Here is a 55,497-nt window from a genome sequence, read left to right as displayed (position 1 = left end):
ACGTGGGGTGCCGCGGTGCAGACGTGGCGACCGGACCTGGTCTGCGTCGCGGTGGCCGCCCTGCTCGCCGCCGGATACACCTGGTGCTACCGACGGGCCCGGGACACCGAGCCGCCGGTCGGCCGCGCTCGAGCCGGGTGTTTCGCGGCCGGTGCGGTCGTGTGGTTGCTGGCGACGACGAGCGCGATCGGCGCCTACGCGTACGTGCTGTTCTGGGTGCGCGCGCTGCAGGTGGTGCTGCTGCTCTACGTCGTGCCGCTGTTGATCGCCCAGGGCAAGCCGGTCACGGTCTTGCGGACCGCGCTGAGGCCGGGTGGCCGCGACCTGGTCGATCGGCTGCTGGCGACGCGCCTGGCCCGGGTGGCCGCGCACCCCGCAACCACGTCGGTGGCGATGCTGGCCACGCCGTGGCTGCTCTACCTCACGTCCTGGTACACCGCGGCCCTGGAAAACGAATGGGTTGGCGCGCCGACTCGAATTGCGTTGGTGGCCATCGGCTTTGGGTATTTCTACGCCCGGCTGCAGGAAGACCCGGTGCCCCGCAGGTACCCGCAGTCGATCTCGCTGCTGATCACCGTCGGCGAGGCTCTCGGCGACGGCGTCCTGGGGCTGGTCATCTGGCAGGGCGCATTGATCGGCTCGGCGTATTACGCGGACCTGCACCGGACCTGGGGCCCCGATCAGCGGCTCGATCAAACCATCGGCGCCGGCGTCTTGTGGATTCTCGGGGACCTGGTCGGGTGGCCGTTCGTGCTGCTGTTGATGCGCGCCCTGTCCCGCGACGAGAAGGCGCACGCGGTGCGGGTCGACGCCGAACTGGACACGGCCGAGGGCGCCGAGGACGGGAACGTCACGCCGTCGGGACTGTGGTGGGAGAACGACCCGCAACTGCGCGAGCGGTTCCGCCGGGGCTGACGTCCGGGCCGTGACTCAGGCGGCCCGCGCCGTCCAGGTGAAGTTGTGCATGTCGGGGATCTGCGGTGCCAGCGCGGCGGCGACCTGGCGACCGATCTGGTCGGCCGCGGCCAGGGGAGTGTCGGGCTCGAGGAAGCCTTCGACCTCGACGCGTAGGGTCCGTCCGGTCCACCGGGCCCGGGCGTGCGCGTGGGTGACGCCCGGGACGGAGGCGGCGATGGCCTCGGCGGTCGTGACGATCTCGGGGTCGACGCCGTCGAGCAGTCGGTGGGCGATGTCGGCGGTCACCTCCCAACCGACGTGGCAGATGAATCCGGTGACGACGATCCCGGCGACGGCGTCGGCCCAGCCCCAGCCGAGTGCCACGCCGATCAACCCGAGCATCGCCCCCGCCGACGACAACGCGTCCAGCCACGAGTGCTTCGCGTCGGCCACCATGGTCGCCGAGCGAATTCGCCTGCCCACCACCAACTTGTAGCGGGCCACCAATTGGTTGCCGGCGATGCCCACGATCGCCGCGGCGATGCCCCAGCCCAGGTATCCGGTGCCGCCGTGCCGGAGCAGCTTGTTGATGCTTTCGTACGCGGCGACGGCGGCGCTGCCCCAAATCACCAGGGCCACACCGATTCCGGCCAGGTCCTCGGCGCGTTCGTAACCGTAGGGATAGCGCTCGGTGGGCACCTTGCGCGAAGCGCGAAACCCGACGAACACCAGGGCGCTGGTGGAGACGTCCGACAGATTGTGCAATGCGTCGCCGAGCAGGGCCACCGAGCCGGACAGCAGCGCGATGGCCAACTCGATGAACCCGGTCAGTGCCAGTCCGATGGCGCTGAGGGCGACGGCCCGGTTGGCCTGTCGACGTTCGGCCGCATCGTCGGTGACGGTGTCGAGGGGAAAGCTTGCCGCCGGGTCACGGACGCCGTTCACGATGTGCATAGGGCAAGCATGCCCCATCGGTCGCCGGCGCCCAACCCGGTTAAGGGCCCGGCGGGGCGGGCACAGGCGGGCTACCGGGCTCGACGTCGCGCAATCCGCAGTTGCGTCGTTCAATGCGCTCGCCGTGGAGCGCGTACAACCATTCCCGTATAAATGGCGTTCCCGTCAATTAATAGACGGTTCAGCGGTACCTAAGCGATTGTTTTCGAGTTTGCCAAGCGCCAATGCGTCACGTGTGTAACAGTATCGACGGACCGAAGCGTCAACTCGTCAGCGCGTCGACCGATGTGCGTATTTCGGTCCAGTGCAAATGTAGGCCCACCGAGGAGTCATCATGAAGAACCCGGCACGTCTGACCGGCCCGCTCGCTGCCGTTGTGGCAAGTATGACCGTCGTCGCCACCCCGATCGCGAACGCCGACTCGACGGACGACGTTTTCCTGCAGGCGCTCACGAAGCAGGGAATCACCTTTACCAACCTGTCGGACCAGACCGTCGTCAACGCCGGACATGGAGTTTGCCAGGACTGGGCCAACGGTGCGACTCTGGCGCAGACGTTGTCCGACGTACAAGGCGCGCTCGGGTTGAGCGACCACAATTCGGGTTACTTCATCGGTGCGGCGACGCAGTCTTACTGCCCGCAATACGTCAGCAAAGCCACGCAAAGCTGACGCGCGGTCACTTGTCCTGAGCGGGGCGCGGGGTGCGGTCGCGCGACGGGCGGGCGCGCCTCGGGAGGAACATGAGCATCACCGGGAACCGCAGCAGCGCGTCGCGGTGGGAGATTTCGAGGAACACCGTCTCGATCTCGATGTTCCTGATCGGCTGCCGTTCCATCATCAAACGGGTCCGCAGGTAGTGCGGGGTTCTCAGCCACTCGATGAAATTCATGCCCGCGACTCTACCCCGGCGGCGAAAGTCATTGCGGGGCAGAAAAATTTGCAGAACTGCGGGTCTACTTGGTCATTGCCTGGGGCGAACGCTGAGCCCGCGCTGACCCGCAGCAAACCGACTGCCGCCGGCGCGATCCCGTCGTCGGAGGTGCCCCGGCGTCACCGCCGATTCGCAGGAATTCTCCAGGTCTTGAACAGGGCCGGACGACTAGAATTCACAGGGTGAACGCGCAGGCCGAAGGCTAGCGGCGATCGCGTCGGTGGGTCCGCCAGCGATGAGAAAGCCCGCAGCGATATTCGTGGCCGTTGGGGCCGTAATGCTCAGCGGGGCTGTCGCTCACGCTGACTCGCCGTCGCCGGGGCCGACGCCCCCACCCGGTACACCCAAATGCCTGACCTTCGATGGCCCACAGTTGAATTGGCTGCCGTGCGGATGGACCACCGATGGCAAGCGCTGGACTCCGCCGCCACCTCCGCCTCCACCCGGGCCGTGACCGTCCCCGCGATCGGATTGAACATTCGTCGGCCGCGAAGCGGATTATTCAACTTTCCATAAGCTGCATTTTCCCTAGTTTTCCTACTCTTCGAATCCTGCCGCATTGGAGCCGCATCCTGCGCGCGTCGTCAACGGCACGAAAGAAAGGAGCGGATCAAATGCCCTCATCTCGCTGGCTGGCACGACTGGCCGTCCCCGTCATGGCCGGTGCCGCCCTCATCGCCAGCACGGCCGTCGCGACCGCCGATGCCACCGACGACGCCTACCTGGCTCAACTGCGCGCTCAGGGCTTCAATTGGCCGCCGGACCACGACGCCGCCCTCATCGGCATGGGGCGCCTCATCTGCGACGATCTCGGGTGGGGCTGGACGTACGACCAAATCGCCCAAAACATCCACGCCAACCTGGACCCGAGAAACGTCACGTTCGGGGACGTCCATTCCATGGTGACGCTGGCGCATTCGACCTATTGCCCGCTGCAGCGGTGCTGGACCGACCACTGCTGACGCTGAATTCTTAGGGCCATTTCTAAGACACGGCCATTGTTTCCGGTGTAGCGTCCCGATCAATTTCATAGGGGCGTGGCGGAAAGACCGGGCAATGAAAGCAGCAATGGCGGCGGTGACGGCAGCTGTTTTTGCGTTGGGTCTGCCGAGTGCCGCGCCGGCCCGTGCCGAGACCACCGGCACCGTCAAAGCGCCGACCACCCCGCGCATGAACGCCGCCAACCTGAAGTCGGGCCAGGACGGCGTGTACAACGCCGGGCAGGTCCTGACCCTGGTGTGCCACGCCGCGGGCGAGCCGGTCAAGGGCTTCTTCAGCTACCAGATCAGCGACGGCGGTTGGGACAGCCTGTGGTACAAGACATCTGACGGTCACTACGTCGCCGACGTGGACATCGACACGCGCACCCTCGACGCCCTCGGCCCCGACTGCGGCGGTGGGGGATCGGCCCCGGCGGCGGCGACCGGCGAAGACAAGGCGGCTCGCGCGATGGCGTGGGCACGTGGCCAGATGGCCGCGGATCCGGACAACACGGTGCAATGCGAGACGTTCGTCGAGCAGGCGTACAGCCACGCGTTCAGATACCCGTCGGCGATGGACGCGTTCAACGATTTCAACCGCAAAGGGTTGATTCACACCAACGCCGACAACATTCCGGAGGGGGCGCTCGTCTTTACGAGCAATCCGGGATTCGATCACGGCACCGGGCACGTGATGCTCAGCGAGGGCAACGGCCAATACCTCACCGCCAACTACTTCACCCCACCGCACATCCGGGAAATACGACCGAGTCCCTCCGATTCGCAGAACATCTTTCTCGGGTGGGCCTACGCGCCATAGGTTGGCCTCGCGCCCTGTGGTACTCACGACCCCATGAACAATCCTTCACCGGGCCCGGGATGGTGGCTGGCGTCCGACGGCAAGTGGTACCCGCAGCAATGGGAGTACACGTGGGATTTCTGCGAGGGCGACACCGCCATGGACGAGATGAAACTGAAGGCCGACGAACTGGGCCGCCAGGGATGGGAGATGGTCGGGCTCGACGCCGACCACCGGGGCGCCTTTTCCGTCGCATGCTTCTTCAAGCGGCCGATCGCGCCGTGACCCGGCCGCAGCGGCGGCGCGGACCTCGCTGAGGTGCGAGCGGCGCAAGTGGGTAACCAAGCCGGTAGCGCGCCGGGACGCGCCGATTCCAGCGATCAGGTCACTACTCGGAAGGCGGCATCGGATGGTTCGTGAGGAGGGCGGCCGGTGGGACGTCAGCATCAAGGAGAACGCGGTTTATCTCGAGCGCGTATCGCAGGACGACGAGCGGTTGTTCGACGAGTCGTTGGCGTCTGACGAGGCGCGCGACCTGGCTGAGCTGCTGACGAAATTCGCGGACAAGCTCGATCGCTCCGAGAAGTCCAAGGATCCGGACGACGAGGACGACGACGAGGACGACGACAAAGACAAAGACAAAGACGACAAAGACAAAGACGACAAAGACAAAGACTAGGTGGGCGGGCGTCAGCGGGGCGCCCGATTCGGAAGTTGACAGCCTGAGGAACGTCGAACGCGTCGGCCGCGAGGGCCGCTCGCCGCGATGAGATCATGATCGGATGACCACCCACACCTGCCTGGGTTGCGGGCTGAAAACCCGCTACTCCTATGGGCGTACCTGCGTGGGGTGCGGCCTGAAAACCCACCGCTCGTATGGTGATCGGCCGGATTGGCAGCCGCAGGCCGAAGCGGCGTTCGCGGCGCCGGCCCGGATCGTCGCCCTGGGCGAACGGCATCCGACGGCCGCGCTGGCGTTGATGGTGCCGAGCGTCATCATCGCGATCGCCGCGGTCGCCACTTACCCACTGGTGTTCGTACCGTTGCTGGTCCTGCTCGGCGCGGCCTTGGTGGCCTCAGCCCGCTACGAGGAAGCCTCGAAGTAGTTCGCTGGTCGACGGGACGCCGATGGATGACCAGAGCGTCGGTAGCATTGGCACTTCAGTGCAGCTGACGGGTGGAGCGTGCCCCTTAAACGTGTTGACGAGTTGAAGCCCGGCGACAAGATCCGGATGAAGATCGGGCACGCCACCGTCGTCGCGACTGAACCCCTCGAGGGCGACCGCACCCTGCTGACCTTTTACTACGGGACCAAACACGCGGCCGACAACGCTCTCACCGTCGATGTCCTCGCCGACGACGAGTGGGGTTGGTGAGGCAACCGGCCAGACTCTTGCTCGTGACGGACCGGCAGATGACTATGGAAGGGGTACGGCCTCGAGGAGAAGCGATGACGTCGGACCCCGTGAAAAGCTTCGTCGGATTGTGCGCTGCGTCGCTGCCGATCGCCATGTTGATTCCCCCGACCGCTGTCGCCGACAGTCCTTCGTGGAACGGCCAGTACGCGATCACGTTCATGGTGGGTCCAAAGGCCGGCACCAGCATGGCGGTCGGCAACCCCGAGGGCCAGCACACCGAGGTCTACGGTTTCCGCTCGAGCTGCACGAATGGCAAGTGCGTCGCCACCATCGTCAGCGGCCCGCCGCCGACCAACCCGACGGTTCCGCAGCCGATCCAGTTCACGTGGGATGGAAAATCCTGGTCGCAAACCAACGACTTCCAGTGGGACTGCATGATGCCCGACACCTCGATCCAGTGGAATCCGGCCCGAGCGACCGTGCGCTACACGCCTCAACCCGACGGGTCCCTCGACGGCCTGATGCACACCGACATCTTGAGCGGCGCGTGCCAGGGCACGATCGACATGGACATGAAGGCCGAGCGCGTCTGAATTCGCCCCGGACGACACCAAACCGTTTGCTGATTACTCGGTCTTCCAGCTGGGTACACCTGAGATCGTGCGGTTCTTCTCCGTTGCTGCCGCGGTCGGCATCGCTATCGCCATGCTGATGGCCCCACCGGCGCGGGCCGACTTGAGCGGCTACGGAAATTGCGTAGGAAGCATTACGGAGGTCCCGCTGTGGGAGCACGACACCCAGAATCAGCAGCTCATCGGGGTCATCGAGCAGGACCTCAATTCCGGTGTCTCGCCCGCCGCTGAAGCCCGGAAGGTGTCGCGGATGGGATTCGACCCGCGTTTGGCCAATCGGATCGTGGAGTGCGTGATCCAGGAGCGGCCGTAAAGCCCTGAGCGGGCGGCTCCCGTCAGCCGGCCGATCTGTCCACGGCCACGACAAACACCGACGTCGCCGCGGGTGCTGCGGAGGTAACCTTTAGCCGGTTGAAGGACTGAGGCTTTTGGGGGCGGTGTAATGCAGCTGAAATGGCTCAGCGTCGCCGACCTGATCGCGAAAGCCGGCGGCGATCCGTGGGCGATCAACCAGAGCTTGCAGGCCGGTAGCCCGTCTCAGATCTCGAGCCTGGCCGAGGCCTTCCATGGCGCGGGCCGGTGTACCGCCGAGGCCGACCACGCGTTCGAACAAGCCCGGAAGCGCTTCGACGCCGCGTGGAACCACCAGAACGGCGACCACCCCATCAACGACTCCCAAGAAGTGCAGCGGGTGGTCAAATCCCTTGGCGCACAGTCGGAGCAGCTGCCCAAGATCGGCGCCGACCTGGAGAACATCGCCGCCGCGCTGGCCGAGGCGCAGAAGGCCGGCGCGCAGCGAATCGCCACGCTGGAACACGAGCTGCAGGGGCTCGACAATCTCATCGACGCGGCGGAACACGATCTGCAGCACGGCAACCTCGACGCGAAGTCCCAGGCCTTCCTGGAGAAGCTGATCGAGGACGCGAAAGCCGACGCCGCCGACGATGTCCGGGATGCTCTGCACGACATGGGGTCGATCCGGGATGGCTACTCGGCCACGCTGCAGAACTGCCTGGGCAATCTGCGCACCGACGGCTACGACCCCAACATCCTCCAGCCGGTCGATGCCGACAACCAGATCCCACCGCCGAGCACCAAACCCGAAGACGTGAACCGCTGGTGGACCTCGCTGACCGCGCAGCAGCGCCAACGATTCATCGCCGAGCACCCCGACCAGATCGGCAACCTCAATGGCGTCCCCATCCTGGCGCGCAATCAGGCCAACCTCGCGGTGATGCACCAAGACCTCGACCGGGTGCGCGGCATCGCCGGCCGCAACGGCGTCTCGGTCGATGACGTGCTGCGCGACCCCGCGAAATTCGGGCTGTCGGCCACCGACGTCACCCGGTACCAGAACGCCAACGAGACCAAGCAGGGCCTCGACCACGACGCGGGAGACCCGCTTCACCCGAACCCGGTCTACCTGTTCGCTTATGACCCAACGGCGTTCGGCGGCAAGGGCAGGGCGGCGATCGCGATCGGCAACCCCGACACCGCGAAGAACACCGCGGTGATCGTGCCCGGCACCAGCAGCAGCGTCAAGGGCGGCTGGCTGCACGACGGCCACAACGACGCGATTAATCTATTTGAACAGTCCAATGCCGCCGACCCGAACAACCCGACGGCGGTCATCGCGTGGATGGGTTACGACGCCCCGAACGGCTTCGACGACGTTCAGCGCATCTCGACACCCGCACTGGCCCGCACGGGCAGTGCGGCGCTGGCGCAGGACGTCAACGGTCTGTGGGCGACACACCTCGGCGCCGGCCAGCATGTCACGGTGCTGGGGCACTCCTACGGCTCGACCACCGTCGCCGACGCCTTCGCTTTACACGGCATGCACGCCAATGACGCTGTGCTACTGGGTTGCCCGGGCACCGACGCGGCACAATCCGCTGCGCAGTTCCATCTCGACGGTGGACACGTCTTCGTGGGAGACGCATCCACCGATCCCGTCGGCATGCTCGGCCATCTCGACGGGGCGAGCAAGAAGTTGTTCGGCGAGAACTTCTTCGGCACCAACCCCAGCCTGGGGACCGATCCCGCCGTCGACGGGTTCGGGTCGGTGCGCTTCCGCGCCGAGGTTCCCGGCTCCGACGGCATCAACCCCCACGACCACTCGTACTACTACCATCGCGGCAGCGAAGCCCTCTATGGCATGGCCGACATCGTCTCCGGCCACGGCGACCAACTCCAAGCCGACGGCATGACAGCCGAACACCGCCATTCGTTCGGGGGCGTCCAAGTCCGAATCCCGGGCCTGCCCCCGGTCACCATCGGTCCGCACACGCCGGCCGTCATTGACCCGGAATGGGAGCGGTCGCCAGGATCTATCACCGACAACCATGTGTTCGATGCTCAACACCACCATTAAGGAACAACGCGTGTCGTGGCGCCAAGCCCTGCTCACTTCCGTATTGGTCGTCGCCGTGTTGTTAGGAGGATGCGCGCCAGTGCAACAGAAACCACCAGCAAGCGGACCTACCAATCCGTATGAAGACACCGCCCACCCCATGAGCGACGACCAGACCAGGGCACAGGTGATCGAGCCGGCCAGACAAATCGTCGCCGCCGCCAACCTGGACGGGGTCAGCGGGGCGTTCTCCTTCGCCTCCTGCAACGACCAAGGCGACCCGCCGTTTCAGGGCACCGTCACGCTCAGCTTCCTCATCCACGGCGACCCGGACGCCTATTTCCAGCAGGTCCGAACGGCGATGATCGCCCACGGGTGGAGCGACGGTGCGCCACCCGGCCAGCATTACCACGGGGCGACGCTGAACAAGGACGGCGTGGCCGCCAGCATCAGCTTCATGCCGTCCGACCACAGTTACGGGCAGATCATCCTCGATGGCCAATGCCGAAACATGGGCAACCACAAGGGCGAAGGTCAGTGGACCAACATCAACGATCAGTTGGCTGCGCGATAAGCCTCGGCTGGGACGGGTTGGCGGATGTCGCTGCCGCCAGCACCGCCCCGTAGGGATTCAAGGGTGGCTCTCTGAGTACCTGTATCGCCAGGGTCTCCCGGGGGCTCCGCGCGCCTGTCAAGCTGGTGAAGATGGCAGACAACCAATTCACCTCGCACACAGGACTTTTCGATCTCAGTGGAAAGTACGCACTGGTCACTGGTGGCACCAGGGGCATCGGGCTGATGATAGCGCGCGGCCTTCTGCAGGCAGGGGCCCGCGTCGTCATCAGCTCACGCAGTGCAGACGCGTGCGCGGAGGCGCAGCGGCAGCTGTCGAAATTCGGTGACGTGCAGGCGATCCCGGCCGATCTGTCCAGCCACGAGGAGTGTCAGCGCCTCGCCAACCTCGTGACGTTGAACTCGGAACGCCTGAACATTCTGGTCAACAACGCAGGAGCGATGTGGCGCGAACCGCTGGCGACGTTCCCGGAGGAAGCCTGGGACACCTTGATCGACCTCAACCTCAAGTCGCCGTTCTGGCTGGTGCAAGCGCTGCTGCCCGCACTTCGCAGAGCGGGCACCGCCGATGATCCCGCGCGGATCATCAACATCGGCAGCATCGCCGCCATCCACGTCGCCCAGTCGCCCAACTACTCGTACGCCAGCAGCAAAGCGGCACTCCATCAACTCACCAGAGTGCTCGCCAGAGAGCTGGGTCCACAGCGCGTCACGGTCAACGCGATAGCACCGGGAGTGTTCCCGTCGCAGATGATGGCGGCCACGCTCGATGCCATCGGCGACACGATCACGGCGGCGGCCCCTCTGCGCCGGCTCGGCCGCGACGACGACATGGCGGGGACCGCCGTGTTTCTCGCCAGCCGGGCCGGGTCCTACCTCACGGGCGCCATCATCCCGGTGGACGGCGGCATCGCCACGACCGCGTCGGGTACGCCCTAGGCGTCGGTGGGAGGCTTCAGCGGCGGCCAACGCTCCCTCCGGGACACCGCGAGGATGGGCAATGCAGTCGCCGGGGTACCAGCAGTACCTCCCTTTGCCTGCGCAGCGCGCCTACGGTGAAGGGATGCCCACCATGGATCCACGCACCGAGATCCGGGAGTTTCTCAGCTCGCGTCGCGCCCGCATCGCACCCGAGCAGGCGGGCTTGCCCGCCTACGGCGGCAATCGTCGGGTCAAGGGTCTGCGTCGCGAAGAGGTAGCGCTTCTGGCGGGGGTATCGGTCGACTACTACGTGCGCATGGAGCGCGGCAGCCTCGGTGGCGCCTCCGACGGCGTGCTCGACGCGTTGGCCTCTGCCCTACAACTCGACGAGGCCGAGCGGGACCACCTGTTCCACCTCGCACGCCAATCCGGTGCGCCCAGCCGCCCACGTCGGCACAAGCCGGCCGTGGCGGTGCGCTCGACACTGCAGCAGGTGCTCGACGCCATCTCCGATGCGCCGGCCTGTATCCATAACGGCCGTTATGACGTGCTCGCCATGAATCAACTGGCCCGCGCGCTGTATTCACCGGTGCTGGCCGACCCGCGACGACCCGCGAACACAGCGCGGTTCGTCTATCTGCACCCCGAGGCGGCCCGAGAATTTTTTGTCGACTACGACCAAATCGTCAGGGACGCGGCCGCGAAGCTGCGCATGGAAGCCGGCCGCAATCCGCACGACGAGGAGCTGATCGCCCTCGTCGGCGAACTATCAACGCGCAGTGAGCTATTCCGGCAACGGTGGGCATCTCAGGACGTGCGGCTGCACCGGTCCGGTCGCAAGCGTCTGCACCATCCAGTCGTGGGCCAACTCGACTTGGACGTCGAGTCGATGGAGCTGACCGCCGAGCCCGGGCTGCATCTCACCGTCTACACCGCACCCGCGGGCACGCCGACCGCTGACAATTTAGCGCTCCTGGCGTCGTGGGCGGCCAGCCAACAGACGCTGGCGACCGAACTCTAAGCACCCGCAATCGCTACTCCCACGGCGAGGCAGCGAAAGCGTTGACGTGCTGGATGTTCGAGTGATTTCACATGCAGGTCCGGCGGTGCATGGAGTTCTTCGAGTCCGCACGTCCTGAGCACTTCGAGCGGATGTGTAGAGCCACAGAAGCAGATCCAAGCGGTATTTCGTGACTCAGTTACAGGGCTGCTCGCCGCGCGGGCGGTGCGCCTGAACAATTACTCAGCGGGGTATTCCCAAATGTTCGTATGGTTCAACTCATGGTGATGTACACACACCATCGTCTTGCCCTGCCCGTCCGTCGTAGGAGGTGCCCCCAACGGACACTGATCCCCCGGCGCGGGCGATAACGGCGCCAAGACCAACGCCGCAGCAATAAATGCGGATATCATCGTCGCGCTCCTTTCGCTAGCCGCTGCTCATAGCACGATCTCAATGCCGGCAGAGTTCAAGGACACGGTTACCGTGGTCGCGGCAAGGGTGTCCCGTGGATCGGCACACTGCGGGAGTTTGGCGGAGAGCCGTCGCCGAAGCGGAATGCGCGTTACGGCCGGCTCAATGTGGCTGCGGCGGAGCAGCGCTGGAAGGGCTAGTCCGGTACCGAGCTCCTGGGCGGCTCCGACCGCTTGGCCGGGGTGCCAAGGAATTGACCGTAAATCTCGGTCAGCTGTGTCAGGCTTGGGTCTGGTGCATGGGACTCAGAAATAGCTCATCGGAGGCCGTTATGACGCAAAATCAGAATGACAACGACCAGCCGGCTCAGGATCAGCCCCCACCTCCGCCTCCTCCGCCGCCAGTGAAGTTCATCGACCCCTTCGAGTACGACAGCGTTCGTGGGAGCAGGGGTCAAGATCGCCAGACATTCGAAATTGAGCACCGAGGCGAATAGGCGTGAGTCCGGCGGATAGCGTGTCGCCGGCTGGAGGGGTCTGGCGGAGCATGGTCGCCGACCTTCTGCAAGTCGAGTTCGACCGCCGGAAGGCGTTCGAGGCTCGGGGTGCTGCCCTATTGACCGCAAGCGCGACACTGCTGACGCTAATTTTCGGGCTAAGCGTCTTCATCACCGGCAAGGACCCGGTGTTCAAGAACGACTGGGCCCTTGGTTTCCTGTGCGCCGCCCTCGTTGCGTTTGTCATCGCCGCCGTTGTCGCCATCTTCGTCCAGGCCCGTGGTTTCGACTTCCTGACGGTCAAGGAAAAGTCGCTGCTGCAGATTACTTCCGAGAATTCGTTTTGGGGCCAGTCTGCCGATTTCGCGGTACGTGCTGACGTTGCCCAGAAGGTGCAAATGCTCTGCAGCTTGCGTAGGGGCAACAACACGATGGCGACGCTGGTAAGTGCGAGTCTGTGGTTTGAGGTGGCAGCGATCGGTCTGCTATCAGTATCGGTAGGCGTTGAGCTGTACACGGTCCTGTGAGTCAGGCGCCCCAATCTCGGGGGCGGCCTGATCAACCGTTTGCGCTAACCTCAGGCGGCCAAGGGTTGAATATGCCAGTCAACCGAAGGTGTCAGGTCATGGCCTGGCAGAGACTCCGCCAACGCCTACCGCGCCCGAGTCAAGTATTACTGGCAGATTGCAGGAGCAGATGAATCTCTTGAGCTAAGTCGTCACCGACCAACTCCTTTAAGGTTTCGCCCGCGTCTTGGATTTTCTCGTAGGAAGTGAGGCCCTTGCTGACAAGGGCCAGATAGTGAACTCGCGCGAGTCGCGTGCCGATTTGCAGTGCAAGGTTTCCGATTTGCGGCGGTAGGCCGATCTCCAATCGCACGCCCAGATGCGAAAGGGCTCGCTCGTCGGGTACTTGGTAACCCCGCACACGACAAATCGTTGCCACCGCATCGATCACATCGCGAGTCCGTGCCGCTACAGCGCGAACTGGACCCGCCGCGGCTCGATTCGGCATGTGCTGCATCAGGATTGACTCTATGTTCGCCATTGGTAAATCGCTTGCGAACATCAATGCCGCAACGGCCTTTTTCGAGCGACTCAAAGGGTCGCCACCCCCGACGTGAAACCCCTGCGGCAATGAGGCGCTTACGCCCATCCCCATCGCGGTCTGAGGCCAGCGGAACTGCTCTTGCCGCGACTTACGCGCCACGGGAAAGTAGAAATCAAGCTCGACGGTCACTTGCGCCAGCGCGACAAGGTCAGGCTCTGTAAGGGTGGCGTTCGCAGGCAGATATCTCAGTAAAGAGGACACCTGGGTCACGGAGCGCACCTCGATGCCGGATTCGCCCGCGTAGCGGCCAAGCTCAGTGACAGTGGCTCGGCCATCTGGTTCGATGTCCACAAGCCCAGCGCGGGTAAGGGATGCAACGTCCCGCTCAAGTCCTTGCCGATTCCATCCCTGACCGCCACGGTCGACTCGTTGCCAAATGGCGAAACTGTTTTCGAGCAGCGCAAGGAGTTCCTCAAGTGGAGCAGTGCCGCCAAGAGCTACCAGGCTTCTAAGTATGAGGGTCTGCGGATCGGTGCTTGCACTTAAGAGATGTGAGACGACTGGCTCTGGATGGCCAAGAACATAATGTTGCCAAGCCTGCGAAGGAGCTGGATCGCCAGTCGCCACGACATAGGACTCGCCACAGTCGGCGTAGCCGATCCTTCCTGCACGACCAACCATATTCTTGTACTCAGAGACCGAGTACGGCATTGGTCCGGGGTGCGTCAGCCCCGCAATCACTACCGCCTCAGCTGGAGTGTTGATTCCCATCGCGAGAGTTGTCGTTGCGACGATGACTCGTAGGTCGGAGCCTTTTTCACGGAAGCGTGTTTCGAGCGCGAACCTTTCCGCCACATCTAGGTCCGAATTGTGGAAGCCGACGCCACCGTTCAACGACTCGCGCAATGAGCTAGATGCTGAAGACGGGTCCCCATTGGGGAGGGCTGGCAACACCGATGAAGCAGCTGGGAGTCCTAAGTGCTGCGAGAGGTATAGCGCTGTCCCCACAGTGTCGTTCTTGTAGGCGCGAAAGACGATAACTTTCTTGCCTTCGCGAACGAGACGGTCCACGAGGGGGATGATGATCTCCTTGCTTCCCCGGCCACCAACTCCCCATGCCGGCTGAATGAATCTCTCCACCGAATCAGTTCCGTCCGGATGGCGATGCCGCGCTCGCCCTGATGCGTCGATGATGCTTTCTCGCAACGGAACTGGCCGTCTCGTAGAAATGAGCAGGCCAGCGTCCAACCAACGTTCAAGACCATTGGTGTCGCCGATAACGGCAGAGAGCGCGACTATTTGTGGGGCCTTACCTCGACCGTGGCCAGATCTCAGCAAAGCCAACAAAAATTCAAGACTCGCCCCTCGCGACGGATCCGAAATTATCTGCGCCTCGTCGACGACCACGAGTGAAACCCCTTGCATGATCCAGGGAGACGCCGTCACCATGGTCATAAATTTCTCGTAGGTCAGAAGTGCCAGATCGTACTGGCCCGTGTAGATAGATCCCGCCTGATCTGCGTGTTCGCCCGTCGCTCGCACCACTGTCAGGTGGTCGCCGTATAACCCCGTGAAGTATTGGTACTTGTCGTTGACGAGCGCGCGCATGGGAAGCAACATCACCGCTCGTGACCCGGTCTCTGCCTCGCGCACAGCGGCAAGCTCGCCGACCATCGTCTTACCAGAGGACGTAGGAGCGACGACGATCAATGATTTGCCATCAAGGGCGCCGTAATCATTTATGGCCTCTAGCTGCAGATCATTCAGTCCTGGCATCAGAGATGCCCAACGGTCGATGACCGATCGACTGAACCCGAAGGACTCTAACGACTTCCAGTCTTGAGTAGCTGGTAGGCGTACGCGATGCGGGAATGCCGCAGCGTACGTGGCTCCTGGAATGAGCCGAGGAAGGGCAGGTGCACCCTCGATCGAGCCGTATACCGTCGGTGTCTGAACGTTGCCGATCGCTCGGGCAGAATCAATCACGCGCGCGGTTATGTAATCGAGCAGTGCCAGCAGAGGGATCACGTCTTTGGCGGCATAATCGCCGAATCCTTGAAGCGCGTCGATCAAATGGTACGAGAACAGACCGTGGCCGAACGCGGCCGATTCAAGGGCGGGTTCTGCGTTCCCGGAGGCTGTGAGAACCACTCGGCCATCACCGCGCACCAGGCGCTCGACACTACGTCGATCCTCCACTGTTGCTCGGGTAGCAGTTGGCGCGAAAACGCGTGCGCCTCCAAAGCCACCTGAGAAGCAGCAGTCAAGTACCACGATCAGCTGTCGACTAGGGATCGCATCAAGTAGGGCCGCGAGGCGATCTAAGGCCACGCAAGTCGCAGCAAGGTCGTTGACATCTACATCAATTGGAACTAACCGGTGATCGTCCGTGCCATGGCCGGAGAACGAGATAACCACGAGGTCGTCTTCAGCTGCGTTCGCAAGGGTTTCAACCGCTCCGATGATGTTGTCACCTGTGGCCTGGTCATCAAGGAGGAAGTTGATGTCGGCGCTGTGGCTGTTATCTGCAAATAGGCTCCCTAGTGCGACGGCGTCGGCACGCGCGCAAGAAAGCCGCGTGACCGGTGGCCGATATCTGTCGATACCTACGAAGAGACCGCGCAACATACGGTTCGTCATCGTAGCGATCTCGACGCCACGCAGTGACGACCACGCCGTCAGCTGGTGCGCCGACGGCCGCTATTGCATGCGTATTACATGGAAGTTGATGAGCCGAGCTAGCTATATGTTCTGAGCTGCAAGAACTCTGGTGCGCGATACTGGGATTGAACCAGTGACCTCTTCCGTGTCAGGGAAGCGCTCTCCCGCTGAGCTAATCGCGCGGGGTCAAAAAGCTGGAGGTGGAGACGGGAATCGAACCCGTGTGCACGGCTTTGCAGGCCGTTGCCTCACCACTCGGCCACTCCACCGCTGGGATTGATGCCACTTGCACCTTCGAGCGGATGACGGGATTCGAACCCGCGACCCTCACCTTGGCAAGGTGATGCGCTACCAACTGCGCTACATCCGCGCGCCTCGGACGAGATCGTCGTCCGGTGCGAAGCACGACGATAGTCCACGTGAGCGGGCACATACAAATTTCTCGGTACGAGCCGTGTCCAGGCTAACGTAGGGCCCGAAAGGGGGATATGGGCCGGTACTGTCGAGACCAGGCTCGTGCTAGTCTTCGACGTCGTTCGCCTCTTGGCGCCGGTCCCGTGGCTCAGTGGGAGAGCGTCCGCTTCACACGCGGAAGGTCGCTGGTTCGATCCCAGCCGGGACCACCCTGCCTGAACTGTAGAAATAGCGCGCGTGCATTCATGGTTGCTTCATCTTTGTCCGGTTTCCACGGTGTGGGGTCGGTCGCGGCTGTCGGCTCCTGATCGCCGAATGCACTGCCCGTCGTGTGCACAGCGCGACTACGTCGGCGAATGGGCCCAATGATGTTCGACCGGCCCAACCTCGACGCCGGTCGGCGCCCGGCGGGGGCCCACGCCATATGGATGACACCGCTGGCCGGCGACCTCGGCTCTAAATTGATGGCCAACCCTTGAGATGACCGCGCTGCGCCCTGAGCGCGGCCGCGGCGATAATTCCCGATGCGGCCGGTGGCGAGCACGCGCGCAGCCAAGCGCCCCGTCAATCGCCCATCGACGTCGGACAGAACGGTGTCAGTTACTGACATGGCGATGACCGCCATAACAGTGGCTGTCATCATCTAGGATCGGGGCGTGAGTCGATGGGAACCCAATGCGCGGGGCCGCCTTGAACAGGCCGCCCTGGAGCTCTACAGCGAACGCGGGTTCGACCAGACGACGGTGGCGGAAATCGCTCAGCGCGCGGGGCTGACAGAGCGAACGTTCTTCCGGTACTTCGCCGATAAGCGCGAGGTGCTGTTCTGGGGCGAAGGAGTTCTACACGATTTGTTCGTGCGCGCCATTGCCGGCGCCCCCGACTCGGCGGCGCCGATGGACGCTATGGCCGCAGGGCTAAAGACCATCGGGATCCTCTTTGAGGGGCGCCCTCGCGAGCAGGCGCGGCAACGCCAGACCGTCATTGCCGCCAACGCACAGCTTCAGGAACGGGAGCTGATCAAGCTCGCCAAGCTTGCCGCGGGGATCGCCGAAACGTTATGCGGGCGCGGTGTGGCACAACCGGCTGCAAGCCTGACCGCAGAAATAGGAGTTGCGGTTTTCAAAGTGGCGTTTGAGCGTTGGGTCGACGACGTCAATAGCCGCGACCTGGCACACCTCATCAACGAGTCGCTAGACGAAGTCAAAGCCTTAGCCGCGCCCCGCTGATCGGCGCCGCCTGGCCGAGCGGGACAACCGGTGATGACAGCATCTGTCATCGGTGCTAGCCTGATGACAGGCTATGACATCACGGCGGATCGGTGGCGCCCGTGCGCTGCCGGCGATCGATGACACCAAGGAGAACCTGCAGATGCCCCCCAAGAACATGGCTCTTTGGCTTACGAAGCGCGGGGCTCGGTTCGAGGTCGGGCCTGCCCCGTATGCCAGACCGGCGGCCGACGAGGTTGTCGTGCGGGCACGTGCGATCGCGGTGAATCCTGTCGACGGAATCCCCGGTTTCGCCTACCGGCTGATACTTCGGTGGCTGACGTTTCCCGCTGTGGTGGGCTCCGATGTTGCCGGCGAGGTGGTGGAAGTTGGATCCGACGTGACCCGTCTGCGCCCGGGTGATCGTGTCGTCGGCCATGCGGCAGGAATCGAGCGCAACCGTAATCGGGCGGCAGAAGGCGCTTTCCAACTGTATGTGGTGCTCATGCAGCACATGGTCGCCCCACTGCCAATTGGTCTGCCCTTCGCGCAGGCGGCTGTGCTACCGATGGCAGTGTCGACGGCGGCGTCGGGCATGTTCCAGCAAGATCAGCTCGCACTAGCGTTGCCCACCAACGATTCCCAAGATCGCGGAGAAACGGTCCTGGTGTGGGGAGGATCGACCAGCGTCGGCAGCAATGCGATCCAGCTCGCGCGCCATGCCGGGTATCGCGTCATCGCCACCTCTTCGCCGCGCAACTTCGACTACCTCCGCTCACTGGGTGCCACCGAAACCGTCGACTACCACAGCCGCACCGCGGCCAACGAACTCATCGAAGCGATGGGCGACAGTCCGCTTGCCGGCACACTCGCGATTGGTCGAGGCTCCCTGGCGCCGACGCTGGCCGTCGCATCGAAAGTAGAAGGCAGCCTTCGTATCTCGTCCGCCCAGCCGGCGCTGTTCACCCGAGTCGAGTCGTCGTTCAGGCGCCGTAAAGGGGTCCGTGTGAATTCCATCTGGGGCGGAAGCCTCAAGGACAACGAAGTCGGCCCCGCGATATACGTGGACTTCCTACCCAAAGCACTTTCCAACGGCACGTACCGAGCGGCACCCAACGCCATGGTCGTCGGCGACGGGCTCGACAAGATTCCCGACGCTCTCGAACGCCTTCGAAAGGGCGTCTCCGCGAGAAAACTTGTCGTCACTGTATGACATGTACGACCATCCGTGAGTTATGAACTAAGTACAAGCACAACGTGTTTCGGCATCGAGGTGTTGAGATGATCGTGGGTGAGCGGCCCGGCTTCACCGCCAGGGTCTTGGACCGGGCGGTTGCATGGCGCTGGAGGTTGCCGAAGGCAACACATCGCTTCCGGATTGAACGTGACCTCGCCGTACCCATGAGGGATGGGATCACGCTGCTGGCCGACCACTACGTGCCTGCTGACACCCAGGGGCGGGGAACGATCCTGATACGCACGCCGTACGGGCGGGGCCTGCCCATCAATATGGATGCGCGCCTATTTGCCGGACAGGGTTACCACGTGGTGACGCAGAGCTGCCGCGGCTCGTTCGGCTCCGGCGGTCAGTTCACGCCGATGGCCGCCGACATGGACGACGGCCAAGACACTATGGCCTGGTTGCGCAAGCAGCCGTGGTTCGACGGGCGACTAGCCACCTACGGCGCATCCGGTGTCGGATGGACGCAGTGGGCTCTGCTGGTCGATCCGCCACCAGAACTGCGCGCGGCGGTGATCATCGCCGGCCCGCACGATGCCACCGAATTCGGCTTGGGCGCAGGCGCTTTCCGTCTCCACGACTTACTCACGTGGTCGAGGGTGATTGTGAACCAGGAACGGTTCGGCTTGCTCGGTACCATGTGGATCTTCGCTCGGGCAGCGAAGCTCAACGCCCGCACCGTCGCGGCGCTCCCTCTGGCAGATGCCGCGGACATTGCACTCGGACACCGGGCGCCGTGGTTCCGCAAGTGGCTGTGTACTTCAGACCTCAGCGACCCGTTTTGGGAGCCTTACAACGCCAGCGCCGCGCTGGAAAAGGTGTCGGTGCCGATCCGGCTCGTCGGCGGCTGGCAGGACCTGCTGCTCACCCAAACCATGCGCCAGTACGACGTGCTGCACGAACGGGGACTCGACGTCACACTCACCGTCGGGCCATGGATACACCAGGAGGTGGTCAGCGCCGCGAACGGACAGCTCGCCGGTGACAACCTTGACTGGATGGCCGAGCACCTCGCGGGTCAACCCGTCATCCGCGCGCACCAGCCCGTCCGGATCGCCGTCACCGGCACCGACGAATGGCGCGAACACCCTCACTGGCCACCGCCAGGCACCGAACAGATCCACTATCTACAGCCGACCGGACACCTCACCACTCGGCAGGCGCAGTCCGGCACCACCTCGTTCACCTACGACCCCGCGCATCCCACACCCACGGTTTCCGGGCCCTTGATCGACAACAACGCCGGAGTGCGCGACAACCGCGACCTCGAATCACGCTCAGACGTGCTGACCTTCACCAGCCCCGCGCTACCCGCGATGCTGGAGATCATCGGCACCCCCATCGTGGAGCTCGACCACAGCACGAGCAATCCGCACGCCGACGTGTTCGTCCGGCTCTGCGATGTCGACACGAAAGGCTGTTCCCGCAATTTCTCTGAGACCTTCCTACGGCTCGATCCCGCCGCGGGGGACCAGCTGCTGCGGCTACGTCTGCACCCCTGTGCACACCGGCTCGCGGCCGGCCACCGGCTACGGCTACAGGTATCGGGCGGGTCGTTTCCCCAGTACATGCGGAACGAAGGCACCGACGCGCCACCTGGCACGGGTACCGAGCTACGAGCGTGCCGCCACACCATCCACCACGGGAAGTCCCGGGTAATCCTTCCCGTTCCCGCATAGGTCTGTTCAGATGCTTGCTCCGGTCGACGCGGAAGGTCGCTGGTTCGATCCCAGCCGGGACCACCCTTCTGAATTGCACGAGCACGGTCCGATCGGCTTGCAGCGCGTGACGTTCGGCACTGGAACGGGCGCGCTGGGACGTCGTGGTCGGCGGTTGCTTGGAGCAGTTCGTCGTGTTTGTCGAGTAAGTGCTTTGCGCGGTCGGGGAAAAGGTCAGGAAATTGGTGGGCACGACTCCTGCGGCTTGCCTGAAGCGGGCGAGTGGACGCGGGGACGGGCGGCACGGTCCTTCTCTTGATAGATCCGCCAATTGGCGTCCCCGATTGCGGGTCGTCGCGGCATGGTTCGATACCGGATTGACCGTCGACCGAGCCCGCTAGATCATGCACATCCGCTGCGACCAATGTCGCAGGGCAGCGGCTCTCTCCTACGGAATATTTTCTCTGCCGGGCCTACCCGGGTATCTTCTCCGATATCTTGTCCACTATTGTCGCTAGGGCCGTCGGAGCGCCATTGCCCTCTTCGCAAACCTGCGCATAGATGACCACATTGTTCTTTGCCCGGGCCTCTTTGGCGCAGACCGAACCGACGACCTGACCGTTCTTCAATCCTGTTGCCGTCCAACGCACATCCGTAGCGGTGACGTCGATTTTTTGCCATTTAGTGTACATATTGAAAGAATTCTTGGTGACAGCATTGTCGCAGGAATTCAATGGCTTGGCGAAAGCGGTGTCCAGCAACTGCGTCGCTGTTTTCGCGTCGGCGACCATCGCAACGTCCTGATTGACCAGGGGAGGGTGCGTCATGTCGTGCTCATAAGAATTGGCCCGGTATGCGGTGTAATCGCCAAACGAGTCGGTGTTCGGCCCGTATAGCGCCCCGCACTCGGGGTTACCCTCGACGACGGCAACGGGTTTCGGAGGGGAGAGAAAGCCCGGCGGAGGCTTGGCGACATAGTCGAATTTCGTCCCGACGATATCGCCGACGGTGGCCGGCGCCAGGATCAGGGAGTCGATGCTGGTGGGCGCCATCGTGGGTGGAGGCGGAGGTGGCGGTGGCGCTGTGGTTGTCACCGTGGTTGTCCCCGTTGGTGCCGCCGGCGTTGCGCTGTGGCCGCCGCCCTTCCCGCCGGCACACCCAACCGCCACCGTGATAGCGGCGAAGGTGGCGGCTACGGCGAAACTGTCCGTGATGTTCATCCCTGATCTCCTCAGGACCGTGGGCGGCTGCGACGCAGACCGGCCGCGATGCTTATGCAAAGCCAACGCGTAAACGGCCCGATGCACCTAGTGTCGAAAGTCCCTAGCTCGCCGCCAGGAAGCTCTCAATTCCCATTTCGAAACGCCGGGCCAGCCATGTTGCTGCGCGCTATGTCAGAGTGTGAGTCTGACCCCTCAAGGAACGTTCTCGCCTGCTGTTTGTCCGTAGATGAGCAACGTTGGGATTCCCGGAGAGCAGGTATTCCGATGCCCAGCATCGGGGTGCAAGCACCGTGTCCGGTTTCATGTCGGAACACCGGATCAAGGGAACCTGGTATGAAGCTCGACTCCGATCACTCCGATCAGTGCCAAGCTCTAAGCGCCTCGTGACTGCTGCTACGCCTTGTTCACGGGATACGGCTTTGCGCAAACCGGCCTGTCGGCGGCGCTCTTCATCATCGGCCCGGCCTACGACCCCCGAAAAATTACTGCCATTGCCCCAGGTCATTCCGCGATAGGGTGACACGACCGGTGGGTTGGCCACCCTCTTTACGCGCGAGGACAGTGACCGTCGATGGCCGACGTGGATGCAGAGGCGATCCAGCAGGATCTGATCGCCGGGGTCGCCGCGGAACTCGACTTCGCGGGCGTCGAGCAGATCGGGCGCGGCGGATTCGGGGTCGTCTACCGTTGCGCGCAGCCTGAGCTGGACCGCATGGTGGCCGTCAAGGTCCTGACCAACGACCTCGACCCCGAAAACCTGGACCGGTTCCTGCGCGAGCAGCGCGCGATGGGCCGGCTCTCAGGGCACCCGCACATCGTCACCGTCCTGCAGGTCGGTACCACCCGCGGCGGCCGGCCGTTCATCGTGATGCCCTACCACGGCACGGGGTCGCTGTGGGGGCAGGTCAGCGGGCACGGGCCCCTAGACTGGCGCCAGGCGCTCAGCATCGGCGTCAAGCTCGCCGGCGCGCTGGAGGCCGCGCACCGGGCCGGCATCCTGCACCGCGACGTGAAGCCGGGCAACGTGCTGCTGACCGACTACGGGGAACCGCAGCTGACCGACTTCGGGCTGGCCCGCATCGCCGGCGGGTTCGAGACCCGCTCGGGCGTGGTCATCGGTTCACCGGCGTTCATCGCCCCCGAACTCCTCGAAGGCGCGACTCCCACAACCGGATCCGACGTCTACTCGCTGGGCGCGACGCTGTTCTGCGCGCTGACCGGCCACCCGCCCATGGGCCGGCCCATCCCCGAGATGCTGGCCAGACAGCGGGTGCCCGAGGACGTCATCGCCGTCATCGAAACCGCCATGACCCGCGATCCGTCACGCCGGCCGGCGTCGGCCCTGGAATACGGTGAACAGCTGCGCGAGGTACAGCGCCGCCACCACCTCCCGGTCGACGACATGGTGGTGCCGGTCGAGCTCAAGCGCACGGGCTCGCCGCCGGCCGGATCGTCGGATCATCGGCGCGAGGCCACCACGACGCCCCCGGCGCCGTCGACGAAATACCGTCCCCCCGCGTCGATTCAGTCGCTGGTCCCGCGCGACCGGTTGATGGCGCTGCTGCGCGCGGCCGGGCGGCGGCGGCTGATCCTGCTGTACGCGCCGTCGGGTTACGGCAAAACCACCCTGGTCGCCCAGTGGCGCGCGGAACTGGCCGCTTCGGGCGTGACGGTGGCGTGGCTGACGGTCGACGACGACGACAACAACGTGGTCTGGTTCCTCGCCCACCTGCTTGCAGCCATCCGGCGGGTACGTCCCGCGCTCGCCGAACCGCTGGAGCAGATCATCGAGCAGCGCGGCGACGAGGCGACCCGCTACGTGTTGACCTCGCTGATCGACGCGATCGACGAGGCCGGCGAACCCGTCACGCTGGTCATCGACGACTGGCAGCGGGTCTCGGACGCCCAAACCATCGACGCTCTGCGATTTTTGATCGACCACGGTTGCGATCACCTGCAGATCATTGTGACCAGCTGGTCGCGCGCCGGATTGCCGTTGAGCAAGTTACGAGTTCGCGATGAGCTGGTCGAAATCGATTGCGAGAAACTGCGATTCGATGCCGAGGAGGCGCGGTCGCTGCTCAACGAGACCATCGGGCTGCAGTTGGCGGGCAGCGACGTGACGGCCCTGACCGCTTCGACGGACGGGTGGGTCGCCGGCCTGCAGATGGCCAAGCTGTCGCTGCGCGGCGGCGGCGATCCGGGCGCCTTGGTGAGCCGGATGTCGGGCGAAAGCGAGGAGGTCGGCGAATTCCTGGCCGAGAACGTCCTCGACATCCTCGACCCGCAACTGGTGGACTTCATGATGGCGACCGCGATCACCGAACGCATCTGCGGTGAGCTGGCATCGGTGTTGGCCGGCGTCGACGGCGGACACGCCACGCTGGAAGAGGTCGAGCGCCGCGGCTTGTTCCTGCGCCACATCGACCATGACCCGCAGTGGTTTCGCTACCACCAGATGTTCGCCGGATTCCTCCGGCGCCGCCTCGAACGCGACGATCCCGGCCGCCTCCACGACCTGCACCGCGCCGCGTCGGCGTGGTTCGCCGAGCACGGCCACATCAGCGAGGCCGTCGACCACGCCCTGGCGGCGGGGGAGACCGCCCGGGCGGTGGACCTGGTGGAGGACATCGAGACCAGGTCCCTGATCAACCAGTCACGCATGACCACCTTCCTCGGCCTGGTCGAGAAGCTGCCCCCGCAGCTCGTGACCACACGACCGCTGCTGCAACTCTCGATGGCGTGGTCGAACATCCTGCTGCACCGCACCCAGGCCACCGAGATCGCGCTCGACCGCTTCGCCGCAGCCATCACCACGTCCGACCTGCCGGAGGCGCGGTGCGCGGAGCTGACCCTGGAAGCCAGGGTGGTGCGGGCGGTGGCCGAGATCTATGCCGACCGGATCGAAGGCCTCGAGGACATGCTGGCCGAGGTGATGTCGAGGGCGCACGAACTGCGTCCGGTGCTCCCGCAGGCGGCCGCCATCGCGCTGGCGTTCGCGGCGATCCACCGCTTCGACCTTTCCGCCGCGCAACGGCTCCTGGAGTGGGCGGAGCCGTTCAACGAGCAGGTCGGCGCGGTGGGCGCCGTCTACGCCCGCAGCTGGGCGGGCATCGCCGCGCGCCAGCAGCTCGACATCCCGCTGGCGTTGCGCAGGTTCCGGCAGTCGTTCGAGACCGGCACCGCGGCGGGGGCGCACTCGTACGCGGCGCGGATCGCCGGTGCGGTGCTCGGCGAAATGCTCTACGAAACGGGCGAATTGGACGAGGCCGCCGAACTGCTCGAGGAGAGCTATCACCTGGGCCCCGAAGGGGGCGGGGTCGACTACCTGGTGGCACGCTACGTCGTCGGCGCGAAAATCAAAGCCGCGCAGGGCGATCGCGAAGCCGCGGTGGACCGCCTCGACGCGGGCATGGCGGTGGCCGACAAGCTGCGGCTGCCACGCCTGGCCGCCGCCATCACCCTCGAGCGGGTCAGGCTGGGGCTGCCCATCGACCCCGCCGAGGCGGACCGGCTGCGGGCCGGCGGCGACATTCCCCGCGGCGGCGACGGCATCGCCATCCTCACCGCCGAGCTCGACGCGGCCTCGGGCATCCGGCTGCTCTCGCGCAGCCATGCCAGCGAAGACCGGGACGAGGCATGCCGGCGCGCCGGCGCCCTGGTGGCCGGAATGGACCCGGCCGCCCGGCCGTTGGCCGCCCTGCAGGCCCGCCTGCTGCTCATCGAAACCCTCACCGCGGCTGGGCGTGCCGCCGACGCGCGCGACGACATCGCGGCGGTGCGCGCCCTGTGCACCGAACAGGGATTGTCGCGGCTGCTCATCGACGCCGGCCTCGGTTAACGGGCGATCGTCCCGCGGGGGCCTGTAGTTGCAGGTACCTGTCGGTGCCGATAAGTTTCGAACATGCGAATCTGCGCCGGGTCGTGAGCCGGAGCGAGAATGCGCATCCAGATGCGGCTCCGGCAACCACACGAGTTTTCTCGTTCAGGCGTGCCCGGGGCCGGCGTCCGTTCGGTTGCTGACGGCTCGTCACGCTGACGCTCATGGCCGGGCCAGTCGTATCCGGGAGTCGTGCCGCGGAGGCCGAAGCCGTCTCCGAATTCCTGGACACCTGCCGCGCTATGCCCGCCTGCTTGCTGGTGGAGGGTGAGGCCGGAATCGGCAAAACCACCCTGTGGCTGGCCGCGACCGAGCAGGCCCGGGCGGTGGGCATGCGAGTGCTCACAGCGCGTGCGGCGATCACTGAATCGGTGACGGCCTACGTCTCGTTGGCCGACCTGTTTTCCTCGGTCGATCGCGAGGTCATCGAAGCGCTGCCCGGGCCGCAACGCCTGGCGGTCGACCAAATCATGTTGCAGGTCAGCGATGACGGCCGGGCAACCGATCAGCGTGCGGTAGCGGCGGCATTCCTGTCGGCGATCGACATACTGGCAGAAACCACGCCGGTGCTCTTGGCCGTCGACGACCTGCAGTGGCTGGATCCCTCCAGCGCTCGCGTGGTGGCGTTCGCAGCGCGACGCTTTTCGGGTCCGGTCGGCCTGCTGGCGACCGTGCGTACGGGCGGTGGTGACGATGTGTCTTGGCTGCAGCTCGAAAGGCCGGATGCCATAAGACGAATTGCCCTCAAGCCGTTGGCCCTCGGGGCATTGCGTCAGATCATCACTGCCCGGCTGGGACGCTCGGTTTCGCGGCATACCATGCTGCGGATCCACGAAGCTTCCGGCGGTAATCCGTTCTACGCCATCGAATTAGCGCGCACGATCCCTGAGGGTGAAGCGGGCATCGAGATGACGCTGCCAACCACCTTGGCCGGGCTGGTGGCTTCCAAGATCGATGTGCTCGATGAGGACACTCGCCAAATACTGCTTGCCGCTGCGTGCCTGGCCGAGCCGACGGTAGAGGCCGTGGCACAGGCTGCCGCCCAGGGCGTGGATGAGTGCGTACGGCGACTGCTGGTCGCGGAAGAGAGGGGCATCGTCACCATCGACCGGCACCGGCTGCGCTTCACCCACCCGCTGCTGACCGCCGCCGTATACACGATGGCCGCACCCACGCAACGGCGTGCAATGCACCGGCGATTGGCGTCGATCGTCGATCACCCTGAATTGCGGGCTCGTCACCTGGCGCTGGCCGCCACGCACGGCGACGCGAAGACGCTGGAGGCGCTGGATGCTGCCGCCGAATTGGCCAACAGGCGCGGGGCGCCGGCGGCTGCGGCGGAGTTCACCGAGTTGGCCAATGAGCTCGGCGTCGGCAGCCCCGAACGCCAGATTCGCTGTGCAACATTCTATTTCAGCGCTGGCGATGCCGTACGCGCACGCGATCTCCTCGAGGAGGTCATCAGGACGCCCGCGCCGGCGAAGGTACACGCTGAAGCGCTCAGCTTGCTGGGGCTGTGGGCTCTGCTCGACGGCAGTTCCCGGGAAGGCGCGAGGCAGCTCCAACGAGCAGCGGACTCCGCCACCGGCGACGATGAGTTGCTGGCTTACATACTCGCGTTGTTGGCGTTCGCGCGGATCAACATTCACGAGTTCGAAGGCGCCGTCGACGCGGCTGACGAAGCGGTCACCACCGCAACCCGGCTCGACGACCGTCAGCTGCTGAGCCAGGCGTCGAGCATGCGAGTGCTGGTGCGGTTCCTGGTCGGTGAGGGTTTCGACGAGGAGGGGCTGCGGACCGCGTTGCTGCTGGGCGATGGCGACGACACGCCGTCGGCCATGCTGTGGCCCACTCTCCAGCACGCCGCCTTGCTCAACGGGACGGGACGGCTCGACGAAGCGCGGCAAGCACTCAGGGCGATTCGGCAACGCTACATCGAGCGCGGCGCCGAAAGCGAAATGATGGTCGGTGCCTTCCATGGCGCGCTCAACGAAATATGGCGTGGTGACTTCGCAGAGGCATCGCTCATCGGTGAGGATGCGCTGCAGCGTGCCCGCCAGCTCGATGCTGACCTGCCGTTGGCCGTGGCGCTGATGATTCAGGCGATGGTGGCCGCCTACGCCGGCGATGAGGCCGTCGCGCGTCGCGACGCCAGTGCCGCACTGACGGCTGCTGAACGCTGCGACTCGCCGGCGCTGGTCACCGTCTGGCCCACGAGCACACTGGGCTTTCTCGAAGTATCGCTGGGGAACTACGAATCGGCACTTCGGGTCCTGTCACCGCTGCTGCGTGGCTTCGAGCAGAGCCCGCGTGCCACGGAGATCTTCATCACCCCTTTTCTGCCTGACGCCGCTGAAGCCTTGATTCGTCTCGACAGGTTCACTGAGGCGAAGAACCTGATTGATGTGTTGGAGGACAACGGACGTCGGTTGGATCGGCCGTGGATGCTGGCGGTCGGTGCGCGGTGCCGGGCGATGCTTCTGGCCGGGGACCGCGATCTGACTGCGGCGCTGACGGCCGCGCAACGGGCGATGGCCGCGCATGAGCGCCTGCCGATGCCCTTCGAGCGTGGCCGCACGCAGTTGTTGCTCGGTGACATCCTGCGCAGGCAGCGCAGCCGCGAGAATGCGGCCGCGGCGATGCGCGCGGCGGCGGCCACATTCGAGGACCTGGGCACGCCGCTGTGGGAGCGCCGTGCCCGAACATCCCTCGAGCGCATCAATTTCGGCCCAGCCGACTCGAAAGTGCTGACGTCGGCCGAGCGGCGTATCGCCGACTTGGCAGCAGCCGGCAGGACCAATCATGACATCGCCTCCGCGCTGTTCATCAGTCCCAAGACCGTCGAGGTTCACCTCTCACGGATATACCGCAAGCTCGGCATCCGGTCGCGCGCAGAACTCGGCCGTCGCCTCGACCAACTGGAACGTGATGACTGACAACGGATTCGGCTACCGCTTTGCCCAGGCGCGTCGCGGCCGCACAGAGATCAGGGCATCTGGTAGGCGCAGCGTCCCGGCGTGTGCTCGGTGAGGTGGACGGGTTGGCCGTCTAACAGGATCGAGCAGTCATGCGTACCGTGGTGATCGGTGTAATTCAAGGCCAGGAACTTGCTTCCCGTGACCTGCACGGTCTGCGACCACGGCGTCGGTACCCACGTGGTGGTGCTCGCGGGGTATACCGGGGTGCCGGGGTCGGGAATGGCGGAGAAGACATCGCCCGCGCCAAGGACCTGGTAGGTGACCGTATGCGCGCCCGCCGCAGGGGAATTGGTCTGCGGCTTCAATCCGCCGGTGGCGCCGACCCCGGCGTTCGCGTTCTCCTGCCACGTTTCGGTGCGCCGTTGCGGGGTGACGCACACCGCGTCGCCGTCGTATGCCTCGCGCCACACCAACCCTGAAACGCACGTCTTGGGGCCGTATGCGCCCCCGCCGGCGTAGCCCTTGCCGTCGGCTGCGGCGGCATTCTCGGTCTGGACCTCAGCGGCTATTGCGGGCGAGACGCAGACGTTGTCACCGGGCCGGGCCTGACGCGGGACCAGCCCGGGTGCGTCTCCGGGAATGCAGCCGCCGTTCGCCGAAGCGGTGGGCGCGGCCACCGGGCCCAGGGCGGTAACAGCGACCGCATAGAGCACGGGTATCAATCGCACGCCCAGGTTGCGTGCTGCCCGCGTTGCCTCGCGGCCGGGCTGTGCCAGGGAAGTGCCCCCTGCTGGCGCATGACAAGACATGAGAACAACTCCCATCGACGTATGCCCTTCTGGTCGTCATTGGGAAGCTAACGCCGCCAGCGATGGGGATGGAATACGGAGTTTCCCTACCCAATTCCGGACTGGCGCCGCAGGGCCCCGCGTTCCGCGGCCGCTCGCCGAAAGCCGTCGGCAATGTAGGGGTTTTCCCTGATGTGGCGCGGACCAATTAGCGCTACCATCGGTCGCTACCTCGAACCTCCGAGCGACAGGGGTCGGATGCGGAACCGAGTCAGCGCCCGGGACGTCCGATGCGTGATCGTGCCGCTGCTTGCCGTATTCGCACTGGCCCTGGCAGCGGCGACCACCGTGGCGAGTACCGCCTCGGAGTCGTATCAGCTGGCCTCGACCTCGCCGCCGCCAACACCTCCCAGTACCTTGACCGCCAACGAGCAGGGCTACGTGCGCGTGACCACGGCCTCGAACGCTATCGGTTGTTCCATCAGCGCCGAACTGGTCGCCTGCCAAACCTCAGCTGACCGCTGGCCCCCTCGCGCCAGTGGTCAGCCGTTTCATACCGTAAGCGTCAGTGCCGACGGCAAATTCCAATTCGTGGACGCCGACCTTGGGGCGCTTGCCGGCAAGGTTGAGCTGGGACCCGGGACATACGAGGCTCAAGGCTGGACCGTCACGGCGACCGTCGACACCGTCACCTTCACCAATGACCGCACCGGCCACGGCATGCAGGTGAGCACACAGTCCGTCCAACCTATGTAGGGCTGGTCCTGCCGGGGCACCCTTGCTTGCGCGGGGCAGCGTCGCAGGGCGACGCCAAAGTATAGGGAAACCACTGATATCACCCGCCGCTTGGCCGCGCCTAGCGTGGGAGTCGCACGCTGTCGATCCCATGCGTAGCCGAAAGGACGGCCATGTTGACCAAACCCATGCCGTGGACAGCGCTCTGCACGATCGTCCTTTGCGGCGCGACTCTGATCGTCGAAGCACCGGCTGCGACGGCCGACCCGCCGGCTCCGGCCTGCAAGCCGGGGTTCGTCTGGCGCGCCGCTCGCCCAGGCGATGCAGTGTGTGTCACCCCCGAGGTCAGGGACAAGACCGCACAGCAGAACGCCGTCGCGGCACAAAACGTCCAACCCGGTGGTGGCAACGCCTGCAAGCCCGGTTTCGTTTGGCGCAATGCCTATTCGGGTGACGCGGTCTGCGTGACGCCCGATGTGCGCGACGAGGCGGCCGCCGACAACGCGGCCGCCGCCTCCCGCACGGTCAGCGCCACCGGCACGTGCCAGAAGTGGCGTGGCGTCAGTGAAGAACTCCTCCTCGCCGAAGACAACGGCTACAAAGTCTTCGCGTACACGTCGTTGACCGGCCAGGCCAGTTTCGAGGGGCACGGCGGACCCGAGGTCAAGGGGAGGATAAGCGCCGGCCCCGGGATCAGGGGCAGTGACATCGGCTTCGCCGTGGTCTGGGACAACGGCTGGAACAGTCGATACGCCGGCATGATCCACCCCGACGGCAGCGCGCGTGGCGGCTATGAAGACTTCGGTCCTGGAAACGCGGGTATCCACAGCGGCAACTGGGACGCGGTCGGAAAGTTCGTCTGTGACCAATAACTTTCTGCTGCAGCAGTATTCGCTTTGATGCAGCAGCTGCGGTGACTTCCGGCAGGGCCACAAGAGGGGAGCGTCTCATGCCAGTTTCACATCGCCTGACCCGCAGTGCCGGAGTCGACCTGCACAAGCTTGCCCATACCTGCTACCTGTTGGCGGCGGTGGCCGCGGGCGCAATCGCTTTCGGGGTAGCTCCGTCGCACGCGGACCCGAACCTGCCCTACGGACCCAATACCTGTGTCCAGGGCCTGGTCTGGCGGGAGGCGCGGGTCGGCGACGCTGTGTGTGTTCGCCCGGGTGACCGCACCCGCACAGCACAAGAGAACGCCGCAGCCGCCGACCGGCGCGACCCCAACGGCCCGTACGGGCCACAGAGTTGTAAGCAGGGATCGGTCTGGCGGGAGGCGTTCGACGGCGACACGGTTTGCGTAACGCCAGACACCCGTCGAGAAAACCTCGACTGGAACGGGTATCGGTGCGGCACGGTTCTCGGTGCACAGCAGCACGCGGGTTACTGCCCACCGTACCCGCCGCCCCCCAACGACATCGGCTAGCTTCGTGCGCCTTCCCCGAACCGCCTTTGATGTCCGTTCCACGCGAAACCGTAGGGAAACACCCTATTTATCCAACACCTCGCCGCGAATAGCGTCAGGCGACAGGTGAATTGAGAGGAGCTCCTCATGTCGGTGAGTACGACACCGCAAGCTGCGCGTAACCCGCTCCTAGCCGGGTTGCGGCTGCCTATGTTGCCGTTGTGGGTGGCGGCGGCCACCGTGCTGAGCGGTGTGACGGGGTTACCGGCCGCGTCGGCGAACGGTGGTTGCATTCCCAACGACATGGCCAATTTGGTTCCGCGCAAAGCGCGACCGGGCGACATGGTTTGCGTACCTTCGGCCATCGCCCAGACCGTTCAGGACGAAAACAATGCTGCGGCAAAGGGTGTGGGCTATGTGCCCGGTGGCGGCGCCTATGGGCCCAAGACCTGCACTTCTGGTTTGGTGTGGCGCGAGGCGTTCGACGGCGATGCGGTGTGCGTGAGTCCGCGGCGGCGGCAACAAACGTGGCAGGAGAACGCCGACGCCGGTGTCGGCAACACGGGCGGCCTCAAGCCCGAGGCCGGCTTCAATCCCGGTGGCGCCAAAGCGGCCCCCGGAAGCGGCGGGCCAGATGCGGCCTTACTCGCCGCAGTCAACGACGCCCGGGTGAACCCGGGCAAGTACCTCCCGCACCCCACGGACAAGGACGGCACCAAATGGGATACCTCCGGCGCGCTTACGAAACCTTGCCCGAAACCCTTCGCCGATTCGGGGGCCTTGGACAACACGGCGGCCACCCATAACGGCTTCATCGCCAATATGGACGCCAGTACGGTCGACAATTTCCCGAACATGCACAAGACCGCGAGTGGTGGCCTGACCACGGACCAGGGTGGGCCCATCACCCAGGCCGGATACTCCAATACGGGCGAGATCGTCGCCGATGGGTTCCCCTCGGAAGCGGCCGCCGTGCAGTTCTGGATGCAAGATGACGGCGGCAAGAACAATTGGGGTCACCGCAACCTGATCCTGAACTGTGGCCTCACCGATGCCGGTGCGGCGCACTTCGCCGGCGGCCCCAGGGGGCATTACTGGACCGTCGACATGGGATCTCACTGAAACGCCTGATATCGGGGATATTCCCAGTCTTCGGAAGCGTCGGAGGGTGCCCGTCACCCTTGCCTGGTCGCACCCAGTGGGCCACCATAAGACCGCGGCTGGGTGCGCTCGACAAGGGACGGTGGAGATGGCAGGAAACCAAGAAGGCATCGGCATCCTCAAACTCGAGTGCCCGCAAGGCCATCCGGTGGGCAGGCTGCTCAAGGACGCTCCCCATCAGTCGGTCGCCTACGACCCCGGCGCGCAGGCGGGGCCGCGCCGGTTCTGGCCGGACGAAGACGACCAGCCGCAGTTCAAGGCGACCTGCAGATACTGCGAGCGGCCGGTGGGGCAAGCCACAGCCACGCTGCAGAGCGCGCTCGCGGCGTTGCTCGACGACGCGGCCACCACCAGCGCCACGGCGACGCTGCCGTATGCCTGACCGGCCGCCGTGGCTACTGTAAGAGCGACAGTAGCGACCGACGCACGAGGAGTCCCGTGGCGCAGATCCCGCCGACATCCCAGAGCACGCCCCGCCCGCCTGAGGGCGACTGGCTCGGCACCCCCTATCTGACCCTCGAGCGCCAGGGGTCGATCGCGGTGTGCACCATCGACCGGCCCGAGGCGCGCAACGCCCTGACGCCGGCGATGTACTTCGGAATCCGTTACGCCGTGGGCCGTGTCAACGAGGACCCGGACCTGGCCGGGCTGCTGCTCACCGGGACAGGCGACGTCTTCGCGCCCGGCGGCGACATGGGCGGCGGCGGAGCCACGGACAACTGGATCACCTTCGGCGGCGCGCTGGGAATGGACGTCACCCCGTTCGACGCGGTGCGCACCTCCGCGAAGCCCGTCGTTTCCGCGGTCAACGGCCTGTGTCAGGGCGGCGGGTTCCAGATCGCGCTGTGCAGCGACCTGGCCGTGGTCAGCGAGCGGGCCACCTTCCGCGTGCCCGAACTGTTCCGCGGCTACGCCGACACCTATTACAGCCAGATGCTCACCCGCGTCATCGGGCCGGTGCGCACCCGCGACCTGATGTTCACCGGACGGGTGCTCACCGCGGCCGAGGCGCTGGACTGGGGCCTGGTCACCCGCGTGGTCGCGCACGACGACCTGCTCCCCGAGGCGAAAGACCTACTGGCGCAATGCTGTCGCACCGCGCCGCGCGCCCGCGGCGTGATCAAGTCCAGCATCGACAGCTATCTGGGGCTCTACGACCGCATCGGCATGACCAGCAGCCTGAGTGACGCCGAGGCGCGCGAGGGCTTCCGCGCGTTCAAGGAGCGCCGCTCGCCCGATTGGGTGCACCCGGACCTGCGGGTCGACGGGCGGCTCTAGATCACCACAGGTCGATCCACTCCGCGTGGGGCGCGACCCGTAACCGCTCGCTGATCCCGGCCTGGTCGAACGCCGCGGCGAATTCGTCGACACCCTCGGTGAAGTGGGCCCAGCCGTCGACGTGGGCGGGGATCACCACGCGGGCGCCCAGGATCTCGGCGGCGGCCGCCGCGCGGGCCGCGGTCAGGGTCAGCGGTCGCCCGCCTTCTTTGGCGGGCACGCTGGCCGCGCCCGCGAACAGCACGGCGACGTCGATGACGCCCGCCCGGTCGGCGACGTCCTTGACCGCCGCGATCGAGGCGTTGTCTCCGCTGAGGTACACGGTGGGCAGGCCGGGCCCGGACAGCACGAAGCCGGTCACCTCGCAGTTGACGTGGCCGCCTTCGTCGCGCTGTCCGTCGGCCGGGCCGTGCACGGCCGGAACGGCTTGCACGTCAAGCGATCCGGACAGTTCGTGGGTCTGCCAGGGCGCCACCCCCAACGCCGGGGGGCCCAGCCGGCCCGCCGCGCCGGGGTGGGTGATCACCAGCGGGGCGGCCAGGGCCATCCGGCGGCCGTCGTCGTCGAGGTTGTCGGGATGCTGGTCATGGCTGATCAACACCGCATCCACCCGGCCGAGCGCCTCGGGGCTCACCGCGGGCCCGGTCAGCTTGGTCAGGTAGGCGTGCACGCCGGGCGGGTCGAACGTCGGATCCATCACCAGCCGGTGGCCCGCGATGTCCAGCACCGTGGTCGGGCCGCCCAGTACGCTGATCGCGCAGTCGCGTCGATGCGCGTCCACCAGCGCGCTCATACCGCTCGCGTCCGGTCGCGCCAGTACGGTTCGCGCAGCTGGGTTTTGAGGATCTTTCCGCTCGCGTTACGGGGTAGCGCCTCCATGAACTCCACGGTTCGCGGGCACTTGTAGCCGGCGAGGTGCCGGCGGCAGAACTCGATGACGTCTTTTTCGTCGACCTCGCCGGAAGCCACCACGATCGCCTTGACCGATTCGCCCCAGAAGTCGTCGGGCACCCCGATCACCGCGGCGTCCGCGACGGGGGGGTGCTCGACGAGCACGCTTTCCACCTCGGGGCCGTACACGTTCTCCCCGCCGGTGATGATCATGTCCTTGAGCCGGTCCTCGATGTAGACGTAGCCGTCGGCGTCCAGGCGCCCCACGTCGCCCGTGCGCACCCAGTCGTCGCCGGTGATCGTCTCGGCGGTCGCCTCCGGCCGGTTCAGATAGCCGCTCATGTTCTGGTTGCTGCGTACCCAGATCTCGCCGGGCTCCCCGGCGGGCACCTCGACACCCGTGTCGGGATCGACGACCCGGATCTCGGTGCCCAGCACCGCCTTTCCGGCCGCCAGCTGCAGGTGTGGACGGGCGGAGTCGCGGTGGTCGGCGTCGCTGAGCGCGGTGACCGCGCCGCACAGTTCCGTCTGCCCGTACACCTGAACGAATCGCGTGTCGGGCCAGGTGGACAGCGCCCGGTGCAGCAGGGGCAGCGGCATGGGCGCCGCCCCGTACACGATGTAGCGCAGGCCCGCGACTGTGGCGTGGGCCGCTTCGCCGGCGTCGAGGAATCGGGCGATCACCGGCGGGACGAAGAACGCATGGGTGGCCCCGGCCCGCACCGCGCCGATCAGGGCGGCGGCGTCGGGTTCGCGGGTCATGATCGTCGGCACCCCGGCGCGAATGCCGAAGAGCGCGTAGCCGATTCCGCCGACATGGAACAGGGGCATGGCCACCAGGTTCGCGTCCCCGTCGCCGAACGGGAACTCCGGCGCCAGGTTCGCCGCGTGATTGACCAGCGCGCGCTGGCTCAGCAGCACGCCTTTGGGTCGCCCCGTGGTGCCGGAGCTGTAGATCACCAGCGCCGTCTCGCCCTCGTCGACGCCGGCGTCGCCCTCAGTGGGCGCCGCCGCGGCGAGCAGGGATTCGTACTCGTCGCCCACCGCGACGATGCGTTCCACGCCGGGCACCCGTGCGGCGGCCGCCTCGGCCGCCGGCTGCAGCTCGGCGCCGACGATGAGCAGCCGCGCCCCGCTGTCATCGAGCACGTGCACGAGTTCGTCGCCGATGACGCGCCAGTTGACGATGGTCGTCACCGCCCCGATCGACGCGGCGGCGAACAGCACCTCGAGGCAGGCGGGGTGGTTCTTGTCCAGAAACGCCACGCACTGCCCCCGCTGCACACCGGCCCCGCGCAGCGCCCCGGCCACGCGACGGATCCGCTCGGCCCAGTCGGCCCAGGACCACTGCCGTTCGCCGTAGCGGATGGCCACGGCGTCGGGACGCTGTCGTGCGTGCCGGTCGACGAATCCGGCCAGTGTCTCGGTCGTGTTCGCCGTGGTGTCGGCTGGTGGCATGAAACCCCTCCGAGTTCGATTCGCTCCACTATGTGATACGCGGTCACGTCCGCGCTCGCCACGTCGGCCCTCCGTTTGACTGGGAGCCTCCGCCTACCAGTGATCACCAACAAGTCCTGGCGCGCGCACCGGCGTCGGCGCACGATCAGGCTATGCCCGAGACGACGCGTCTGCCGCCGCTGCCACCGCTCAGTCTGAGCCCGGAGCAGAAGCGCCTCTACGACGACATGGCGGCGGTGATCGAGCGCAACTTCGACGGACTCGTCGCACGCCGCGAGGACGGCGCCCTGATCGGCCCCTTCAACGGCTGGCTGCATTTTCCGCAGTTCGGAAACCCGGCCTGGGCGTTCAACAAGGCGCTTTGGGAACACAGGGTGCTGCCCGACGCCATCCATCAGTTGGTGATCCTGGTGACCGCCGCAAAATTCGGCGCCCGCTACGAGATCTACGGCCACGAGCACTTCGCCAGGCGAGCGGGTCTCGCGGAGCGCAAGATCGCGACGATCGCCGCGGGCGAACGCCCCCACGACCTCGACGACGACGAGGGTGCGGCCTACGACATGGCGGCCGCGCTGAACCGGGGCGGCTCGCTCCCGGAGACGACGTACCAGGCAGCGCGACAAGCGTTTGGCGCGGAGGGCCTCGCCGAGATCGTCTTTCTGGTGGGATGTTTCTCGATGGTCGGCGTCACGCTGAACGCGTTCGATGCGTCGGTACCGGGCAGGGAGGAAAGCCTCGGCTGATGATGCTCCCGTTGGTGCTTCATCGACGCGCGAGCCGCAGCGCTCACTCCATGGACCGGATCATCATCCCGCCGTCGTCGACGGCCTGAGGAGTGGCATTGTTGTTCTGTCTGAAGTCGATGAAGAGCGACCGTTGGTTGGACGTGTTCAGCAGTTCGGTGAAGGTGCCGATGACCGGAATGCGCCCCTCTGCTGCCGGCACATCGGCGGTGTAATCCACCGAGGCTTGTTGCTGGAAGTTGGCGCTCTGGAGCGGTTGCGTCTCGAGCGCGGTCAGGTTCCTCATATTGCCCAGACCGGATGAGGATGCGTACTGATCCATGTCGCCTTGCAGGACCGCATCGACGTCCGTGTTGCCGGCAGGCTTGACCGCGACCCGCAGTTGGGCGCTGCCGTCGGCATTGCTGAGCGCCAGCCAGTTCGGGCCGCGGTGGCCGGGCGTCCAGCCGGGCGCCGGAGAGATCGAAACGCCCTGAGCAACGGCGATCGGCTCGGCCGATGCGAGCCGCACCGGCGACGGTTCGGCGGCGACGTTCAGGACGATCGTGGCCGTCATGGCGGTGGCCACGGCCATCGCGGTGCCGACCCGTCGGGGTCGTGGTAGCTCGAGTGTCGACGTATTCATGCGCCAGCTCCTGATGCGGGTTTGGGCAAAGGGTGGGTCTCGCCCGCTATGTCCACGATCTCCCCGAAAGCGGATGGTGTCCAAGACCGGGCCGCTATTTGCCGATAGCTCTCCGTTATCGAAATCGGCTTCGGCGGCGGACCGGTGTGTCAACATGTCTGCGGCCTGACACGATTTTTCGAGCAGAGGGGACCGAGCGTGGTGAACCCTGACCGTGCCCGCTCACGCACGTTCGTCGTGACGGGCGCCGCATCCGGAATCGGCCTGGCGACCGCCAGGCGGCTGCTGGCCGAGGGGGGCACGGTCGTCGGCGCCGACCTGGCCGCCGCGCCGGACCTCGGGCCCCGGTTCACGTTCGTGACCGCGGACGTGGCCGACGAGGCCGCGGTCGCCGCGGTGCTGGCCGCCGTGCCCGATCGTCTCGACGGCGTCCTGCACGCCGCCGGGGTCGCCGGGGGCGGACCGGTCCACCTGCTCGACCGGGCCGAATGGGAGCGGGTGATCGGGATCAACCTCACCGGCACGTTCCTGGTGGCCAAGGCGGCGCTGGCGCGGATGATCGAGCAGCCCCGTGTGGACGGCGAACGCGGTTCGCTGGTGACCGTCGCCAGCGTCGAGGGCCTGGAGGGCACCGCGGGCGGCAGCTCGTACAACGCGGCCAAGGGCGGTGTCGTGCTGCTCACCAAGAACATCGCGCTCGACTACGGGCCCAGCGGCATCCGGGCCAACGCGATCTGTCCCGGCTTCATCGAAACGCCGATGGCGCAAAGCGTCTTCGGCCTGCCCGGCATGGAGGGACCGCTGCAATCGATCACCGCCGAGCACGCACTGCAACGGCTGGGCCGGCCGGAGGAGGTCGCGGCCATGGCGGCGTTCCTGCTGTCGCCCGACGCCTCGTTCGTCAGCGGCCAGGCGATCGCCGTCGACGGCGGCTACACCGCCGGCCGCGACCACGGTGTGGTCAAACTCTTCGGCTTTCCCTCCTAGCGCCTTAAGATTCGCGCATGGTCACTCCCGACGAGGCGATCGAGGCGATTCGGGGCACCGGCGGTGCGCAGCCGGGTTGCCGCGCGCTGCACGCCAAGGGCACGCTCTACCGCGGCACGTTCACCGCCACACCCGATGCGGCGATGCTTACGCGCGCAAAGCATCTCGACGGTTCGACGGTCCCGGCGCTGATCCGTTTCTCCAATGGCGCCGGCAACCCCAAACAGCGTGACAACGTGCCGGGAATCCGCGGGATGGCGGTCAAGTTCACCCTGCCCGACGGCTCCACCACCGACGTCGTGACGCAGACCGCGCGCCTGTTCGTCTCGAGCACACCGGACGGATTCGTCGATCTGCTCAAGGCGATGCGGCCCGGCCTGACGACGCCGCTGCGCATGGCCAAGTACTTCCTCACCCATCCCCGGCTGCTCGGCGCGCTGCCGGTGCTGCGCGACGCGAACAAGATCCCGGCCAGCTACGCCACCATCGAGTACCACGGCTTGCACGCGTTCCGCTGGGTCGCCGCCGATGGCAGCGCCAGATTCGTTCGCTACCATCTGGTTCCGGCCGCCGCAGAGAACTACCTGTCGGCGTCGGCCGCCCAGGGCGAAGGAGCGGACTTTCTCACCGACGAGCTGAACGCGCGCCTGGCGAGCGGGCCGGTGCGATTCGACTATCGGGTGCAGATCGGCGGGCCCACCGACTCCACCGTCGATCCGTCGGCGCCCTGGCAGAGCACCCAGATCGCGACCGTCGGCACCGTGGAGATCACCGGCCTGGAGACCGAGCGCGAACACGGCGGCGACATCGTGGTGTTCGACCCGATGCGGGTGACCGACGGCATCGAGCCCTCCGACGATCCGGTCCTGCGCTTCCGGACGCTTGCGTATTCGGCGTCGGTGAAGCTGCGGACGGGCGTCGACCGCGGGGCCGAAGCCCCGCCCGCCTGACCATAACCTCGGACCGCCGGTCGCCCGCGAGCCGAAACCGGCGGCAGGCTAGGGTTTTCCTTCAGTGTCGCCTTCCCACATGCTGCTGATCTGCTTGGCCGGGTTCGGCGCCGGCGCCATCAACGCGCTCGTCGGGTCCGGCACCCTGATCACGTTCCCGACGCTGGTCGCCCTCGGCTTCCCACCGGTCACGGCCACCATGTCCAACGCGACCGGTCTGGTCGCCGGCAGCGTGTCGGGCACCTGGGGTTACCGCGCCGAGCTGGGCGGCCAGTGGGACCGGCTGCGTTGGCAGCTCCCGGCGTCGCTGGCCGGTGCGGTGCTGGGCGCATTCCTGCTGCTGCACCTGCCGGAGAAGGTCTTCGCCGAGGTGGTGCCGGTGTTGTTGGTCCTGGCGCTGATCCTGGTGGTCGCCGGGCCGCGGATCCAGGCGTGGACGAGCCGGCGGGCCGAGGCCGCGGGCCGTTCGGCCGAGCACATCACGCCCGCCCGGATGGCCGTGCTGGTGCTCGGCACGTTCGCCGTCGGCGTCTACGGCGGCTACTTCACCGCCGCGCAGGGCATCTTGCTGGTTGGCCTGATGGGTGCGCTGCTGCCGGAGTCGGTGCAGCGGATGAACGCCGCCAAAAACCTCATGACGCTGGTGGTGAATGTGGTTGCGGCGGTGGCCTATACGTTGGTGGCCTTCGACCGGATCAGCTGGCCGGCCGCCGGGCTGATCGCGGCCGGCTCACTGGTCGGGGGACTGGTCGGGGCCCGCTACGGGCGCCGGCTGTCGGGCAACGCGCTGCGCGCCACCATCGTGGTGGTGGGCCTGATCGGGCTGTATCGACTGCTCGCCGTCGCCTGACGGAAAAGGGTTGCCGCACAAAGCGTTCAGCTCAGCGTGGCGGCGGCCGCCTGCTCGATCACGTCCATCACCTCGCCCCGACGACGCCAGGCCCGCAGCTGGCGCATCGCCCCGTTGCCCTGCTCGGCGACCCGGTCGAGTTCGGCCACGACGCGGTCATACTCACCGAGCGACTCCAACGCCGGCCGCACGCGTCGCACGAGCACGCCCAGCTGCTCACGCGCCGGCACCGCCCCGCGGCCGTGGACCAGGTCGAGCGTGCGTCCGGCGAGCCCGTCGTGGGCGGCCTTCCAGTACGCCGCGCGCAGGGCCGCCGGCGGAAGCCGGCCGGGCCCATCGGCTTCGAGCGCCGTCATCACCGCCGCCCTGACCAGGGTGGCCAGCAGCACCGTCTCCGCGACCGTCGCCGGCACGTCGGCCACCCGCACCTCGATCGTCGGGAAATTCTCCGACGGGCGCACGTCCCAATAGACCATCTTCTGGTCCAGGATCACTTCGCTGTCGATCAGCATCCGCACCGTGCGGTCGTAGTCGTCGGGCGACGGGAAGAAGGGCGGCGGCCCGGCCACCGGCCAGCGCCGCCACAGCACGCTGCGCCAGCTCGCGTAGCCGCTGTCGGCGCAGCGATACACCGCCGAATTCGCCGACAGCGCAAGCAAAGAGGGCAGCCAGGGCCGCAGCCAGTTGCTGACCGCGACGGCGGCCGCGCGGTCGGGAACCGCAACGTGCACATGGCATCCGCAGATGCCCTGCTCGTGGGCGACCATCCCGTACTCGGCGCCGATGCGCCGGTAGCGGGGCGTGTCGGTGACGGGGAACTCGTGCGGCGTGGCGGGCGGTAGCCCGGCGGCGAGCAGCTGAAGCCCCACCGCCTCGGCCGCCCGGGCCGCCGTGCGCCGCAGCCGCGACAGTTCCTCGCCGAGTTCGGTACTGGTTGCCACAACGCTGGAGGTCGTTTCGACCTGGCAGCTGCTCAGTTCCAGCTGCAGCTCGACGCCACGGCGCGCCGCCTCGGCGGCCACGTCAACGTTCCGCGGAGCCGGTTCTCCGGTTCGCGGGTCGACGAGGAGGAATTCCTCCTCCGCGCCGAAGGTGGGCGGGTCGCTCATCTGGCCCGGGGGAGGGCGATCAGGGGTTGGGCCGCCCCGTCACCAGCGGGCCGCGGACCCCAGGGCGGAATCGGCGGTCGGGTAGATGGGCAGCAGCGCGGACAGGCCGCACGCGTCGACGATGCGGGCGACGATCGGTTCGCGGCTCACCAGGCGCAATTCGATGCCACGCTCCTTGCAGCGCTTCGCCTCGTCGGCCAGCACCGCGAAGGCGCAGCAGCCCATGAAATCGAGTCCGGTGACGTCGACGACGAAAGGGCCGGGAGCGATGACGATGCCGGCCACCTCGGAGACCAGCTGGCGCCAGGTGTGCTCATTGCAGGCGTCGACCTCACCGCCCGCGTAGATGAGCACCGCCGGGCCGCTGCGATCGGCGGTCGCGCGCAGGGTGCTGTTCGGATCGCCGAGCTCGTAGACCAGCTTCGTGCTCAGCATCAAGTGGGTAGTTGTCATAGGTTCTGCAATGGCCGAGCACATCGTGGACTCCTAATCGACCGGCGTCTACGACGCTGCGATGGATGCCCGTCCTGCCCTCTGAAGACAGACTCTTCGCGGAAGTGCGAATCTCATTTCTATAACAAGACAGGTCGGTCTGTCTACCTGTCCGGGCTAAGAGTATGTTGTGGGTTGTTATGACAGCTTCCGACCTCGGAAGGCCCGCCGCGTCGGCTCGTGAGCGCATCTTGACCGCGGCATATGACCTGTTCAGCCGGCGCGGGATCCGTGCTGTCGGCACCGAAGAGGTCATCGAGAAGGCCGGGGTCGCCAAGGCCACGTTGTACCGTCACTTCGCCACCAAGAACGACCTGGTGCTGGCAGTGCTGCAGCGGCGCGAGGAGCTGTGGACGCACGGGCTGATCGAGGAGCAGTCCCGGCAGCGCGGGGAGACGCCCGAGGAACAGTTGCTGGCGATCTTCGACGTCATGCACGAATGGATTCAGCTGCGCGACGGCTACGAGGGCTGCTCGTTCATCAACGTGCTGCTCGAGCTCGGGCCCGATTCCCCCGCGGGACGGGCCTGCGTCACCCACATCGACCACGTGCGCGACATCGTGCGGCACCGCGCCGTCGCGGCGGGGCTGACCGACGTCGAGGATTTCGCCTCGTCCTGGCACATCCTGATGAAGGGCGCGATCGTGCTGGCGGCCGTCGGCGACCGGGACGCCGCCCTCCGTGCCCGCAGAATGGCCGTCGCGCTCATCGAAGAGCACCGGCCGGTCGTACCGGAGGATGTCGGCGAGGCGGCCAGTTAGCCGCCGCTGTCACGCGGCGTCGGCCGCGGTGTTCTCCGCCTTACGGTAGTGCTCGGCCTCGAGTTCGGCGATGGCCCGCGAGGTGCGCTCGCGCAGCGCGAAGGCGGCGATCAGCCCGAACACGATGGCGATGACGAGCGCGATCCAGGAGAACCGCTCCATCCAGCGCTCGGCGGCCATCCCGGCGTAATACACCAGCGCGGTGGTGCCGCCGGCCCAGCAGATGGCGCCCGAGACGTTGGCGGTCAGGAAGCGGGGGTAGTGCATCTTCAGGGCGCCGGCCAGCGGCCCGGCGAAAATGCGCAGCAGCGCGATGAAGCGGCCGAAGAAGACCGCTCGAACTCCCCAGCGGTTGAACAACTTTTCGGCCAACGCGACGTGTCCGGGACCGAAATGTTTGGGGAACCGCCGGCCGAGGCGGTCGAAGAGCGGCATGCCGAACCGGCGCCCGATCGCATAGCCGATCGAGTCGCCGACCACGGCGCCGATCACCGCCGCGACGCCGACCCCGACGGGGTTGACCGGCAAGTCGTCATGCGACGACATCAACGCGGCACTGACCAGGATGATCTCCCCGGGAAGGGGAATGCCCAGGCTCTCCAGCCCGACCACACCGCCGACCACCAGGTAGACCGCGAGCGGCGGGATCGCGTGCAGCAAAGCCTCCACATCCATGCGTCCAGGATGCCTGACCGCCCGGCGATACGCGCCCTAAACCCTCCGGTTGGCGTCGGCCGGTCTGCTCGGCTCGCTGAGGCTCTCCAGCCGCGGTCGTTTGGGTTCCCGCCCGTCGGCCGACGACAGGCCGCGCAGCCGCCGCCAGATCCACGGGAAGAAACTGTCCTGCGTCCACCGCAGCTGTTCGTAAGCCCCGCTGCTGCGCGACCGGCGCCGGGCGTCGGGGCTGGCGTGTGCCCAATCATGGTTGCTGCCAGGCAAATTCAGGGCCTCGGCGGCCGCGGCGGCGAACAGCATGTGCCCCTTGGTGGAGGCGTGCACGCGGTCGATCGCCCAGGTGTCCAGCTCGCGCATCGACGGCGCGTTGTACAGGTCGACCAGCCCGAACCCGTAGCGGTCGGCCGCCGCCGTGATCGCGGCGTTGATGCGGGCCAGGCGCCCCGACACCAGCCGCCCCAGCGGGAGGAACTGCGCGACGTTCGGAAAGGTCGTCGTCACCACCGTCGCGCCGGATCTGGCCAGCGCGGCGTAGACGTACTCGAGGTCGGCCAGGGCGGGGCTGAACGAGCGCCCCGGCTGAATGACGTCGTTCATCCCGGCGCACACGGTGATCAGGTCCGGCTGCATCGCCAGCGCCTGCGGGACCTGTTCGTACAGGACGTCGGCGATCCGCTTGCCACGGATCGCCAGGTTGGCGTAGTGCAGGCCGGGGTAGAGCGAATCGAGCATGACGGCGAGCCGGTCGGCGAATCCGAGGAGACCCACGACGTCGTCGCCGTCCCACAAGCCCTCGGTCTGACTGTCCCCGATGGCGACGTAACGGCGATACCCGGACGGAATGGCCCCGCGCACGAAGCCGAGAATAATAGCCATCGCCGGCCCGGTGTGTGAAGCATGGCCGCCCACCTCCGGTGCGCAGAACCGCGATCCGTGGGCTAGCGTCGGTGAGCGTGGCTATGCCTTTGAAGGGCAAGGAAATTCACATCGGTCGCCGGGGCGGCGTCGCGTTCGGTGTTTCCGTCGCCCTGGCCGTGTTCGTGGCGGGGTTGCTGTGGGCCAAGTGGCTGCCCTACGCGGCGAAGGCGGCCGCGGCCCACCGGAGCCGCCACTGGCCCGGATCGAGCATCCTCACCGTGGGCGGGGTGCACGCCGGGGACCGCCCGACGTGGCATGCCGCCACGACCTTCTTCCACGCGTACGTGTCGTCGATCTGGCCGGCGCTGATCGTGGCGCTGCTGATCAGCGCCTCGGTGCAGGCGTTGATGCCCCGGGCGTGGCTGCCGCGCGCGTTGAACCGTCGACACCCCGTCTCCAGCGGGCTCGCCGGCGGGCTTGCGGGTATGCCGTCGATGATGTGCACGTGTTGCGCCGCTCCGGTCGCCGTGACCTTGCGGCGCAACGGCATCACTCCCGCGGCCGCCATCGCCTACTGGTTGGGTAACCCGCTGCTCAACCCGGCGGTGCTGGCGTTCCTGTTCTTCGTCGCGCCCTGGCAATGGACGCTGACCAGGGCGATCGTCGGAGTCGCGACGGTGCTCGGAGTCGCGGCCTCGGTGGGCTGGGTCTCGCGTGCATCCGGCGGCGAGCCCGCCCCGGCGGCGACGGTCGCGGCCGCTGACGACGACGAGCCCGCGGGCCGGCCGCGCAGGTTCGTGCGGGCACTGCTGTACCTGTGTCTGTTCCTGCTGCCCGAGTACGCCGTGCTGGTGCTGCTCGCCGGGGCGGTGCGGGGTTGGCTGCTCACCTTGGGTCAGCCGGCGCACCATGGACTGCTCCTGGGCCTTTCCCTCGTGGTGGTCGTCGCGATCGCCGGGACGCTCATGGTCATCCCGACGGCGGGGGAGATTCCGATCCTGCAGGGGCTGGCCATGCTGGGCGCGTCGTCGGGCACGATCGGTGCGTTGCTGATCACCCTCCCGGCGGTGAGCGCCCCGGGCGCCGCCATGGTCGCCCGCAGCTTCGGTTGGCGGGCCGTCGCAACCACGACTGCCGTGGTGGTCGCGGCGGGGCTGCTCGGGGCGGCCGTCCTCAGCTTGCTCTGAGTCGCAACCCGGGCGGGTGGTCCTTGGGTACCTTCACTGTCATGCCGAGGAAGCGTGAGCAGGACGCCGAGGCGCCCGCCGCCGACTCGCTTGCGCCGCAGTACCCGATCGAGTCCGTCGACAACGCCTTGAAACTGCTGCTGCTGTTGGGCGAGCAACCCGAGATCCGGTTGAGCGAGGCCACCCGCTACCTGGGTGTGGCGTCGTCCACCGCGCATCGGCTGCTGGCGATGCTGGCCTACCGCGGGTTCGTCCGGCAAGACCCGGTGTCGAAGGCCTATCTGCCCGGTCCGTCGTTGACCGGGGTGGCGTTCGCGATCTTCGGCCGCGTCGACATCCAGCGAACCGCCATGCCGATCATGCGAAGCCTGGCCGAGCAGCTGCGCGAAACCGTTCACGTCGGGATGCTGGACGGCGCAGGCGTCCGCTTTGTCGCCGCGGTGGAGGGCCCGGCCGCGGTCCGGGTGGCGTCCCGGTTGGGCCGCACCCTGCCCGCGCATTGCACCTCGACGGGCAAGGTCATGCTGGCGCAGCTGCCCGAGCCAGAACTGCGCCAGCTGCTGCCGCAGGAGCGGCTCGAACGCATCACGCCGTCCTCGATCGGCACCCGCACCGAGCTGGAGGCCGAGCTCGCGGCCATCCGCGAGCGTGGGTACGCGATCAACCGCGAGGAGAGCGAGGAAGGCGTGGCCTCGGTCGCGGTGCCCATACCGACACGGGCGCCGGGTCTGCGGCTCGCGCTCAACGCCGCAGCGCCGCAGAACCGGCTGGACAGCTCCCGGTATGCCGCGGTGGCCGCCGCACTCGTCAAGGCGGCCAAGGAGATTGGCGATCAGCTGGGCTGAGGCGCCTTGGTGGTGCCCCGCCCGTGCGGGACTTCCGGTCGCAGGAAGACGTCGTCGAGCGTCACGGTGCGCAGCCCGCGCGAGCGAATGATGTCCACCAGCCGGGCGTACACGTGCGTGACCGGCGGGTGGTTGAGGTGGCCGATCACGATGTTCTGCGGCAGGAAGGACTGGTAGGCCATCCGGACGATCTGGTCCTCGGACACCGGCGCGGAATCGCGCAAGTCGCCGGACCACAGGGTGGTCACCTGGTAGCCCAGGTCGGCGGCCACCGCGGCGACCGCGGCGTTGTGATGGCCATACGGTGGCCGCAGGTATGGGGCGGCGTCGACTCCGTAGGTGTTGCGCAGCAGCGCGTCCGTGCGGCTCAGCTCGTCGGCGATCTGGCCCTTGGACAGTTTGGTCAGGTCGGGATGCGTCCAGGTGTGGTTGCCCAGCTGGATCTGCCCGGATTCGACCAGCGGGCGAAGCAAGCCGGCGTTGTCCGTCCACGAGCGGTAGCCGCCGGTGACGAAGTAGGTGAGCCGCACCCCGGTGTCCTTGGCGAATTGCGTGTAGAGCCGGACCACGTCGGTGTCCGCGCCGTCGTCGACCGTCCATGCCAACAGAGCGTCGTTGCCCGGAAGCTTTTTCAGCACACCGCCGCCGGGCAGCGCGACGCGCGATCGCGGGTCCGGTGGGGGTGACAACGGCGGCCCGACGGGAGCGCCCGGGAGGGGGGCGACCCCGGCGACATCGGCACGCACCGCCGCGGTTTCGGGCCCACCGGTGGCGACGGCCACCGTCGCGGCCAGCGCGACCAGGAAACGTCGCCTGTCCAGTGCGGCCACGTCAGAACTCCTCGGCTGCCGGTGCCGGTCCGGGCACCAAATTCGGGGCAGTTAGCTGGACAGGCTAGGTGCGCGGCGACCGCGATCCCGGCACATCCGTGCGGTGTTCGCCGGCCGATACGAAGCTGTGACGCAAACTCAGCCGGCCGGCGACCGCGCCGCTTCGTGACGGCCGCCGGTGCCGTTTGTAATTGAGTAGTCTTACGGATTCCGGCGAGCAGCGGCCTGCCGCAGGCTTATTCGCATGACCGTTCCCTCTAGCATGTCCAAGACCACTGCTGCCTTCTTCGTTCAAGCGGCCGTCGCGTTCGCGATCAGCTTCGTGACCGCGTTGGGCGGGATCTACCTGCTTCCGCTTGACCTGTGGCAGCGATCCTTCCTCGGCATCACGTTCCTGTTCTTGGTGTCCAGCGCCTTCACCTTGGCCAAGGTGATTCGCGACCAACAGGAAGCCGCCACCGTGCGGGTGCGACTCGACGAGGCACGCATCGAGAAACTGCTGGCCGACTACGACCCGCTCCATGCCGCCAACTGAGTAGTACTACTCGGCTGAATCCAATTCCACTCCCCGACAACAGGTCTCCCGAAAGGACCGGTTCCCATGGCAACTCTCAGCAGATTCCCGGACGTCGCCGAAGTGGCGGCGGCCACCCCGCCCGACCGCGATCGCGTCCTGGACGTCATCCGCATCACGTCGCTGATCGGTGTGGTGCTCGGCCACACCGTGATGGCCATCAGCATCATCGAAAACCACGTGTTGATCTGGGACAACCTGCTGACCACCTCGGCGGTGTTCCAGGCGGCGACCTGGATCCTGCAGATCATGCCGCTGTTCTTCTTCGCCGGCGCCGCGGCCTGCCTGTCTTCCTGGTCCGCCGGCACGAACTGGGGTGACTGGCTGATGAAACGGTGCACCCGACTGTTCCGGCCGGTGTTCTACTACCTGGCGTTCTGGGCGGTGGCGCTGACGGTGCTGTATCACGCCCTGCCGCAACACATCTACGAGCCGGTGGCCGGCGTCAGCACGCAGCTGCTGTGGTTCCTGGGCGCCTACGTCCTGGTGCTGGCCGCCATGCCGATGCTGTACCGCATCACCACGGCGGGGCGTCTCGCCGCCGCCGTGGCCGCCGTCTACGGGGCCATCGCGGCGATCGACGCCGTCCGGCTGCGCTGGCCGGCCATGATGCCCCTGGGCTACCTCAACCTGGCCGTCTGGCTCATCCCCGCCATGTTCGGCGTCGCCTACCGCCGCCGGCTGCTCACCGGGCGCGCCGCGCTGGCCGTCGCCGCCGTCTTCTTCGCCGTCGACGTCGCGCTGGTGCACTGGGGCCCCTACCGGATCAGCATGGTCGGCACCGGTGACCACCAGCTGTCCAACACCAGCCCGCCCTCACTGCTGCTGGCCGGGCACGCAATCATCCTGAGCGCTTTGGCGATCGCCGCCGCGCCGGCGATCGCACGCTGGGCCCGGCGGCCGCGGGTGTGGTGGTGGACCGCGATCGGCAACTCCGGGGCCATGACGCTGTACCTGTGGCACATGCCCGTGCTGCTGGGCGTGCACCTGGCCTTCGACTACCTGGGCTGCCCGCGCTACCCGGGCGCGCAGGATTTCCTCGCCCTCAGCCTCATCCAGCTGCTCGTCGTGGTCGTCGCCGTGGCGGTGCTCTTCGTCGCGCTGCGGCCGCTGGAGAACAACCGGCTGTCGGGCTGGGACGGCGCCCCCACGGTGACGGCGCGCGGACGCGGAGCGGTCGTCGGCGCCCTGCTGTGCGTGGCGGGCGTGGCGATCCTTGCCGCCATCCGATGGGGGCTCAAAGACGACGGCCTGGTGTGCATGGCCGTGATGGTGACCGCGTTGGTCGGCGCCCGCGTGCTGGCCGCCGCACCGGCGAAACGCCTCAGCGCGGCTCGCGGGTAGCTCGAGACGTCATTGACCCGCGGTGCGGTCGCCCGGCCGCCCGCGGGTCACCGCTCCTCGTCGAGGCCGTGCTCGATGGCGTAGCGCGCCAGCTCCACCCGGTTGGCGACCTGCAGTTTGCGAAAGGTGGCCTGCACGTGATTTTCGACCGTGCGGTGGCTCAGCGACAGCTTCTGGGCGATCTGCTTGGCGGACAGCCCCTTTGCCACATAGCGCAGCACTTCGGTTTCCCGTTCGGTGAGGCTGGGCGGAGCGGGACCGTCGTCCTTGCGCTGCGCGATTCGCCGGTATTCCCCCAACACCAGCCCGGCCAGGCTGGGGGTGAACACGGCGCGGCCCTCGGCCGTCGCCGAAACGGCTTGCGCCAGTTCCGACTTGGAGGCGCTCTTGACCAGGTATCCGGTGGCGCCGGCCTTGACGGCTTCGAGCACGTCCTCTTGCTCGTCGGAGGCCGAGAGGACCAATACCCGGGACGAGGGGGAGACGGCGAGCACGCCCGCGGTCGCCTGTGCGCCGTCGCCGTCGGGCAGCTGCATATCCATCACCACCACGTCGGGTTTGACCACGGCGGCGCGCCGCCGGGCGGCGGCGACACCGTCGGCGGTGGCGACCACGGTGAAGCCTTCTTCGGTCAGGTCGCGGGCGACCGCGTCGCGCCAGATGGGATGGTCGTCGACGACCATCACCGTGGTGGGGGTGTCACCGGCCATCGGGCGCCTTTCCGCGTGGCAGGCACAGCTCCCACTCGGTGCCTTGTCCGGGTTCGCTGTGCAGGTGCGCGGTGCCGCCCAGCGCAGTCAGCCGCCCGACGATCGATTGGGAGACGCCCAGGCGCCCCTGGCCCGCCGCTTCCTCGAGCCGGCCCGCGGCGATTCCCACGCCGTCGTCGCGGACGCTCACCACCACCGAATCGCCCAGGTCCTCGACGAGCACGAACGCGTGCGCGCCGGGGCCGGCGTGTGCGGCCACGTTGTCCAGCGCGTTGCCCACCGCCGCGTCGAGCTCGGCGCCCACTCCGCGACCCAGGGGCACCGGCGTGGCGGGCAGGCTCAGCGACACCCGGTCGGATTCCCGGCGGCGCAGCAGGGTGCGCAGGTCGATGGTGGCGCCGTCGGTGTCCCGGTCGATGTCGGTGCTGGCCAGCCACCGCCGCAGGGCGCGTTCCTGCTCGCCGGCCAGCGCGGCGAGTTCCGCTGTGGCACCGCCGATTTCGTTCCCCTTCTTGGCCACCAGCGCCAGCACCTGGATGGCTCCGTCGTGTACCTGGCGGGACAGGCGTTCCCGTTCTTGCACCGCGGCCGTCAATCGGGCGGCTTGCTGGAGCTCGTCGTGGGCGCGTCGCGCGGTTTGGGCGGCCATGCCGATGGCCATGCCGATCGCCAGCTCGATGATGACGGTGGCGTTATGCCCCAGGTTGAGGGCGAGATAGTTCTTGACCGCGAAATTGGTGGCCATCACCACCAGGCCGGTCAGCATGCCGCCGGCCGGGCCGAACAGGATGGCCGCCGAGATCGTCGGGTTGCTGGCCCACAGCGTCGTCGGCCAGGTCTGGTTCTCGGCCGCCCAGTGTGGCGTGGTGACGAAGGTGTTCGACGCCATCAGCAGCACGGCGATCACGATCTCGGCGAGCACCCACGCCGGCCGGCGGCCGAACCCGCGCAGGTACGCCAGCGCGCACGCCGCGCTCCAGCCGATCAGCACCGCGAACAGCGCCCAGCCCAGCGCGGGCAGGCGCAGGTCCGGGTTGATGGCGATCTGGAAGCCGGTGGCGTAGATGCAGCTCAGCAGCCGGAACACCTGCGCCGCACGCCATAACGGCGTGGTGGGATCGGGGCTGCTGTTCGCCATCGAGGTCAGCATAAATGTGCGGCCTGACGCCGGTGGGCAAGTTCTCAGTCGGCCGGCAACCGCGCCACCTCGTGGCGCCAGGCGGCCTCGGTGTGCAGCGACGCTCCCAGGTCCGGCAGGTCGTCCCAATCGGCGTCGTCGATGTCGCGCAGGGTGCCGCCGGCGTTCTTCACCCGCAACGACATTCGGGCCAGCGTGTCGAGGCCGATCGCCTGCAGCACGGCCTGCGGCACGGTCGCGGCCGCGCTGGTGATCCCGTGTCCGCGGCAGATCACCACCGGCCGTCCGCCCATGGCCGCCACCATCTGCCTGGCCAGCGCCGGGGTGCGGATCAGCACGGCGCGCTCGTAGACGGGCACGCCCCCGCGGGCCAGCCGCGCGCCCGGAATGTCGTAGGCGCCGTAGATCGGCCGCAGCGCGATTCCGGCCAGGTCGGCGGCGACCACGGCGGGCGGATGCAGGTGCGCGACGGCGCGATGCGCCGGATCGGCCAGCATGGTCTCGACGTGGATGGGCAGTTCGTTGGGCACGCGGTACCCGTCGAGTTCGCCGTCACCGCCCGCGCCGCCGTCGAAGGTGACCAGCCGGATGTCGCTGGGCCGGGTGAACGCCACGCCGGCGTCGGTGTCGCTGCGGCATCGGACGAGCAGCCGCTCGTCGTCGACCCGCAGGCTCAGGTGGCCGAGGACACCGTCGACCAGGCCGCGGGCCGCGGCCACCCGACAGCCCTGCGCCACCAGGGCGCGCTGCTCGTCGAGGGAGGTCATGTCGGCGCGCCCAGCCCGAATCCGCCGTCGGGGCGGACGATTTCGCCGGTGATCCCGCGGGCCCGGTCGGAGGCCAGGAACACGAAACTCCAGGCGTGGTCGGCCCCGGTGAGCGCGACGTTCAGCGGCGTGCGCGCGGCCATCTCCTGCGCCCGGTTGGGGGAGTCGTCCAGGCGGACCCCCTCGAGGCCCAGGCTGGCGAGCCCGCGCAGGTCGGTGCCCAGCGTGCCGCCCGGCGCCACCGCGTTGACCCGGATCCGCGGCGCCAGCTCGTGGGCCAGGGCGGCCACCAGGCCGCGGACGGCGAACTTCGACGCCACGTACAGGGTTCCGCCGCGTCCGGGATAGAAGGACGAGGCGGACGCGGTCAGGATGATCGAGGGTCCCGTGCCGGATCGCAACCGGGGGAGCGCCACCTTGACCGACTGCAGTTGGCTCAGCACGTTGGTGCGAAACATCTCGTCGAACGCGCCGGGGAGGTCGTCGGCGGGGATGTCGCCGATGCCCCGGTAGAAGTCGAAGATCCCGACGCAGTGAACCAGCGTGTCCAGCCCGCCGTGGGCGCCCACCGCGGCGTCGATCGCTCGTTCGTTGGCGTCGCGGGTGACCGCGTCACCCTCCACGACCGGGACGTCGGGTGACTTCGCGCGCAGGCTCTCGCACTTCTCGTGGTCGCGTTCCAGCGCAGCGACTTTGGCGCCCTCGGCGCGGAACGCGTCGAGCACGGCCCGGCCTATCCCCGAGCCGGCGCCGACGACCAGGGCGCGCTTGCCCTCGAGCCAGCCCGTCATCGCGGGTCCTCGTCGTCTGGCAGCAGCGGGGCGTGCGGATTGCCGACCATCGCCGCCAGGGTGCGGCTGTTCTGCCGGGTCAGGGCCTCGACTTCCAGCGCGTCCAGGGTGATCCACTGCCCCGATCGCGGCGCGCTGACCAGCAGCCTCGACCCGTTGCAGGTGTCGACGCGGCGCACCACCACCTCGGTGAATTCGTTTGCGACGACGAGGGGCTCGCCGACCGCCCCGTCGAGGAGTCGCTGCAGTTGTTCGCTCACAGGAACACCGCCAGGTTCTGCATCCGGAGCACGGATTCGTCGACAAAAATGTTGCGGCGGGCCAGCTTCCAGCCGTCGTCACACCGGCGCAGCAGGTCCTCGCGGCCGCACGACAGCAACGCGCTTTCGTTCACGTCACCCCGGCTGCGGAACAGCAGCTCGGCCGATTCGACCACCAGGTGCGCGGGGTCGTCGCCTTCGAAGGTGCGCACGTTGGTGACGAAGTGCCGCAGCCGCGACGGCGGATCCTCGGCCCAGGCGTGTTCGGTCCCCATCCGGGCGACCCGCTGGCTCAGCGAATACTTGTCCTCGTCGAAGTGCGCCATTCCCGGTGAGGCGTCGAACCCGGCGCCGCGCGCGGTGGTCACCCGCACCGGCATCACGTAGCGGACGTCGTCGCTCAGCGTGTCCAGCCACTCCTCGTACCGCTGGGCGTCCAGCAGGTAGGCCTCGTCGATCAGGAACTGGTGGGCCTGCAGATGCCGAATGTCATGAAACGGCAACGCCTTTCTCATGCGCCTACCCCCTGCAGGTAGTCGGCCCACATGCTCAGCAGCGCGCGCTGGTTGTGCTCGTTGTAGCCGACCTGCGCCCGCCCCGGCCCGTGGAATGCCACGGCGGTCAGTGGCTCGACCACCGGGCTGCCGTCGGGCAGCAGGCCCATCCGGCTGTTCAGCAGCAGCCGCCGCGCCATGGCACCGCCCGCGGTGGTGGTCAGCGACACCCAGTTCTCCACGTCGTCCTGCTCGAACATGCCGGTCGAACCGAAGCACATCAGATACGCCTTGTACGAATCCTGTTTGTACTGCGGGGGAGCGGCGGAGTCCACCGCGAACCACGAGCAGACCTCGGTCTCGTTCTCGCTGATCGGCTGCCACAGCCGGATCGAGATGAAGGGCAGGGTTTCATCGTGCTGACCGTCCCGCACCTTGGGCCAGTTGTGCACGAAGCTCAGATTGGGAAAGCAGGTGGCGGCCGAGATCATGAAGCCGTCCTCGCCGACCAAGCGCTGCTGTCGCGCCGTCCACACGTCCTTGATCCGGGCGATCATGTCGTCGGGATAGCCGACGTAGCGCATGCGCTCGTCGAAACCGCCCGGCGGCAGCTTGTAGGTGGTCCCGCCGCCCCGGTGCGCCCAGTAGGTCGCGCCGTCCTTGCGTTTCTGCGCTTTCGGCTCGCGAAACAGGCCGATGTCGACGATCGACGCATGGGTGTGCGGCGTGTGGTACATGTCGCCGGCGAAGTTCTCGGCGCCGATCTTCCAGTTGGCCCTGATGCGCCAGCGCTGCGGCCCCCGCACCTCGAGGCCGCCGGCGCTCTGCTTGGTGTAGAAGTCCAGATAGAACCGGAAGTCGCCGAGGAAGTCTTCGAGCGGTTCGGCTGCCGCGTCCATGCTGATGAACAGCAGACCGTTATAGCTCGCGAATTTCGGTGCGGGCAAAAGGGTTTGAGTATCCTTGGCGAACCCGTCCTCGCCGCCGTAGGCCTCCCGGTGGAACGGCAGGCCGGTGAGTCGGCCGTCGTTGCGGTAGGTCCAACCGTGGTAGGGGCAGCGGAAGTTGGTGGCGTTGCCCATCTCCGCGCGGCACACCTGCATGCCACGGTGCAGGCACATATTGAACAAGGCGCGCAATCGCCCGGTCGAGTCGCGGGTGATGATGAAGGAATCGTCGAGGACGCGGCGCACCACGTAGTCGCCGTCCTGCGGGATCTCGGACTCGTGCGCCACGAACGTCCACGCCCGGCCGAACAGTCGCTCCTTCTCCAGCGCGAACAGCTCTGCGTCGTTGTAGATGTGCGCGGGGATCATGCCGTCGCGGACGCTGGCGAAAACGGGGTCGAGAAGGCCGTCGCGGGCGGCGCGATGGACTGCCACGGCACCCCCGTCCCACGCTGTCATGTCTGCTGTGCAGAGATATCTTCCGCTAAGTAGAATCCCGCATTCACCCGCCCCCGGTCAATCGGGCGTTCCCGGGTGTCTCACCGGCGAGGATTCTCGGCCAGCTTTCTACAAGAAGGCTTTGTGGTAATTCACAGGTTGCTGACAATCATGTGGCCACGAGGCCGGGATACGGTGGTCACGTCGGCGCCACTGTCCATGTGAGCGCGCGGTAACCAAGGGGTAAAGGGTTTGATTTTGCGTGCGCTGCGACCAGTTTGCGGCGCAGGTGAGGAAGGGCTGGTGCCATGGCCGCTCGGTCACTGGATGGTCGATTGCAAAAGCTCGGATCGCGAGTGGTGTCCGCCATCGGGCGTCAAGAGTGGCTGGATCGGCCGAGCTATCGGTTCGAACACCTGTTGAGCTTCGCCTTCAACGGCCTCGGCGGCGCCCGCAACACCGTCACCAACGCGTTGCACGGAGTGTGGCTCGGCCACCCCGTGCACCCGCCGCTGGCGTCGCTGACGAGCGGCGCGCTGGGTACCACCGTCGCGCTCGACGCGCTCAGCCTGCTGCCGGGCCAACCCGCCACCGAGGTGCGCGACGCCTCGAAGTTCGCGTCCCGCGCGCTCGGCGTGGGGATCCTGGCCAGCATCGGTTCGGCCGTCACCGGCGTCACCGATTGGCAGCACACCCATGAGGCCGACCGCCGGGTGGGCGCCGTGCACGGCCTGGTGAACCTGGCCGCCACCGCGCTCTACGCGCAGTCGTGGTGGGATCGCCGCCGCGGCCGCCACGGCCGCGGAATCGCCCTCACCGCACTGGGTTACGGCATCACCGTCGCGGGCAGC

The 55,497-nt window shown here is 66.9% G+C and carries 56 protein-coding genes and 4 tRNA genes (1 of these 60 only partly in view); 37 read left to right on the top strand and 23 right to left on the bottom strand.

All coding sequences use genetic code 11. The features are described from left to right. Positions 1 to 915, top strand: partial view of a cytochrome c oxidase assembly protein gene (locus tag A9X04_RS26530; protein WP_067927390.1) — the 3' portion only. Its footprint begins 24 nt before the window's first position; 915 of the gene's 939 nt are visible here — the last part of the coding sequence; its start codon lies off the left edge, out of view; its stop codon occupies positions 913 to 915. Between the two features lie 15 nt (positions 916 to 930). Here the strand turns inward: A9X04_RS26530 and A9X04_RS26525 are convergent, their stop codons facing one another. Further along, positions 931 to 1,851: a cation diffusion facilitator family transporter gene (locus A9X04_RS26525; protein ID WP_067927289.1), complete on the bottom strand. Its 921-nt coding sequence runs from the start codon at positions 1,849 to 1,851 to the stop codon at positions 931 to 933. A gap of 334 nt (positions 1,852 to 2,185) precedes the next feature. Between A9X04_RS26525 and A9X04_RS26520 the strand changes: the two genes are divergently transcribed. Next, positions 2,186 to 2,521, top strand: a complete 336-nt coding sequence (locus A9X04_RS26520; RefSeq protein ID WP_082972918.1) for a DUF732 domain-containing protein — start codon at positions 2,186 to 2,188, stop codon at positions 2,519 to 2,521. A gap of 7 nt (positions 2,522 to 2,528) precedes the next feature. Here the strand turns inward: A9X04_RS26520 and A9X04_RS26515 are convergent, their stop codons facing one another. After that, positions 2,529 to 2,741 carry a hypothetical protein gene (locus A9X04_RS26515; RefSeq protein WP_067927286.1) on the bottom strand — a complete coding sequence of 71 codons (213 nt, stop codon included), beginning with the start codon at positions 2,739 to 2,741 and terminating at the stop codon, positions 2,529 to 2,531. 656 nt (positions 2,742 to 3,397) lie between these two features. On the opposite strand from A9X04_RS26515, the gene A9X04_RS26510 reads away from it, so the two are divergent. From A9X04_RS26510 to A9X04_RS26455, 13 genes are all read left to right on the top strand, one after another. Further along, positions 3,398 to 3,745, top strand: coding sequence for a DUF732 domain-containing protein (locus A9X04_RS26510; RefSeq protein WP_067927283.1), 348 nt, complete (start codon positions 3,398 to 3,400; stop codon positions 3,743 to 3,745). Between the two features lie 94 nt (positions 3,746 to 3,839). Next, positions 3,840 to 4,583 carry a hypothetical protein gene (locus tag A9X04_RS26505; protein ID WP_142393449.1) on the top strand — a complete coding sequence of 248 codons (744 nt, stop codon included), beginning with the start codon at positions 3,840 to 3,842 and terminating at the stop codon, positions 4,581 to 4,583. 33 nt (positions 4,584 to 4,616) lie between these two features. Then, positions 4,617 to 4,847 carry a hypothetical protein gene (locus A9X04_RS26500; protein ID WP_067927277.1) on the top strand — a complete coding sequence of 77 codons (231 nt, stop codon included), beginning with the start codon at positions 4,617 to 4,619 and terminating at the stop codon, positions 4,845 to 4,847. A gap of 124 nt (positions 4,848 to 4,971) precedes the next feature. Beyond that, positions 4,972 to 5,241, top strand: a complete 270-nt coding sequence (locus tag A9X04_RS26495; RefSeq protein ID WP_067927274.1) for a hypothetical protein — start codon at positions 4,972 to 4,974, stop codon at positions 5,239 to 5,241. A gap of 103 nt (positions 5,242 to 5,344) precedes the next feature. Then, positions 5,345 to 5,668 carry a hypothetical protein gene (locus A9X04_RS26490; protein ID WP_102417953.1) on the top strand — a complete coding sequence of 108 codons (324 nt, stop codon included), beginning with the start codon at positions 5,345 to 5,347 and terminating at the stop codon, positions 5,666 to 5,668. A gap of 78 nt (positions 5,669 to 5,746) precedes the next feature. Continuing rightward, the gene (locus tag A9X04_RS30640) at positions 5,747 to 5,938 is read left to right on the top strand and encodes a hypothetical protein (protein ID WP_142393448.1); all 192 of its coding nucleotides are present in this window, start codon (positions 5,747 to 5,749) and stop codon (positions 5,936 to 5,938) included. A 74-nt stretch (positions 5,939 to 6,012) separates the two neighbouring features. Then, positions 6,013 to 6,513 (top strand): hypothetical protein, encoded by a 501-nt coding sequence (locus tag A9X04_RS26485; protein WP_067927268.1) that lies wholly within the window; start codon positions 6,013 to 6,015, stop codon positions 6,511 to 6,513. A 67-nt stretch (positions 6,514 to 6,580) separates the two neighbouring features. Continuing rightward, on the top strand, positions 6,581 to 6,865 hold the full coding sequence (locus tag A9X04_RS26480; protein ID WP_067927266.1) for a hypothetical protein: 285 nt from the start codon (positions 6,581 to 6,583) through the stop codon (positions 6,863 to 6,865). 129 nt (positions 6,866 to 6,994) lie between these two features. After that, positions 6,995 to 8,926: an alpha/beta hydrolase gene (locus tag A9X04_RS26475; RefSeq protein ID WP_067927263.1), complete on the top strand. Its 1,932-nt coding sequence runs from the start codon at positions 6,995 to 6,997 to the stop codon at positions 8,924 to 8,926. Continuing rightward, positions 8,907 to 9,479: a hypothetical protein gene (locus A9X04_RS26470; RefSeq protein ID WP_067927261.1), complete on the top strand. Its 573-nt coding sequence runs from the start codon at positions 8,907 to 8,909 to the stop codon at positions 9,477 to 9,479. Before A9X04_RS26475 ends, A9X04_RS26470 begins: the two co-directional genes overlap by 20 nt. Positions 9,480 to 9,610: 131 nt before the next feature. Continuing rightward, complete coding sequence (locus A9X04_RS26465) at positions 9,611 to 10,417, top strand: SDR family oxidoreductase (RefSeq protein ID WP_067927385.1); 807 nt, start codon at positions 9,611 to 9,613, stop codon at positions 10,415 to 10,417. A 133-nt stretch (positions 10,418 to 10,550) separates the two neighbouring features. Then, complete coding sequence (locus tag A9X04_RS26460; protein ID WP_369804426.1) at positions 10,551 to 11,420, top strand: helix-turn-helix transcriptional regulator; 870 nt, start codon at positions 10,551 to 10,553, stop codon at positions 11,418 to 11,420. A 939-nt stretch (positions 11,421 to 12,359) separates the two neighbouring features. Beyond that, the gene (locus A9X04_RS26455) at positions 12,360 to 12,836 is read left to right on the top strand and encodes a hypothetical protein (protein ID WP_067927255.1); all 477 of its coding nucleotides are present in this window, start codon (positions 12,360 to 12,362) and stop codon (positions 12,834 to 12,836) included. Positions 12,837 to 12,975: 139 nt separating this feature from the next. Here the strand turns inward: A9X04_RS26455 and A9X04_RS30060 are convergent, their stop codons facing one another. The 4 genes from A9X04_RS30060 to A9X04_RS26435 form a co-directional block, all read right to left on the bottom strand. Beyond that, a complete protein-coding gene (locus A9X04_RS30060) occupies positions 12,976 to 15,999 on the bottom strand; it encodes a DEAD/DEAH box helicase (RefSeq protein ID WP_082975263.1) in 3,024 nt (1,007 codons plus the stop codon). Positions 16,000 to 16,127: 128 nt separating this feature from the next. Beyond that, positions 16,128 to 16,202: transfer RNA gene (locus A9X04_RS26445), tRNA-Val, on the bottom strand. A 13-nt stretch (positions 16,203 to 16,215) separates the two neighbouring features. After that, positions 16,216 to 16,289 (bottom strand) — tRNA-Cys (locus A9X04_RS26440). A 28-nt stretch (positions 16,290 to 16,317) separates the two neighbouring features. Beyond that, positions 16,318 to 16,390, bottom strand: a tRNA-Gly gene (locus A9X04_RS26435). Positions 16,391 to 16,571: 181 nt separating this feature from the next. Here A9X04_RS26435 and A9X04_RS26430 point away from each other — a divergent pair. The 4 genes from A9X04_RS26430 (at position 16,572) to A9X04_RS26415 (ending at position 20,558) form a co-directional block, all read left to right on the top strand. Further along, positions 16,572 to 16,643, top strand: a tRNA-Val gene (locus A9X04_RS26430). A gap of 447 nt (positions 16,644 to 17,090) precedes the next feature. Beyond that, complete coding sequence (locus A9X04_RS26425; protein WP_067927251.1) at positions 17,091 to 17,660, top strand: TetR family transcriptional regulator; 570 nt, start codon at positions 17,091 to 17,093, stop codon at positions 17,658 to 17,660. A gap of 73 nt (positions 17,661 to 17,733) precedes the next feature. Continuing rightward, positions 17,734 to 18,852: a zinc-binding alcohol dehydrogenase family protein gene (locus A9X04_RS26420; protein WP_197509415.1), complete on the top strand. Its 1,119-nt coding sequence runs from the start codon at positions 17,734 to 17,736 to the stop codon at positions 18,850 to 18,852. Between the two features lie 188 nt (positions 18,853 to 19,040). Beyond that, entirely contained in the window at positions 19,041 to 20,558 is a 1,518-nt protein-coding gene (locus tag A9X04_RS26415; protein ID WP_197509413.1) for a CocE/NonD family hydrolase, read from the top strand. Between the two features lie 452 nt (positions 20,559 to 21,010). Here the strand turns inward: A9X04_RS26415 and A9X04_RS26410 are convergent, their stop codons facing one another. Further along, positions 21,011 to 21,757, bottom strand: a complete 747-nt coding sequence (locus A9X04_RS26410) for a sensor domain-containing protein (protein ID WP_156764547.1) — start codon at positions 21,755 to 21,757, stop codon at positions 21,011 to 21,013. Between the two features lie 574 nt (positions 21,758 to 22,331). Between A9X04_RS26410 and A9X04_RS26405 the strand changes: the two genes are divergently transcribed. Together A9X04_RS26405 and A9X04_RS26400 are read left to right on the top strand one after the other, a co-directional pair. Continuing rightward, the gene (locus tag A9X04_RS26405) at positions 22,332 to 25,601 is read left to right on the top strand and encodes a serine/threonine-protein kinase (protein ID WP_067927242.1); all 3,270 of its coding nucleotides are present in this window, start codon (positions 22,332 to 22,334) and stop codon (positions 25,599 to 25,601) included. A gap of 203 nt (positions 25,602 to 25,804) precedes the next feature. After that, the gene (locus A9X04_RS26400; RefSeq protein ID WP_067927239.1) at positions 25,805 to 28,576 is read left to right on the top strand and encodes a LuxR family transcriptional regulator; all 2,772 of its coding nucleotides are present in this window, start codon (positions 25,805 to 25,807) and stop codon (positions 28,574 to 28,576) included. Positions 28,577 to 28,626: 50 nt separating this feature from the next. On the opposite strand, the gene A9X04_RS26395 is transcribed toward A9X04_RS26400, so the two are convergent. Further along, entirely contained in the window at positions 28,627 to 29,286 is a 660-nt protein-coding gene (locus A9X04_RS26395; protein WP_156764546.1) for a hypothetical protein, read from the bottom strand. A gap of 354 nt (positions 29,287 to 29,640) precedes the next feature. Here A9X04_RS26395 and A9X04_RS26390 point away from each other — a divergent pair, with 354 nt between their 5' ends. The 6 genes from A9X04_RS26390 (at position 29,641) to A9X04_RS26370 (ending at position 33,922) form a co-directional block, all read left to right on the top strand. After that, complete coding sequence (locus tag A9X04_RS26390) at positions 29,641 to 30,102, top strand: hypothetical protein (protein WP_142393446.1); 462 nt, start codon at positions 29,641 to 29,643, stop codon at positions 30,100 to 30,102. A gap of 152 nt (positions 30,103 to 30,254) precedes the next feature. Then, positions 30,255 to 30,953: a hypothetical protein gene (locus A9X04_RS26385; protein WP_067927231.1), complete on the top strand. Its 699-nt coding sequence runs from the start codon at positions 30,255 to 30,257 to the stop codon at positions 30,951 to 30,953. A gap of 77 nt (positions 30,954 to 31,030) precedes the next feature. Next, positions 31,031 to 31,504: a hypothetical protein gene (locus tag A9X04_RS30635; RefSeq protein WP_142393445.1), complete on the top strand. Its 474-nt coding sequence runs from the start codon at positions 31,031 to 31,033 to the stop codon at positions 31,502 to 31,504. A 204-nt stretch (positions 31,505 to 31,708) separates the two neighbouring features. Continuing rightward, positions 31,709 to 32,605, top strand: coding sequence for a hypothetical protein (locus tag A9X04_RS26380; protein WP_156764545.1), 897 nt, complete (start codon positions 31,709 to 31,711; stop codon positions 32,603 to 32,605). Between the two features lie 127 nt (positions 32,606 to 32,732). Then, the gene (locus tag A9X04_RS26375; protein ID WP_067927379.1) at positions 32,733 to 33,026 is read left to right on the top strand and encodes a hypothetical protein; all 294 of its coding nucleotides are present in this window, start codon (positions 32,733 to 32,735) and stop codon (positions 33,024 to 33,026) included. Between the two features lie 56 nt (positions 33,027 to 33,082). After that, entirely contained in the window at positions 33,083 to 33,922 is an 840-nt protein-coding gene (locus A9X04_RS26370) for an enoyl-CoA hydratase/isomerase family protein (protein WP_067927225.1), read from the top strand. A 1-nt stretch (position 33,923) separates the two neighbouring features. On the opposite strand, the gene A9X04_RS26365 is transcribed toward A9X04_RS26370, so the two are convergent. Then, positions 33,924 to 34,703 (bottom strand): MBL fold metallo-hydrolase, encoded by a 780-nt coding sequence (locus tag A9X04_RS26365; RefSeq protein WP_067927376.1) that lies wholly within the window; start codon positions 34,701 to 34,703, stop codon positions 33,924 to 33,926. 8 nt (positions 34,704 to 34,711) lie between these two features. Continuing rightward, positions 34,712 to 36,271, bottom strand: coding sequence for a long-chain-fatty-acid--CoA ligase (locus A9X04_RS26360; protein ID WP_067927222.1), 1,560 nt, complete (start codon positions 36,269 to 36,271; stop codon positions 34,712 to 34,714). Positions 36,272 to 36,423: 152 nt separating this feature from the next. Between A9X04_RS26360 and A9X04_RS26355 the strand changes: the two genes are divergently transcribed. Continuing rightward, entirely contained in the window at positions 36,424 to 37,014 is a 591-nt protein-coding gene (locus A9X04_RS26355) for a carboxymuconolactone decarboxylase family protein (RefSeq protein ID WP_067927219.1), read from the top strand. 43 nt (positions 37,015 to 37,057) lie between these two features. On the opposite strand, the gene A9X04_RS26350 is transcribed toward A9X04_RS26355, so the two are convergent. Beyond that, positions 37,058 to 37,525, bottom strand: coding sequence for a hypothetical protein (locus A9X04_RS26350; RefSeq protein ID WP_197509417.1), 468 nt, complete (start codon positions 37,523 to 37,525; stop codon positions 37,058 to 37,060). A 312-nt stretch (positions 37,526 to 37,837) separates the two neighbouring features. Here A9X04_RS26350 and A9X04_RS26345 point away from each other — a divergent pair, with 312 nt between their 5' ends. The 3 genes from A9X04_RS26345 to A9X04_RS26335 all read left to right on the top strand — a co-directional run bounded on the left by A9X04_RS26345 (position 37,838) and on the right by A9X04_RS26335 (position 40,426). Then, complete coding sequence (locus tag A9X04_RS26345; RefSeq protein ID WP_067927213.1) at positions 37,838 to 38,626, top strand: SDR family NAD(P)-dependent oxidoreductase; 789 nt, start codon at positions 37,838 to 37,840, stop codon at positions 38,624 to 38,626. A gap of 17 nt (positions 38,627 to 38,643) precedes the next feature. Then, complete coding sequence (locus tag A9X04_RS26340) at positions 38,644 to 39,576, top strand: catalase family peroxidase (RefSeq protein ID WP_067927211.1); 933 nt, start codon at positions 38,644 to 38,646, stop codon at positions 39,574 to 39,576. A 64-nt stretch (positions 39,577 to 39,640) separates the two neighbouring features. After that, positions 39,641 to 40,426 (top strand): sulfite exporter TauE/SafE family protein, encoded by a 786-nt coding sequence (locus tag A9X04_RS26335; RefSeq protein WP_067927209.1) that lies wholly within the window; start codon positions 39,641 to 39,643, stop codon positions 40,424 to 40,426. Between the two features lie 26 nt (positions 40,427 to 40,452). Here the strand turns inward: A9X04_RS26335 and A9X04_RS26330 are convergent, their stop codons facing one another. Together A9X04_RS26330 and A9X04_RS26325 are read right to left on the bottom strand one after the other, a co-directional pair. Beyond that, positions 40,453 to 41,535, bottom strand: a complete 1,083-nt coding sequence (locus A9X04_RS26330; RefSeq protein ID WP_067927206.1) for a glutamate--cysteine ligase — start codon at positions 41,533 to 41,535, stop codon at positions 40,453 to 40,455. 39 nt (positions 41,536 to 41,574) lie between these two features. Beyond that, positions 41,575 to 42,012: an anti-sigma factor antagonist gene (locus tag A9X04_RS26325; RefSeq protein WP_067927204.1), complete on the bottom strand. Its 438-nt coding sequence runs from the start codon at positions 42,010 to 42,012 to the stop codon at positions 41,575 to 41,577. 155 nt (positions 42,013 to 42,167) lie between these two features. On the opposite strand from A9X04_RS26325, the gene A9X04_RS26320 reads away from it, so the two are divergent. Next, positions 42,168 to 42,788, top strand: coding sequence for a TetR/AcrR family transcriptional regulator (locus A9X04_RS26320; RefSeq protein WP_067927201.1), 621 nt, complete (start codon positions 42,168 to 42,170; stop codon positions 42,786 to 42,788). 9 nt (positions 42,789 to 42,797) lie between these two features. Here A9X04_RS26320 and A9X04_RS26315 read toward each other — a convergent pair whose 3' ends face one another. Both A9X04_RS26315 and A9X04_RS26310 read right to left on the bottom strand, forming a co-directional pair. After that, entirely contained in the window at positions 42,798 to 43,463 is a 666-nt protein-coding gene (locus tag A9X04_RS26315; RefSeq protein WP_067927199.1) for a DedA family protein, read from the bottom strand. 36 nt (positions 43,464 to 43,499) lie between these two features. Next, on the bottom strand, positions 43,500 to 44,318 hold the full coding sequence (locus A9X04_RS26310; RefSeq protein WP_082972922.1) for an SGNH/GDSL hydrolase family protein: 819 nt from the start codon (positions 44,316 to 44,318) through the stop codon (positions 43,500 to 43,502). A gap of 104 nt (positions 44,319 to 44,422) precedes the next feature. Here A9X04_RS26310 and A9X04_RS26305 point away from each other — a divergent pair, with 104 nt between their 5' ends. Together A9X04_RS26305 and A9X04_RS26300 are read left to right on the top strand one after the other, a co-directional pair. Then, positions 44,423 to 45,508, top strand: a complete 1,086-nt coding sequence (locus A9X04_RS26305) for a permease (RefSeq protein ID WP_067927196.1) — start codon at positions 44,423 to 44,425, stop codon at positions 45,506 to 45,508. Between the two features lie 41 nt (positions 45,509 to 45,549). Continuing rightward, positions 45,550 to 46,353, top strand: a complete 804-nt coding sequence (locus A9X04_RS26300) for an IclR family transcriptional regulator (RefSeq protein WP_067927193.1) — start codon at positions 45,550 to 45,552, stop codon at positions 46,351 to 46,353. Here A9X04_RS26300 and A9X04_RS26295 read toward each other — a convergent pair. Continuing rightward, positions 46,341 to 47,174 carry a polysaccharide deacetylase family protein gene (locus A9X04_RS26295; protein WP_082975265.1) on the bottom strand — a complete coding sequence of 278 codons (834 nt, stop codon included), beginning with the start codon at positions 47,172 to 47,174 and terminating at the stop codon, positions 46,341 to 46,343. The two genes, A9X04_RS26300 and A9X04_RS26295, sit on opposite strands and share 13 nt — an antisense overlap. Positions 47,175 to 47,427: 253 nt before the next feature. On the opposite strand from A9X04_RS26295, the gene A9X04_RS26290 reads away from it, so the two are divergent. Continuing rightward, positions 47,428 to 47,718 carry a YiaA/YiaB family inner membrane protein gene (locus A9X04_RS26290; protein WP_067927189.1) on the top strand — a complete coding sequence of 97 codons (291 nt, stop codon included), beginning with the start codon at positions 47,428 to 47,430 and terminating at the stop codon, positions 47,716 to 47,718. A gap of 66 nt (positions 47,719 to 47,784) precedes the next feature. Beyond that, complete coding sequence (locus tag A9X04_RS26285; RefSeq protein ID WP_067927187.1) at positions 47,785 to 49,101, top strand: acyltransferase; 1,317 nt, start codon at positions 47,785 to 47,787, stop codon at positions 49,099 to 49,101. 47 nt (positions 49,102 to 49,148) lie between these two features. Here A9X04_RS26285 and A9X04_RS26280 read toward each other — a convergent pair whose 3' ends face one another. From A9X04_RS26280 to A9X04_RS26250, 7 genes are read right to left on the bottom strand one after another with little or no spacing between them, the layout of a single operon-like run. Continuing rightward, positions 49,149 to 49,811: a response regulator transcription factor gene (locus A9X04_RS26280; RefSeq protein ID WP_067927184.1), complete on the bottom strand. Its 663-nt coding sequence runs from the start codon at positions 49,809 to 49,811 to the stop codon at positions 49,149 to 49,151. Then, positions 49,801 to 50,961, bottom strand: a complete 1,161-nt coding sequence (macS, locus tag A9X04_RS26275; RefSeq protein ID WP_067927181.1) for a MacS family sensor histidine kinase — start codon at positions 50,959 to 50,961, stop codon at positions 49,801 to 49,803. The genes A9X04_RS26280 and macS overlap by 11 nt, the downstream gene beginning before the upstream one ends. Before the next feature lie 32 nt (positions 50,962 to 50,993). After that, complete coding sequence (locus tag A9X04_RS26270; protein ID WP_067927180.1) at positions 50,994 to 51,716, bottom strand: class II aldolase/adducin family protein; 723 nt, start codon at positions 51,714 to 51,716, stop codon at positions 50,994 to 50,996. After that, entirely contained in the window at positions 51,713 to 52,507 is a 795-nt protein-coding gene (gene hcaB / locus A9X04_RS26265) for a 3-(cis-5,6-dihydroxycyclohexa-1,3-dien-1-yl)propanoate dehydrogenase (RefSeq protein ID WP_067927177.1), read from the bottom strand. Before hcaB ends, A9X04_RS26270 begins: the two co-directional genes overlap by 4 nt. Next, complete coding sequence (locus A9X04_RS26260) at positions 52,504 to 52,767, bottom strand: dihydrodiol dehydrogenase (protein ID WP_067927174.1); 264 nt, start codon at positions 52,765 to 52,767, stop codon at positions 52,504 to 52,506. Before A9X04_RS26260 ends, hcaB begins: the two co-directional genes overlap by 4 nt. Next, positions 52,764 to 53,282 carry a 3-phenylpropionate/cinnamic acid dioxygenase subunit beta gene (locus A9X04_RS26255; protein ID WP_067927172.1) on the bottom strand — a complete coding sequence of 173 codons (519 nt, stop codon included), beginning with the start codon at positions 53,280 to 53,282 and terminating at the stop codon, positions 52,764 to 52,766. The genes A9X04_RS26260 and A9X04_RS26255 overlap by 4 nt, the downstream gene beginning before the upstream one ends. Then, a complete protein-coding gene (locus tag A9X04_RS26250) occupies positions 53,279 to 54,577 on the bottom strand; it encodes an aromatic ring-hydroxylating dioxygenase subunit alpha (RefSeq protein WP_231985823.1) in 1,299 nt (432 codons plus the stop codon). Before A9X04_RS26250 ends, A9X04_RS26255 begins: the two co-directional genes overlap by 4 nt. A gap of 377 nt (positions 54,578 to 54,954) precedes the next feature. Between A9X04_RS26250 and A9X04_RS26245 the strand changes: the two genes are divergently transcribed. Then, on the top strand, positions 54,955 to 55,497 hold a 543-nt coding region (locus A9X04_RS26245; protein WP_369829019.1), incomplete at its 3' end, for a DUF2231 domain-containing protein.

Origin of the sequence: Mycobacterium sp. E3247 (genome assembly GCF_001667785.1) — a bacterium.
GTDB lineage: Bacteria > Actinomycetota > Actinomycetes > Mycobacteriales > Mycobacteriaceae > Mycobacterium.
The sequence above is the reverse complement of the archived record's forward strand: the minus strand, read 5'-3'. Positions and strand labels throughout refer to the sequence as shown.

What these genes read in the sequence shown, in the direction of transcription:
- A9X04_RS26525 (WP_067927289.1), bottom strand. Translation starts at nt 1,851, where the DNA reads ATGCACATCGTGAACGGCGTCCGTGACCCGGCGGCAAGCTTTCCCCTC.
- A9X04_RS26520 (WP_082972918.1), top strand. Translation starts at nt 2,186, where the DNA reads ATGAAGAACCCGGCACGTCTGACCGGCCCGCTCGCTGCCGTTGTGGCA.
- A9X04_RS26515 (WP_067927286.1), bottom strand. Translation starts at nt 2,741, where the DNA reads ATGAATTTCATCGAGTGGCTGAGAACCCCGCACTACCTGCGGACCCGT.
- A9X04_RS26510 (WP_067927283.1), top strand. Translation starts at nt 3,398, where the DNA reads ATGCCCTCATCTCGCTGGCTGGCACGACTGGCCGTCCCCGTCATGGCC.
- A9X04_RS26505 (WP_142393449.1), top strand. Translation starts at nt 3,840, where the DNA reads ATGAAAGCAGCAATGGCGGCGGTGACGGCAGCTGTTTTTGCGTTGGGT.
- A9X04_RS26500 (WP_067927277.1), top strand. Translation starts at nt 4,617, where the DNA reads ATGAACAATCCTTCACCGGGCCCGGGATGGTGGCTGGCGTCCGACGGC.
- A9X04_RS26495 (WP_067927274.1), top strand. Translation starts at nt 4,972, where the DNA reads ATGGTTCGTGAGGAGGGCGGCCGGTGGGACGTCAGCATCAAGGAGAAC.
- A9X04_RS26490 (WP_102417953.1), top strand. Translation starts at nt 5,345, where the DNA reads ATGACCACCCACACCTGCCTGGGTTGCGGGCTGAAAACCCGCTACTCC.
- A9X04_RS26485 (WP_067927268.1), top strand. Translation starts at nt 6,013, where the DNA reads ATGACGTCGGACCCCGTGAAAAGCTTCGTCGGATTGTGCGCTGCGTCG.
- A9X04_RS26475 (WP_067927263.1), top strand. Translation starts at nt 6,995, where the DNA reads ATGCAGCTGAAATGGCTCAGCGTCGCCGACCTGATCGCGAAAGCCGGC.
- A9X04_RS26470 (WP_067927261.1), top strand. Translation starts at nt 8,907, where the DNA reads ATGCTCAACACCACCATTAAGGAACAACGCGTGTCGTGGCGCCAAGCC.
- A9X04_RS26465 (WP_067927385.1), top strand. Translation starts at nt 9,611, where the DNA reads ATGGCAGACAACCAATTCACCTCGCACACAGGACTTTTCGATCTCAGT.
- A9X04_RS26460 (WP_369804426.1), top strand. Translation starts at nt 10,551, where the DNA reads ATGGATCCACGCACCGAGATCCGGGAGTTTCTCAGCTCGCGTCGCGCC.
- A9X04_RS26455 (WP_067927255.1), top strand. Translation starts at nt 12,360, where the DNA reads ATGGTCGCCGACCTTCTGCAAGTCGAGTTCGACCGCCGGAAGGCGTTC.
- A9X04_RS30060 (WP_082975263.1), bottom strand. Translation starts at nt 15,999, where the DNA reads ATGACGAACCGTATGTTGCGCGGTCTCTTCGTAGGTATCGACAGATAT.
- A9X04_RS26420 (WP_197509415.1), top strand. Translation starts at nt 17,734, where the DNA reads ATGACATCACGGCGGATCGGTGGCGCCCGTGCGCTGCCGGCGATCGAT.
- A9X04_RS26415 (WP_197509413.1), top strand. Translation starts at nt 19,041, where the DNA reads ATGAGGGATGGGATCACGCTGCTGGCCGACCACTACGTGCCTGCTGAC.
- A9X04_RS26410 (WP_156764547.1), bottom strand. Translation starts at nt 21,757, where the DNA reads ATGAACATCACGGACAGTTTCGCCGTAGCCGCCACCTTCGCCGCTATC.
- A9X04_RS26405 (WP_067927242.1), top strand. Translation starts at nt 22,332, where the DNA reads ATGGCCGACGTGGATGCAGAGGCGATCCAGCAGGATCTGATCGCCGGG.
- A9X04_RS26400 (WP_067927239.1), top strand. Translation starts at nt 25,805, where the DNA reads ATGGCCGGGCCAGTCGTATCCGGGAGTCGTGCCGCGGAGGCCGAAGCC.
- A9X04_RS26385 (WP_067927231.1), top strand. Translation starts at nt 30,255, where the DNA reads ATGTTGACCAAACCCATGCCGTGGACAGCGCTCTGCACGATCGTCCTT.
- A9X04_RS30635 (WP_142393445.1), top strand. Translation starts at nt 31,031, where the DNA reads ATGCCAGTTTCACATCGCCTGACCCGCAGTGCCGGAGTCGACCTGCAC.
- A9X04_RS26375 (WP_067927379.1), top strand. Translation starts at nt 32,733, where the DNA reads ATGGCAGGAAACCAAGAAGGCATCGGCATCCTCAAACTCGAGTGCCCG.
- A9X04_RS26360 (WP_067927222.1), bottom strand. Translation starts at nt 36,271, where the DNA reads ATGCCACCAGCCGACACCACGGCGAACACGACCGAGACACTGGCCGGA.
- A9X04_RS26355 (WP_067927219.1), top strand. Translation starts at nt 36,424, where the DNA reads ATGCCCGAGACGACGCGTCTGCCGCCGCTGCCACCGCTCAGTCTGAGC.
- A9X04_RS26340 (WP_067927211.1), top strand. Translation starts at nt 38,644, where the DNA reads ATGGTCACTCCCGACGAGGCGATCGAGGCGATTCGGGGCACCGGCGGT.
- A9X04_RS26330 (WP_067927206.1), bottom strand. Translation starts at nt 41,535, where the DNA reads ATGAGCGACCCGCCCACCTTCGGCGCGGAGGAGGAATTCCTCCTCGTC.
- A9X04_RS26325 (WP_067927204.1), bottom strand. Translation starts at nt 42,012, where the DNA reads ATGTGCTCGGCCATTGCAGAACCTATGACAACTACCCACTTGATGCTG.
- A9X04_RS26320 (WP_067927201.1), top strand. Translation starts at nt 42,168, where the DNA reads ATGACAGCTTCCGACCTCGGAAGGCCCGCCGCGTCGGCTCGTGAGCGC.
- A9X04_RS26315 (WP_067927199.1), bottom strand. Translation starts at nt 43,463, where the DNA reads ATGGATGTGGAGGCTTTGCTGCACGCGATCCCGCCGCTCGCGGTCTAC.
- A9X04_RS26305 (WP_067927196.1), top strand. Translation starts at nt 44,423, where the DNA reads ATGCCTTTGAAGGGCAAGGAAATTCACATCGGTCGCCGGGGCGGCGTC.
- A9X04_RS26300 (WP_067927193.1), top strand. Translation starts at nt 45,550, where the DNA reads ATGCCGAGGAAGCGTGAGCAGGACGCCGAGGCGCCCGCCGCCGACTCG.
- A9X04_RS26290 (WP_067927189.1), top strand. Translation starts at nt 47,428, where the DNA reads ATGACCGTTCCCTCTAGCATGTCCAAGACCACTGCTGCCTTCTTCGTT.
- A9X04_RS26285 (WP_067927187.1), top strand. Translation starts at nt 47,785, where the DNA reads ATGGCAACTCTCAGCAGATTCCCGGACGTCGCCGAAGTGGCGGCGGCC.
- A9X04_RS26280 (WP_067927184.1), bottom strand. Translation starts at nt 49,811, where the DNA reads ATGGCCGGTGACACCCCCACCACGGTGATGGTCGTCGACGACCATCCC.
- macS (WP_067927181.1), bottom strand. Translation starts at nt 50,961, where the DNA reads ATGCTGACCTCGATGGCGAACAGCAGCCCCGATCCCACCACGCCGTTA.
- A9X04_RS26270 (WP_067927180.1), bottom strand. Translation starts at nt 51,716, where the DNA reads ATGACCTCCCTCGACGAGCAGCGCGCCCTGGTGGCGCAGGGCTGTCGG.
- hcaB (WP_067927177.1), bottom strand. Translation starts at nt 52,507, where the DNA reads ATGACGGGCTGGCTCGAGGGCAAGCGCGCCCTGGTCGTCGGCGCCGGC.
- A9X04_RS26255 (WP_067927172.1), bottom strand. Translation starts at nt 53,282, where the DNA reads ATGAGAAAGGCGTTGCCGTTTCATGACATTCGGCATCTGCAGGCCCAC.
- A9X04_RS26250 (WP_231985823.1), bottom strand. Translation starts at nt 54,577, where the DNA reads ATGATCCCCGCGCACATCTACAACGACGCAGAGCTGTTCGCGCTGGAG.